At 72.9% G+C, this 57,671-nt stretch carries 46 protein-coding genes (1 of these 46 running past the window's edge); 19 read left to right on the forward strand and 27 right to left on the reverse strand.

Annotation, left to right across the window (positions count from 1 at the left end; all coding sequences use genetic code 11):
• Window positions 1-231: 231 nt before the first annotated feature.
• Complete coding sequence (locus AB0924_RS02535) at window positions 232-2,199, reverse strand: acetoacetate--CoA ligase (RefSeq protein WP_366910489.1); 1,968 nt, start codon at window positions 2,197-2,199, stop codon at window positions 232-234.
• A 214-nt stretch (window positions 2,200-2,413) separates the two neighbouring features.
• Here AB0924_RS02535 and AB0924_RS02540 point away from each other — a divergent pair, with 214 nt between their 5' ends.
• Window positions 2,414-4,774, forward strand: a complete 2,361-nt coding sequence (locus tag AB0924_RS02540; protein WP_358937377.1) for a glycoside hydrolase family 31 protein — start codon at window positions 2,414-2,416, stop codon at window positions 4,772-4,774.
• 9 nt (window positions 4,775-4,783) lie between these two features.
• Here AB0924_RS02540 and AB0924_RS02545 read toward each other — a convergent pair whose 3' ends face one another.
• Window positions 4,784-5,338, reverse strand: a complete 555-nt coding sequence (locus AB0924_RS02545; RefSeq protein WP_366910637.1) for an NUDIX domain-containing protein — start codon at window positions 5,336-5,338, stop codon at window positions 4,784-4,786.
• A 185-nt stretch (window positions 5,339-5,523) separates the two neighbouring features.
• Here AB0924_RS02545 and AB0924_RS02550 point away from each other — a divergent pair, with 185 nt between their 5' ends.
• The 3 genes from AB0924_RS02550 (at window position 5,524) to glpK (ending at window position 9,891) form a co-directional block, all read left to right on the forward strand.
• Window positions 5,524-7,173, forward strand: coding sequence for a GGDEF domain-containing protein (locus tag AB0924_RS02550; RefSeq protein WP_358937381.1), 1,650 nt, complete (start codon window positions 5,524-5,526; stop codon window positions 7,171-7,173).
• A 364-nt stretch (window positions 7,174-7,537) separates the two neighbouring features.
• Entirely contained in the window at window positions 7,538-8,287 is a 750-nt protein-coding gene (locus tag AB0924_RS02555) for an MIP/aquaporin family protein (protein ID WP_358937383.1), read from the forward strand.
• 83 nt (window positions 8,288-8,370) lie between these two features.
• Entirely contained in the window at window positions 8,371-9,891 is a 1,521-nt protein-coding gene (glpK, locus tag AB0924_RS02560) for a glycerol kinase GlpK (protein ID WP_358937385.1), read from the forward strand.
• Window positions 9,892-10,019: 128 nt separating this feature from the next.
• Here the strand turns inward: glpK and AB0924_RS02565 are convergent, their stop codons facing one another.
• From AB0924_RS02565 to AB0924_RS02585, 5 genes are read right to left on the reverse strand one after another with little or no spacing between them, the layout of a single operon-like run.
• Complete coding sequence (locus AB0924_RS02565) at window positions 10,020-10,625, reverse strand: ATP/GTP-binding protein (protein ID WP_358937387.1); 606 nt, start codon at window positions 10,623-10,625, stop codon at window positions 10,020-10,022.
• Window positions 10,606-14,244 (reverse strand): hydantoinase B/oxoprolinase family protein, encoded by a 3,639-nt coding sequence (locus AB0924_RS02570; protein ID WP_358937389.1) that lies wholly within the window; start codon window positions 14,242-14,244, stop codon window positions 10,606-10,608. The genes AB0924_RS02565 and AB0924_RS02570 overlap by 20 nt, the downstream gene beginning before the upstream one ends.
• A 24-nt stretch (window positions 14,245-14,268) precedes the next feature.
• Window positions 14,269-14,664, reverse strand: a complete 396-nt coding sequence (locus tag AB0924_RS02575) for a DUF742 domain-containing protein (protein WP_358937391.1) — start codon at window positions 14,662-14,664, stop codon at window positions 14,269-14,271.
• Window positions 14,665-14,673: 9 nt separating this feature from the next.
• Window positions 14,674-15,108 carry a roadblock/LC7 domain-containing protein gene (locus AB0924_RS02580; protein WP_358937393.1) on the reverse strand — a complete coding sequence of 145 codons (435 nt, stop codon included), beginning with the start codon at window positions 15,106-15,108 and terminating at the stop codon, window positions 14,674-14,676.
• Window positions 15,105-17,939, reverse strand: coding sequence for a nitrate- and nitrite sensing domain-containing protein (locus tag AB0924_RS02585; protein WP_366910490.1), 2,835 nt, complete (start codon window positions 17,937-17,939; stop codon window positions 15,105-15,107). The genes AB0924_RS02580 and AB0924_RS02585 overlap by 4 nt, the downstream gene beginning before the upstream one ends.
• A 418-nt stretch (window positions 17,940-18,357) precedes the next feature.
• On the opposite strand from AB0924_RS02585, the gene AB0924_RS02590 reads away from it, so the two are divergent.
• On the forward strand, window positions 18,358-18,888 hold the full coding sequence (locus AB0924_RS02590; protein ID WP_358937502.1) for a hypothetical protein: 531 nt from the start codon (window positions 18,358-18,360) through the stop codon (window positions 18,886-18,888).
• Between the two features lie 61 nt (window positions 18,889-18,949).
• Here the strand turns inward: AB0924_RS02590 and AB0924_RS02595 are convergent, their stop codons facing one another.
• The 4 genes from AB0924_RS02595 to AB0924_RS02610 all read right to left on the reverse strand — a co-directional run bounded on the left by AB0924_RS02595 (window position 18,950) and on the right by AB0924_RS02610 (window position 26,950).
• Complete coding sequence (locus AB0924_RS02595; RefSeq protein ID WP_366910491.1) at window positions 18,950-23,617, reverse strand: hypothetical protein; 4,668 nt, start codon at window positions 23,615-23,617, stop codon at window positions 18,950-18,952.
• Window positions 23,618-23,654: 37 nt separating this feature from the next.
• A complete protein-coding gene (locus AB0924_RS02600) occupies window positions 23,655-24,533 on the reverse strand; it encodes a hypothetical protein (protein WP_358937399.1) in 879 nt (292 codons plus the stop codon).
• A gap of 31 nt (window positions 24,534-24,564) precedes the next feature.
• Window positions 24,565-26,091 carry a hypothetical protein gene (locus tag AB0924_RS02605; protein ID WP_366910492.1) on the reverse strand — a complete coding sequence of 509 codons (1,527 nt, stop codon included), beginning with the start codon at window positions 26,089-26,091 and terminating at the stop codon, window positions 24,565-24,567.
• 157 nt (window positions 26,092-26,248) lie between these two features.
• Window positions 26,249-26,950, reverse strand: coding sequence for a GntR family transcriptional regulator (locus tag AB0924_RS02610; RefSeq protein ID WP_366910493.1), 702 nt, complete (start codon window positions 26,948-26,950; stop codon window positions 26,249-26,251).
• Between the two features lie 148 nt (window positions 26,951-27,098).
• Here AB0924_RS02610 and AB0924_RS02615 point away from each other — a divergent pair, with 148 nt between their 5' ends.
• From AB0924_RS02615 to AB0924_RS02635, 5 genes are all read left to right on the forward strand, one after another.
• Window positions 27,099-28,418 carry an MFS transporter gene (locus AB0924_RS02615; protein ID WP_366910494.1) on the forward strand — a complete coding sequence of 440 codons (1,320 nt, stop codon included), beginning with the start codon at window positions 27,099-27,101 and terminating at the stop codon, window positions 28,416-28,418.
• Window positions 28,415-29,254 (forward strand): putative hydro-lyase, encoded by an 840-nt coding sequence (locus AB0924_RS02620; RefSeq protein ID WP_366910495.1) that lies wholly within the window; start codon window positions 28,415-28,417, stop codon window positions 29,252-29,254. The genes AB0924_RS02615 and AB0924_RS02620 overlap by 4 nt, the downstream gene beginning before the upstream one ends.
• A 74-nt stretch (window positions 29,255-29,328) precedes the next feature.
• Window positions 29,329-30,087: a 5-oxoprolinase subunit PxpA gene (locus AB0924_RS02625; RefSeq protein WP_358937409.1), complete on the forward strand. Its 759-nt coding sequence runs from the start codon at window positions 29,329-29,331 to the stop codon at window positions 30,085-30,087.
• Window positions 30,088-30,092: 5 nt separating this feature from the next.
• Window positions 30,093-30,710, forward strand: a complete 618-nt coding sequence (locus tag AB0924_RS02630; RefSeq protein WP_366910638.1) for an allophanate hydrolase subunit 1 — start codon at window positions 30,093-30,095, stop codon at window positions 30,708-30,710.
• A 40-nt stretch (window positions 30,711-30,750) separates the two neighbouring features.
• Complete coding sequence (locus AB0924_RS02635; RefSeq protein WP_358937411.1) at window positions 30,751-31,620, forward strand: biotin-dependent carboxyltransferase family protein; 870 nt, start codon at window positions 30,751-30,753, stop codon at window positions 31,618-31,620.
• On the opposite strand, the gene AB0924_RS02640 is transcribed toward AB0924_RS02635, so the two are convergent.
• The 5 genes from AB0924_RS02640 to AB0924_RS02660 form a co-directional block, all read right to left on the reverse strand.
• Entirely contained in the window at window positions 31,521-32,489 is a 969-nt protein-coding gene (locus AB0924_RS02640) for an SGNH/GDSL hydrolase family protein (RefSeq protein WP_358937413.1), read from the reverse strand. The genes AB0924_RS02635 and AB0924_RS02640 overlap by 100 nt on opposite strands.
• A complete protein-coding gene (locus AB0924_RS02645) occupies window positions 32,486-33,667 on the reverse strand; it encodes a glycosyltransferase (RefSeq protein WP_366910496.1) in 1,182 nt (393 codons plus the stop codon). Before AB0924_RS02645 ends, AB0924_RS02640 begins: the two co-directional genes overlap by 4 nt.
• Complete coding sequence (locus AB0924_RS02650; protein ID WP_358937417.1) at window positions 33,664-34,794, reverse strand: glycosyltransferase family 1 protein; 1,131 nt, start codon at window positions 34,792-34,794, stop codon at window positions 33,664-33,666. Before AB0924_RS02650 ends, AB0924_RS02645 begins: the two co-directional genes overlap by 4 nt.
• Window positions 34,795-35,071: 277 nt before the next feature.
• Window positions 35,072-36,490, reverse strand: a complete 1,419-nt coding sequence (locus tag AB0924_RS02655; RefSeq protein WP_366910497.1) for a HEAT repeat domain-containing protein — start codon at window positions 36,488-36,490, stop codon at window positions 35,072-35,074.
• A gap of 301 nt (window positions 36,491-36,791) precedes the next feature.
• A complete protein-coding gene (locus AB0924_RS02660) occupies window positions 36,792-37,184 on the reverse strand; it encodes an ankyrin repeat domain-containing protein (protein WP_358937421.1) in 393 nt (130 codons plus the stop codon).
• A 264-nt stretch (window positions 37,185-37,448) separates the two neighbouring features.
• Here AB0924_RS02660 and AB0924_RS02665 point away from each other — a divergent pair, with 264 nt between their 5' ends.
• The gene (locus tag AB0924_RS02665) at window positions 37,449-37,643 is read left to right on the forward strand and encodes a hypothetical protein (RefSeq protein ID WP_199209749.1); all 195 of its coding nucleotides are present in this window, start codon (window positions 37,449-37,451) and stop codon (window positions 37,641-37,643) included.
• A 41-nt stretch (window positions 37,644-37,684) separates the two neighbouring features.
• A complete protein-coding gene (locus AB0924_RS02670; RefSeq protein ID WP_366910498.1) occupies window positions 37,685-39,268 on the forward strand; it encodes a hypothetical protein in 1,584 nt (527 codons plus the stop codon).
• 102 nt (window positions 39,269-39,370) lie between these two features.
• Here the strand turns inward: AB0924_RS02670 and AB0924_RS02675 are convergent, their stop codons facing one another.
• Window positions 39,371-40,876 carry a PLP-dependent aminotransferase family protein gene (locus AB0924_RS02675; RefSeq protein WP_358937426.1) on the reverse strand — a complete coding sequence of 502 codons (1,506 nt, stop codon included), beginning with the start codon at window positions 40,874-40,876 and terminating at the stop codon, window positions 39,371-39,373.
• Between the two features lie 102 nt (window positions 40,877-40,978).
• Here AB0924_RS02675 and AB0924_RS02680 point away from each other — a divergent pair, with 102 nt between their 5' ends.
• The 4 genes from AB0924_RS02680 to AB0924_RS02695 all read left to right on the forward strand — a co-directional run bounded on the left by AB0924_RS02680 (window position 40,979) and on the right by AB0924_RS02695 (window position 44,443).
• Entirely contained in the window at window positions 40,979-41,632 is a 654-nt protein-coding gene (locus tag AB0924_RS02680) for a hypothetical protein (RefSeq protein ID WP_366910499.1), read from the forward strand.
• Complete coding sequence (locus AB0924_RS02685; RefSeq protein ID WP_358937430.1) at window positions 41,629-42,405, forward strand: glycerophosphodiester phosphodiesterase; 777 nt, start codon at window positions 41,629-41,631, stop codon at window positions 42,403-42,405. Before AB0924_RS02680 ends, AB0924_RS02685 begins: the two co-directional genes overlap by 4 nt.
• A 61-nt stretch (window positions 42,406-42,466) precedes the next feature.
• Complete coding sequence (locus AB0924_RS02690; protein ID WP_358937432.1) at window positions 42,467-43,813, forward strand: MFS transporter; 1,347 nt, start codon at window positions 42,467-42,469, stop codon at window positions 43,811-43,813.
• Between the two features lie 255 nt (window positions 43,814-44,068).
• Complete coding sequence (locus AB0924_RS02695; protein ID WP_003977404.1) at window positions 44,069-44,443, forward strand: RNA polymerase-binding protein RbpA; 375 nt, start codon at window positions 44,069-44,071, stop codon at window positions 44,441-44,443.
• A 107-nt stretch (window positions 44,444-44,550) separates the two neighbouring features.
• Here the strand turns inward: AB0924_RS02695 and fxsA are convergent, their stop codons facing one another.
• The 4 genes from fxsA to AB0924_RS02715 all read right to left on the reverse strand — a co-directional run bounded on the left by fxsA (window position 44,551) and on the right by AB0924_RS02715 (window position 48,608).
• Window positions 44,551-45,102, reverse strand: coding sequence for an FxsA family membrane protein (gene fxsA / locus AB0924_RS02700; RefSeq protein ID WP_358937434.1), 552 nt, complete (start codon window positions 45,100-45,102; stop codon window positions 44,551-44,553).
• Window positions 45,103-45,157: 55 nt separating this feature from the next.
• Complete coding sequence (locus tag AB0924_RS02705) at window positions 45,158-45,976, reverse strand: polyprenol monophosphomannose synthase (protein ID WP_358937436.1); 819 nt, start codon at window positions 45,974-45,976, stop codon at window positions 45,158-45,160.
• Window positions 45,977-46,510: 534 nt separating this feature from the next.
• On the reverse strand, window positions 46,511-48,115 hold the full coding sequence (locus AB0924_RS02710) for an amidohydrolase (protein ID WP_358937438.1): 1,605 nt from the start codon (window positions 48,113-48,115) through the stop codon (window positions 46,511-46,513).
• 52 nt (window positions 48,116-48,167) lie between these two features.
• Window positions 48,168-48,608, reverse strand: coding sequence for an Lrp/AsnC family transcriptional regulator (locus tag AB0924_RS02715; RefSeq protein WP_358937440.1), 441 nt, complete (start codon window positions 48,606-48,608; stop codon window positions 48,168-48,170).
• A gap of 290 nt (window positions 48,609-48,898) precedes the next feature.
• Here AB0924_RS02715 and AB0924_RS02720 point away from each other — a divergent pair, with 290 nt between their 5' ends.
• Window positions 48,899-49,336, forward strand: coding sequence for a hypothetical protein (locus tag AB0924_RS02720; protein ID WP_358937442.1), 438 nt, complete (start codon window positions 48,899-48,901; stop codon window positions 49,334-49,336).
• Between the two features lie 237 nt (window positions 49,337-49,573).
• Window positions 49,574-49,816 (forward strand): hypothetical protein, encoded by a 243-nt coding sequence (locus AB0924_RS02725; protein ID WP_358937444.1) that lies wholly within the window; start codon window positions 49,574-49,576, stop codon window positions 49,814-49,816.
• Here AB0924_RS02725 and AB0924_RS02730 read toward each other — a convergent pair.
• Window positions 49,779-50,951 carry an acyl-CoA dehydrogenase gene (locus AB0924_RS02730; RefSeq protein ID WP_358937446.1) on the reverse strand — a complete coding sequence of 391 codons (1,173 nt, stop codon included), beginning with the start codon at window positions 50,949-50,951 and terminating at the stop codon, window positions 49,779-49,781. The genes AB0924_RS02725 and AB0924_RS02730 overlap by 38 nt on opposite strands.
• Before the next feature lie 337 nt (window positions 50,952-51,288).
• Here AB0924_RS02730 and AB0924_RS02735 point away from each other — a divergent pair, with 337 nt between their 5' ends.
• Complete coding sequence (locus tag AB0924_RS02735; protein ID WP_358937448.1) at window positions 51,289-52,536, forward strand: glycoside hydrolase family 18 protein; 1,248 nt, start codon at window positions 51,289-51,291, stop codon at window positions 52,534-52,536.
• Window positions 52,537-52,598: 62 nt separating this feature from the next.
• Here the strand turns inward: AB0924_RS02735 and AB0924_RS02740 are convergent, their stop codons facing one another.
• The 5 genes from AB0924_RS02740 to AB0924_RS02760 form a co-directional block, all read right to left on the reverse strand.
• Window positions 52,599-53,258: a helix-turn-helix domain-containing protein gene (locus AB0924_RS02740; protein WP_358937450.1), complete on the reverse strand. Its 660-nt coding sequence runs from the start codon at window positions 53,256-53,258 to the stop codon at window positions 52,599-52,601.
• Window positions 53,259-53,338: 80 nt separating this feature from the next.
• Window positions 53,339-53,479: an SCO1431 family membrane protein gene (locus tag AB0924_RS02745; RefSeq protein ID WP_358937452.1), complete on the reverse strand. Its 141-nt coding sequence runs from the start codon at window positions 53,477-53,479 to the stop codon at window positions 53,339-53,341.
• 108 nt (window positions 53,480-53,587) lie between these two features.
• Window positions 53,588-54,955 (reverse strand): peptidase C39 family protein, encoded by a 1,368-nt coding sequence (locus AB0924_RS02750; RefSeq protein ID WP_366910501.1) that lies wholly within the window; start codon window positions 54,953-54,955, stop codon window positions 53,588-53,590.
• 216 nt (window positions 54,956-55,171) lie between these two features.
• A complete protein-coding gene (locus AB0924_RS02755) occupies window positions 55,172-56,713 on the reverse strand; it encodes an amino acid permease (protein ID WP_358937456.1) in 1,542 nt (513 codons plus the stop codon).
• A 41-nt stretch (window positions 56,714-56,754) separates the two neighbouring features.
• A protein-coding gene (locus tag AB0924_RS02760; RefSeq protein ID WP_358937458.1) for a hypothetical protein crosses the window boundary here: on the reverse strand, window positions 56,755-57,671 show its 3' portion. Its footprint extends 40 nt past the window's final position; the window shows 917 of its 957 coding nt (coding positions 41-957); its start codon lies off the right edge, out of view — the gene reads right to left on this strand; its stop codon occupies window positions 56,755-56,757.

Raw genomic sequence — 57,671 nt, forward strand, 5'->3', positions numbered from 1 at the left:
CCGCCGTCGCCCAGCACTTCGGAGTCTGGCCGACCACCATCTCCAGACTCGAACGAGGACTCAGCAGGGACGACGACCTCGCCCACGCCTACCGCGACTGGCTCCAAGCCGCTTGACAGCAATAGGAGCATCAACGGGCTGCGGCGGAGGCGTTCGGCCAGGGGCGGTCGCGCGTCCGGCCCCGGACTCCGGCGCCGAGACGGGCGGGTCCGAGGCCTTTCACGGAGGCGGTCAGGCGCGCTTGCGGGCCAGTTCGTCGTAGAAGTCCAGCAGCGAGAGGTCGTCGATGGAGCCGGGGTTGACGGCCTTCTCCAGAGGGGTGCCCTGGAGGAGGCGCTTGACCGGGACCTCGATGCGCTTGCCGGTGAGGGTGTGCGGGATGCCGGGGACGGCGATGACCTCGTCGGGGACGTGGCGCGGCGAGAGCTGTTCGCGGATGGCCTGCTTGATGCGGTTCAGGAGCGCCTCGTCGAGGACGGCGCCCGGTACCAGGTGCACGAAGAGCGGCATCCAGTAGCCCCCGTCGGGCTGCTCGATGCCGATGACGAGGGACTCCTTGATTTCGGGCAGCCGTTCGACCACTTCGTAGATGTCGGCCGAGCCCATGCGTACGCCCTGCCGGTTGAGGGTGGAGTCGGAGCGGCCGTGGATGATCACTGATCCGCGCGAGGTGAGCGTGATCCAGTCGCCGTGCCGCCAGACGCCCGGGTAGGTGTCGAAGTAGCTGTCGTGGTAGCGGCTGCCGTCGGGGTCGTTCCAGAAGTGGATCGGCATGGACGGCATGGGGTTGGTGACGACCAGCTCGCCCACCTCGTCGACGAGGGGTTTGCCGCTCGGGTCCCAGGACCGCAGGTCGGTGCCCAGGCCGGGCGCCTGGAGTTCGCCGGTGTACACGGGCAGAGTCGGTACGGCTCCCGCGAAGCAGGAGCAGACGTCCGTGCCACCGCTGACTGAGGCGATCCACAGGTCGTCACGGACCTCGTCGTGCAGCCAGCGGAACCCGTCCGGCGGCAGCGGCGAGCCGGTGGTGGCGACGCACTGGACGCGGGAGAGGTCGAAGTCGTGGGACGGGTGCACGCCCGCTTTGCGGCAGGCCATGACGTAGGCGGCGGAGGTGCCGTAGAGGGTGGCTCCGGTGCGCTCGGCGACGCGCCACTGGGCGCCGGTGTCCGGGTAGCCGGGGCTGCCGTCGTACAGGACGATCGTCGTGCCGGTGAGCAGGCCGGAGACGAGGAAGTTCCACATCATCCAGCCGGTCGAGGTGTACCAGAAGAAGCGGTCCTCGGGGCCGAGGTCGCAGTGCAGGCCGAGCTGTTTGAGGTGCTCCACCAGGATGCCGCCCTGGGACTGCACGATGGCCTTGGGCAGGCCGGTGGTCCCGGAGGAGTACAGGACCCACAGCGGATGGCCGAACGGCACCTGTTCGAAGACCGGCTCGGTGTCGGCGGCCGTCAGTGCCGACCACTCCAGGGCGCCCTCGGGTGCTTCGGTGCCGAGGAGCGGGATGTGGACGACGGCGCGCAGGGTGGGCAGCTCCCGGCGCAGTTCGGCGACGGTCTCGCGGCGGTCGTGCTCCTTGCCGCCGTAGCGGTAGCCGTCGACGGTGAACAGGACGACGGGTTCGACCTGCTGGAAGCGGTCGAGGACGCTGCGGGCGCCGAAGTCGGGGGCGCAGGAGGTCCACACGGCGCCCACGGCGGCCGTGGCCAGGAGGGCGACCACGGCTTCGGGGATGTTCGGGAGGTATCCGCTGACCCGGTCACCGGGGCGGACGCCGAGGGCGCGGAGTTCGGCGGCGAGGGAGCCGACCTGGCGGCGCAACTCGGTCCAGGTCACCGGGAGCGGTTCATGGGTCTCGTCGACGTACAGGAGCGCCGGCTCGTCGGGGCGTGCGGCCGCGGCGCGCAGGGCGTGCTCGGCGTAGTTGAGGGTGGCTCCGGGGAACCACTCGGCGCCGGGCATCGAGCGGTCGCCGAGCACGCGCGTGCAGGGGTTCGAGAATCTGACGTCGAACCAGTCGGTGACGGCTTTCCAGAACGTCTCCAGCTGCTCCACGGACCACTGGTGCAGTGCGGGATAGCCGCCTTCGGCCGGGGCGCCGTGGTGTTCGGCGGCCCATGCCTGGAACTCGGTGATGCGTGCCTGGGCGATCCGCTCGGGATCGGGCTGCCAGAGCGGCTGGGGGTTCGCTGTCGACATGGGGCGGCTCCCGGGCTGTGCGCGTCGTGTGCGTCGGTCCGCGCACGGGCTGGGGTGTGCGCGTGACGCGGCTGACAGGGACGATGCCATGTGATCGACTTCTGCACCAGGGTGGGCCCCACACAGTCCGTGTCGTGAAGATGTGGCCCGGGCACGGGTGAACGGCAGTTGAACGACACGCGCGCGTAGGGCCGTCAGTGGCAGGGTGAGCAGCATGGACGGTCGTGACCTGGTGCGTTCGGTGAGTGTTGGCGGTTCGGGGCGGGCGGCTCAGGGGTTGCGTACGGTGCGGGCGGCGTGGCGCAGACGGCGGATCGACGCCGCCGGCCTGCCTGCGCGAGGGGCCGAGCGGGCGCGGGTCCCGGGGCGGGTGCGGGACGCGGAGCCGGGGCCGGGGGGCGGTCTGATCCGGTTCAGCCGGTCCGAGCTGCGGATCACCGTGGCGGTGAGCGGGGCCGTGTTCTGGGGCTGGGACGGGGCGGGGCCGGAGCCGTCGTACGCGCTCGCCGGGGCGTGTCCGGAGCCCGATCCGCGAGCCGTGCTGGAGCCGGACAAGGACGGCGGCTGGCGGGTGGTGGCCGAGCGGGTGACGGTCGTCGTCTCACGGCACGGGGCGCTGCAGGTGTGCACTCCGGGTGGTGTGGTGCTGCGGCGGGAGATGCCGCCGCGGTGGTGGGAGCCGGCCGGCGGGGGCGCGGCGCGTTGGATGCAGCGGTCCGAGGTGGCGGCGGACGCCCGGTTCTTCGGTCTGGGCGGGCGCGCGGGCGGCCCGCGGCTGCGCGACGGGACCTACCGGCTGTGGAACACCGATCCGGGCCGTGCGTTCGGCCCGGGGGACGATCCGCTGTACGTGACCATGCCGGTGCAGTTGGTGGTCGCGGACGCCGCGAGCCATCTGATGTTCCACGACACCACGTGGGACGGCACGGTGAGCCTGCGGGAGGGCGAGGAGGGTGCCGGGTCCGGACACGACCGACCGGGTCGCTGTGAGCTGCGCATGGACGGGGGGCCGCTGCGCTGCTGGGTGATGGTGGGCACGCCCGCGCGCGTGCTGCTCACCTGGGCGTCGCTGACCGGGGCGCCCGCGCTGCCGCCCGCTTGGGCGCTCGGCCACCAGCACGCGCGGTGGGGCTTCGGCGGTGAACAGGAGGTGCGCCGGATCGTCGCGGGATACCGGGAGCGCGATCTGCCGCTGGACGCCGTGCACCTGGACATCGACCACTACGACGGCCACCAGGTGTTCACCGTCGACCAGGAGCGGTTCCCGAAGCTGCCGGTGCTCGCGGAGGAGTTGCGCCGGGACGGTGTCAGGCTGGTGTCGATCGTCGACCCTGCGGTGAAGGCCGTGCCGGGCGATGCCGTGTACGACAGCGGTTCGGCCCTGGACGCGTTCGTGCGGGACGGTGCGGGGCGGACGGTCCGGGGCGAGGTGTGGGCCGGCGACTCGGTCTTCCCGGACTTCACGCACGCGGGGGTGCGCAAGTGGTGGGGCGGGCTGTACGAGGAGCGGCTGGGGCAGGGCTTCGCGGGTTTCTGGCACGACATGAACGAGCCGACGTCGTTCAGCGCCTTCGGTGAGACGACGCTGCCGCGTTCGGCGCGCCACGCCGTCGAGGGACGCGGTGGCGACCATCGCGAGGCGCACAACGTGTACGCCCTCTGCATGGCCAGAGCGGGCTACGAGGGGCTGCGCGAACTGTCGCCCAAGGAGCGGCCGTTCCTGTTCTCCCGGTCCGGCTGGGCCGGCATGCAGCGCTACGGCGGCACCTGGTCCGGGGACGTGGCGACGGGCTGGCCGGGGCTGCGGGCCTCGCTGTCGCTGGTGCTGGGGCTGGGTCTGTGCGGGGTGCCCTACTCGGGGCCGGACGTGGGCGGCTTCGACGGCAGTCCGTCGCCGGAGCTTTATCTGCGCTGGTTCCAGCTCGGCGCGTACCTGCCACTGTTCCGGACGCACGCCGGTCTGCGGGCGGGGCGCAGGGAGCCGTGGGAGTTCGGTGCCGATGTGCTGGCGCACGCGCGCGTGGCACTGCTCGAACGCCGGCGTCTGCTGCCGTACTTCGTGACGCTGGCGCACCTGGCGCGGCGCACCGGCGCACCCTATGTGCGGCCGCTGTGGTGGGGGGCGCCCGAGGACCGCGCGCTGCGCGGCTGTGAGGACGCGTTCCTGCTCGGGGACCAGTTGCTGGTGGCGCCGGTTCTCGATCCCGGTACCGGGCGGCGTGCGGTGCTGCTGCCGCGGGGCCGCTGGTACGACACGGTGACGGAGGAGGTGTACGAAGGGCCGGGGCGGGTCTTTCTGGACGCGCCGCTGTCGCGGATCCCGGTGCTCGCGCGCGCGGGAGCGGTCGTTCCCGTCCGGGGCGAGGACGGCGGACTGGAACTGGAGGTGTGGGCGCCCGCCCGGGGGCGGGCCGGGGGCGGGCTGGTCGTCCAGGACGCGGGGGACGGCTGGGACGACCCGGAGATCGAGCGGTATGCGGCCCGCCGGCAGGGCCGGCGGGTGGTGGTGACGTGGGAGCGGGAGGACGGCGCGGCGGAGCCGCCCCACCCGGTGCGGGTACGGGGACTCGGCTGAGCGGGCGGCTCAGATGTAGCGGCCCTCGAACCAGCCCCGTACGGCGAGGGTGTGCAGCGGGAAGGCGAGTTCCTCGGGTCGGCGCAGCAGGTGCCAGCCCTCTGTCTCGTCCGTGGCGCCGGACGGCGGGAGTCCTTCGGCAGGACGTTCGGGCAGGAGTCCGAACAGCAGCAGGTGCCCGTCGGGAGAACTCATGGCGTCCACGAGACGGACCTCACGGGCGGCGGCCTCGATGCCCGTCTCCTCCTTGAGCTCGCGCACGACGGCCTGTTTCCAGTCCTCCCGGTCGTCGATGTAGCCACCGGGCAGAGCCGTGCCTCCGCGCGCCGGGGCGACGGTCCGGGTGATGACGACCAGGGCCGTGCCGCTGGTGTCGTAGACGGGCTGAAGCGCGACGGCGACCGGGAGCGGGTTGCGGTAGGCGACGGCGCCGCAGGAGGGGCAGGTGCGCGGCCAGCCCGTCACGCCCTCTCCGTAGGGCGCTCCGCAGCTGGAACAGTGGGATCCAGGCGCGGAGTTGGCGGTTGAATGCTGATTTTCGGACCCGCGCGGACTGTATCCGATCAGAGGAAGGACTTCTTCCGGCACTGACGAACAGGGTGCCGACGTGCGGCGAGGGAGCCCGGCCGGGACGTCACGGGGTGTGCCCCCACCGGGCGCCCCTCCACGCTCCGTGATCACCCGGGAATGCTGCGTGAACGTCTCATGAACTGGGCCTGGGCGCATTCCGGCGGCGCCATCATGCTCCCGTGCACTCCTGGACGGATACTCTCCGCTTCGCCTTCCAGCCGGTGGTCAATCTGAGGACAGGCGCGGTCACCGCACTGGAGGTGCTCGCCCGCCCGGAGACCGGCGACGTCCTGGCCGAGGCCCGCCGGGACCCCGAACTCGACGGCAGGCTGGCCGTGCTGGCGTTCCGCGCGGCGTCCCGCAAGGAGACGCTGCTGCCGCTGCACCTCAATGTGTTCGCCGCGACCCTGGCCGACCTCGGCGGTCTCGCCCGCCTGCATGACGCCGTCCGCGCGGTGGGGCGGATGCCCTGGGAGGTGACCCTCGACATCGTGCCGCCCTGCACCCATGTGCCGCAGCGGGCGCTGCTGGAAGCGGTGGGCGCGCTGCGTGAGCAGGGGTTCCGGATCAGCGCGGACGGCATCGGGGACGGGGACGTGCCTCTGCGGCTGCTCACCGACCTCTCCCCCGACCTGGTCAAGCTGGATGCCTCGCTGCTGGCCCGGCCGGCCGCCGTGCGGGCGATGCGGACACTGTGCGAGCAACTGGGCGCCCTGGTGGCCGTCGAGGGCGTGGAGACCGAACTGCAGTGCGCGGCCGCGCTGTCGGCCGGTGCACAGCTCGCCCAGGGCGAGTTGTTCGCGCCGCCAGCCCGTATTCCGGCGGCGGGCGTGTACGTTCCACCCCACTCCCCCACGGCCCTCACCCAGCCCCGGCCGGGCCCGCCGGTACGGGAGTTCGTGCGCCCCGCCGCCGTTCTGCCGGTGACCGCCTCGGCAGGGCAGGTCCGGGCACTGCTGACCGGTTCACCGGAGGTTTCCGGGGTGCTGCTCGTGGACCAGGCCGGGGTGCCCGTCCGTTCGGTACACCGGTCGCGCTTCCTGCTGTCGATGTCCGGCCGGTACGGGCACGCCCTGTACGCGGACCGGCCGGCGCACAAGCTGAGCGACGCGCCGCGCGCGGTCGGTGTGGACGCCACCGCCTGGGAGGTGCTGGACGTCGTGGCGATCGGCGGCAGCGACCGCACCTCGGACGATGTGGCCGTCGTCGACCACCGGGGCCGGTGCGTGGGCGTGGTACGGCTCGCGGACCTCGTTCGGGCTCTGGCCGAGACGCGGGTGGAGGAGGCCGCGGGCCTGAACCCGCTGACCCGGCTGCCCGGTTCGGACGCGATCACGGGTGAGGTGGACCGGCGTATCGCCGAGGGGCGGGCGTTCGCGCTCAGCTGGCTGGACATCGACCACTTCAAGCAGGTCAACGACGGTGCCGGTTTCGCGGCGGGCGACGAGCTGATCCGCTCGGTGGGCCGGGCACTGCAGGAGGCCGCGGCGGGGCACGCGCGCGTGGGCCACATCGGCGGGGACGACTTCCTGGTGCTGTCCGAGGAGGAGGCGCTCGAGCCGCTGGCCACCGCCGTGCTCGACGCTCTCTGGTCGGCAGGCGGCCGCCTGGTCACGCTGTCCCTCTCGACCGTGGTGTGCCCGCCCGGGAGCGTGTTCGACCATCGGCAGGCCGCCGCGTATCTCGCCCCGCTGAAGAAGGCCGCGAAGGCCCTGGCCGGTACGAGTTGGGTGCTCTCGCGCGCGGGACTGCCCGGACAGGAGATCCGGCGCGGCCGTGGGGCGGCATCGGCCCGGGCGGGCTGCGCGTCGGCCGAGCCGCTCGGGTGAACCACCCGGCCGTACACGGCGGTTCGAGCCCCCACCTGCGGGAAGGGGGCGGTGGGAGTCCGCGCCCGGCCAACCGCTGTCATCGTTGCCGTCGGCGACCTTGACGGCCTCCCGGTGCCGGTGAACACTTCCCGGTGTCAGCCGACATCGCCGTACATTCATGGCGTATTCAGGCACTGCGCCACGGGTCTTTTGCCTGCCCATCGGCCTGCCTCTGAGGGCGATACGGCTGCGACGGCACGCTCGTCACGGACGCCGGGCGGGGCGCGGGGCCCTCCCTGCCTTCGGCTGAAGTCGCCAAAGGAACCGTTCCTGCACGGAGGGCCGGGGGTGTTCGCCCCAGGCCGGCGTCAAGGGAGCCGCCATGAGCAACGGAGACATATTCGTCGGCGAAGTCATCGGTACCGCGATCCTGATCCTGTTCGGTGCCGGTGTCTGCGCCGCCGTCACCCTCAGATACTCCAAGGCCCGCGCCGCCGGTTGGGTGGTAATCGCGTTCGGCTGGGGATTCGGCGTGCTCGCGGGCGCCTACACCGCCGCGCCCCTGTCCGGCGGGCACCTCAATCCCGCGGTCACCATCGGCATCGCCGTGGACACCGGCAAGTGGGACAAGGTCTGGGTCTATCTGCTGGGCCAGATCGTCGGCGCGATGCTCGGTGCCGTCCTCGCCTACCTGGTGTATCTCGCGCAGTTCCAGGCCAATGTCCGCAAGGAGGGCACGACGGAGGGAACCGCCGACGAACCGGTGCCGACACTGGGCATCTTCTCGACCATCCCGGAGATCAGGAATCCGGTCGCCAACCTCGTCACAGAGATCATCGCGACGATGTCGCTCGTGCTGCCCGTCCTCGCCTTCGGGCTCACCAAGGGACTCGGCGAGTCCGGCACGACGGTGCTGATCGTCTCGCTGCTCGTCGTCGGTATCGGGCTGTCCCTCGGCGGCCCCACCGGCTACGCCATCAACCCGGCCCGCGACCTCGGCCCGCGCATCGTGCACACGTTCCTGCCGATCCCGAACAAGGGCACGTCCGACTGGGGTTACTCCTGGATTCCGGTCGTCGGCCCGCTGATCGGCGGCGCGCTCGCGGGCCTCGTCTACAACATCGCCTTCTGACCGGGCGACCCGAGCGCGTACCGCGCGGACCCGGCCACGAAGGCCCGATCCAGCGACCCGACCCAGCGACCCAGGGACAGCCAATGACGGACACCGCCGAGAAGTACGTCGCCGCCATCGACCAGGGCACCACGTCCAGCCGCTGCATCATCTTCGACCACGGTGGCGCGATCGTCGCCGTGGACCAGCGCGAGCACCGCCAGATCTTCCCCAAGCCGGGCTGGGTGGAGCACGACGCCACCGAGATCTGGTCCAAGGTGCAGGCCGTGGTGGCCGGGGCGCTGGCCAAGGCCGGGCTGCGCGCCGACCGGCTCAGCGCGCTCGGCATCACCAACCAGCGGGAGACCACGGTCCTGTGGGACCGCGCCACGGGCAAGCCCGTGCACAACGCGATCGTCTGGCAGGACACCCGTACCGCCGCCCTCTGCCGTGAACTGGGCGGCACCGACGGGCAGGACCGCTTCCGGGAACCGACCGGGCTCCCGCTGGCCAGCTACTTCTCCGGCCCGAAGGCGGCCTGGCTGCTGGACAACGTGCCCGGTCTCAGGGAGCGCGCCGAGCGCGGTGAGATCGCCTTCGGCACCATCGACTCGTGGCTGATCTGGAACCTCACCGGCGGCCCGGACGGCGGCCGGCACGTCACCGACGTCACGAACGCCGGCCGCACCATGCTGATGAACCTCAACACGCTCCAGTGGGACCCGGCCATCCTCTCCGCGATGAACGTGCCCGAGGCGGTCCTGCCGGAGATCAGGTCGTCCGCCGAGGTGTACGGCACCGCCGTCGGACCGCTCGCCGGAGTCCCCGTGGCCTCGGCGCTCGGCGACCAGCAGGCGGCCGTGTTCGGGCAGGCCTGCTACGACGTCGGCACCGCGAAGAACACCTACGGCACCGGCAGCTTCCTGCTTCTCAACACCGGCGACCGGCCGGTGGCGTCCAAGAGCGGCCTGCTGACGACGATGGGCTACAAGATCGGCGGGGAGGCGCCGGTGTACTGCCTGGAGGGGTCCATAGCGATAACGGGCGCGCTGGTCCAGTGGTTCCGCGACCAGCTCGGCATCATCCGCGACGCCGACGAGATCGAGACGCTGGCGGCGAGCGTCGCGGACAACGGCGGCGCCTACATCGTGCCCGCCTTCTCCGGACTGTTCGCGCCCTACTGGCGCTCCGACGCGCGCGGCGTCGTCACCGGCCTGACCCGGTACGTCACCAAGGCGCACCTCGCGCGCGCGGTGCTGGAGGCGACAAGCTGGCAGACGCGGGAGGTCGTGGACGCCATGTACCAGGACTCCGGGGTACGGATCACGACCCTGAAGGTCGATGGCGGCATGACGAAGAACAACCTGCTCATGCAGCACCAGGCCGATGTGCTCGGGGTTCCGGTGATCCGGCCGCGGGTGTCCGAGACCACCTGCCTGGGAGCCGCTTACGCGGCCGGTCTGGCGACGGGCGTGTGGAACGACCTCGACGAGCTGAAGTCGCACTGGCAACGGGACGCCGAGTGGACTCCCGCGATGGAGGCGCCGGTTCGCGACCGTGAGTACCGCAACTGGCGCAGGGCGGTGGAGAAGAGCTTCGGCTGGCTGGAGGAGGACGACGTGTAGGGGCGAGGGCACCCGGCACGCGCGCGTGTGAGATGCGTGAATCGCTCACGCGCGCGGCGGGTGTCCGCGGGGACCGCGGCCCGTACCCCTGTCGGCGGGGGTACGGGCCGTGCCGCGGGCCGGGGGGATCAGGTGGTGAGGGCCCGGCGACGGTCGGCCGCGTACTCCATGGCGTGCTGGACGACGCCGATGAGCACCTCCTTCACGGACTCACGGTCACGTGCGTCGCACAGCACGACCGGCACTCCCTCGTCCAGGTCGAGGGCCTGCCGTACGGATTCCGCGGGGTAACGGTCCGCCCCTTCGAAGCAGTTGACGCCGACGACGAAGGGGATCGAGCGCCGTTCGAAGTAGTCGACGGCGGCGAAGCAGTCCTCCAGGCGGCGCGTGTCCGCGAGGACCACGGCACCGAGCGCGCCCTCGGACAGCTCGTCCCACATGAACCAGAAGCGTTCCTGCCCGGGTGTCCCGAACAGGTAGAGCACGAGGTCCTCACGCAGGGTGATACGGCCGAAGTCCATGGCCACGGTGGTCGTGTGCTTCCCCTCCACGCCGCTGGTGTCGTCGACCGGACGCCCGGCCTCGGTGAGCAGTTCCTCGGTACGCAGCGGCCTGATCTCGCTGACCGCGCCGACAAGGGTCGTCTTGCCCACGCCGAAGCCGCCGGCCACCAGGATCTTGAGTGTGACGGGCTCGACCGGGGGCTTGCCGCGTTCAGAACGCCCGAAGATCATCCGTCTCTTCTCCTGCTTGATCGTGTTCGGGTGACGGTCGGCCGTAGCCGCCGCCACCGGGGGTTTCGATGACGAGAACGTCGCCGGGACCCACGTCCGCCGAGCCGCTCCCGCCGAGATCGGTGACCGTGCCGTCGGCCCGTTCCACCCGGTTGGCGCCGAGCGCGCCGGGTTCTCCGCCGGCCATGCCGTACGGGGGCACGCGGCGGTGCTGCGAGAGCGTGGAGACGGTCATGGGTTCCAGGAAGCGGATCCGGCGTACGGCACCGTCGCCGCCGCGCCGGCGCCCCGGACCGCCGCTGCCCCGCCGGACGGTGAACTCCTCGAGCCGGACGGGGAGCCGCCACTCCAGCACTTCCGGGTCGGTGAGCCGCGAGTTGGTCATGTGGGTCTGCACGACGTCGGCGCCGGGGAAGCCGTCGCCGGCGCCGGATCCGGAGGCGACGGTCTCGTAGTACTGGTGGCGTTCGTTGCCGAAGGTGACGTTGTTCATGGTCCCGGAGCCCTCGGCCTGCACACCGAGCGCGGCGTAAAGGGCACCGGTGACGGCCTGGGACGTCTCCACGTTGCCCGCGACGACGGCGGCGGGCGGCTCGGGGGCGAGCATCGAGCCGGGCGGTACGACGATGTCCAGCGGGCGCAGACAGCCGTCGTTGAGCGGGATCTCGTCGGCGACCAGGGTGCGGAAGACGTACAGGACGGCCGCGTCGACCACCGAGGAGGGGGCGTTGAAGTTGGTGGCGAGCTGGGCGGAGGTGCCGGTGAAATCGATGGTCGCGCGCCGCTCGGCGCGGTCGACGCCCACACGGACGCGGATGACGGCGCCGGAGTCCGTCTCGTAGGCGTACTCCCCGTCCTCCAGGACGTCGATGACCCGGCGGACCGCCTCCTCCGCGTTGTCCTGGACGTGCCGCATGTAGGCCTGGACGACGTCGAGGCCGAACTCCTCGATCATGCGCCGGACCTCGTCGACGCCCTTGCGGTTGGCGGCGATCTGCGCGCGCAGGTCGGCGAGGTTGGTGCGGACGTTGCGGGAGGGATGGGGAGCCTCGGCGAGGAGACGGCGGGTCTCCTCCTCGCGCAAACGGCCGTCCTGGGCGAGCAGCCAGTTGTCGAAGAGGACGCCCTCCTCGTCGATGGTCCGGCTGTGCGCGGGCATGGAGCCCGGGGCGATGCCGCCGATCTCGGCGTGGTGGCCGCGGGAGGCGACGTAGAAGAGGATCTCCGGCTCACTCCGCGTGACCGTGGCGCCCTCGGTGTCGAAGACCGGGGTGATCACGGTGACGTCGGGCAGGTGGGTGCCGCCGTGGTAGGGGTCGTTGACGGCGTAGGTGTCGCCGGGGCGCATCGAGGTGCCGCGGCGGCGGATGACCTCCTTGACGCTGGTGCCCATGGAGCCCAGGTGGACGGGGATGTGGGGCGCGTTGGCCACCAGGTTCCCGAGGGGGTCGAACAGGGCGCAGGAGAAGTCCAGCCGCTCTTTGATGTTGACGGACTGGGCCGTGGACTCCAGCCGGGCGCCCATCTGTTCGGCGATCGACATGAAGAGGTTGTTGAAGACCTCGAGCAGAACGGGGTCGACTTTCGTGTCGAGTTCGGAACTCTCCGTAATCGCCGTGCGTTCCATGACCAGATGCCCGTCGATTCCGGCCGCGGCCCGCCAGCCGTCGTCGACGACGGTCGTCGCGCCGGACTCGGTGATGATCGCGGGTCCGGTGACGGTCTCGCCGGGAGGAAGGGCCTCCCGGCGGTGGAGGGGTACGTCGTGCCAGGCGCCGCCGGTGTGCAGCCGGACGGTCCGCGGCGCGGCGCGGTGGCCCTCGTAAGGGGCGAGGGCGGAGAGATCGGGGGGTGCGGTGATGCCGGTGGCTTCGACGGAGAGCGCTTCGACGACGATCGGGCGGTCCAGGGTGAAGGAGTACGTGGCGCGATGACGTTCTTCGAAGGCGTGCGTCATGGTGCCGGGCTCGGTCAGCTCGACGGTGAGGGCGGTGTCGGTGCCGTCGTAGCGGAGCTGGGCGCGGCGGGTGACCTCGATGCGGTCCTCCGGGACGTCCTCGGCGCGCAGTTCGGCGCGGGCGGCACCCTCCAGGGCGTCGGCCGTCTCGCGGACGCCTGGCATCGAGGCGGCTTCCAGAGGGGCCTCGACGGACTGTTCGCGCATGGCCGTGGTGTCGGCGAGACCGATGCCGAGCGCGGAGAGCACACCGGCCATGGGGGGTACGAGGACGGTGCGGATGCCCAGGGAGTCGGCCACCCGGCACGCGTGCTGGCCGCCCGCTCCCCCGAAGGTGGTCAGGGCGTAGCGGGTGACGTCGTGGCCCTTCTGCACGGAGATCCGTTTCACGGCGTTGGCGATGTTGGCGACGGCGATCCGCAGGTAGCCCTCGGCGACCTGCTCGGGCGTGCGGTCGTCGCCGGTCCGCTCGCGGATCTCGTGTGCGAGGGCGGTGAAGCGGTCGCGGACGACGACGGTGTCCAGGGGCCGGTCGCCGTCCGGGCCGAACACGGCGGGGAAGTGGGCGGGAGGGATGCGGCCGAGCATCACGTTGGCGTCGGTGACGGTGAGCGGGCCGCCGGCGCGGTAGCAGGCGGGTCCGGGGGCGGCGCCGGCCGAGTCGGGGCCGACGCGGTAGCGGGAGCCGTCGAAGTGGAGCACGGAGCCGCCGCCGGCGGCGACGGTGTGGATGTCGAGCATGGGGGCGCGCAGCCGGACGCCGGCGATCTGGCTGGTGAAGACGCGTTCGTACGCGCCGGCGAAGTGCGAGACGTCGGTGGAGGTGCCGCCCATGTCGAAGCCGATGACGCGGTCGAAGCCGGCCCGCTGCGACATGCGGGCCATGCCCACGATGCCGCCGGCCGGTCCGGAGAGGACGGCGTCCTTGCCGCGGAACTGTCCGGCCTCGGTGAGCCCGCCGTTGGACTGCATGAACATCAGCCGTACACCGTGCAGTTCGTCGGCGACGTGCCGTACGTAGCGGCGCAGCACCGGGGACAGGTAGGCGTCGACGACGGCGGTGTCACCGCGCGGGACGAGCTTCATCAGCGGGCTGGTCTCGCTGGACAGCGAGACCTGCGGGAATCCGGTGCGCGCGGCGAGGTCTCCGATGGCGCGTTCGTGGGCCGGGTGCAGATGGCTGTGCAGGCAGACGACGGCCACCGCGCGGATTCCGTCGTCGTAGGCCTGCCGGAGGGGTCCCGCGAGCGCGTCGAGGTCGGGGGCGCGCAGCACGGTTCCGTCGGCGGCGATGCGTTCGTCGGCCTCGACGACCCGCTCGTACAGCAGCCCGGGCAGCCGGATGTGGCGGGCGAAGATGGCGGGGCGGTTCTGGTAGGCGATGCGAAGGGCGTCGCGGAAACCGCGGGTGATCACCAGCAGGGTGCGCTCGCCCTTGCGTTCCAGCAGTGCGTTGGTGGCGACGGTGGTGCCCATGCGCACGGCGTCGACGGGCTCCGGGGAGTCGCGCAGCAGTTCACGGACGCCCGCGACCGCCGCGTCGGCGTACCGGTCGGGGTTGTCGGACAGCAGCTTGTGCGTAAGCAACCGGCCGTCCGGACGGCGCGCGACGATGTCGGTGAAGGTGCCGCCTCGGTCGACCCAGAACTGCCAGCCAGTCACGTCGTCGCTCCGCTTCCGCGCCGGTCACAGCGCCCGGAGGCCGTTGATCACGTCACGCAGAATACTCTCGTCAGGCAGCTCGGCCGGGGGCACCGGACGCGTCACATGGATGAGTTCCGCCTGCACGAGGTCCCCGATCAGGACGCGCACGACGCCGATGGGCAGGTTCAGTTCCGCGGCGATCTCGGCGACGGACTGCGGTGCCTCGGCGCAGAGCCCGACGATCTCCACGTGCTCGGGAGCGAGCGTCGGGTCCGTCTCCGGGTCCTGCGCGCCCGGCTCGGTGACGACCACCGCGATCAGATCGAGGCGGTGCTGGCCCGCACTCGTGGTGCGGCCGCGCGTCATGGCGTACGGGCGGACGACCGGTCCGGCCTCGTCGTCGAACCAGTGGCTGCTTCCCTGACCGTCTCCGCTCATGTCATCCCACTACCCGCCTGCGGGCAGATCGGTGCGCGGTGCGGTGATCAGATGCACGCCGACCCGCTTGACCAGCAGTGTCATCTCGTAGGCGACCTGCCCGACGTCGGAATCTGCGTCGGAGAGGACAGCGAGGCAGCTGCCGTCCCCGGCGGCGGTGACGAACAGGAAGGCGTCGTCGAGTTCGACCACGGTCTGGCGGACGCTGCCCGCCTCGAAGTGGCGGCCCACGCCCTTGGCGAGGCTGTGGAAGCCGGAGGCGACCGCGGCCAGGTGTTCGCTGTCCTCCCGGGTCAGGTCCTTGGACACCCCCGTGGGCAGGCCGTCGCCGGAGAGCACGACGGCCTTGCGGATGCTGGCGACCCGGTCGACGAGGTCGTCGAGGAGCCAGTTCAGCTCGCCCTTGTTCGGCTCCGTGTGGCCGGTGGCCTTCGGTGCGGTCATCGACCGTCCCCCTTAGTCGTTCCTTGTGCTGTGCCGTTGCGTGTGTCGTCGCCCGAGGCGTTCTCCTCACGGCCGCGCTGCCAGCCGCGCTGCAGCGAGGCCATCCGGTCGCGGACCTCGTCGGCGTCGCGGTCGGCCTGCTCCCCGGCGCGCTCGGGGCGCCGTACGGGTTCCTGCTTCAGCTGCGGGGCCAGACTGGCCTGCCGTACGCGCCGGGGCAGCGGCCCGGCGCCGGACGCGGGCTCGGGGGCCGGACCGTCCGCGGCCGGGGTGCCCTCGCCGGCGCCACGGCCGGAAGCGGTCTGCGGAGACCGGGCCCGCCGGGGCAGCGCCGGGATCTCGGGGGTCTGTTCCGCGCCGTCGCCCGGGGGAACCATGGGCTCGTCCGCGCGCCCGGGCGCAGCAGGCGTCCGCCGGGCCGCCGTGCCGCGCCGGCGGGCGGGCAGCGGGGCCGGTCCCACGGTGTCGGTGCGGCGCGGGCCGGGCGCGGGCTGGTCGTCCGGGGCGCCGCGTCGGGCGCGCTGTTCGACGACGGGCCGGCCGTGCGAGCTGACCAACTTGGGCGTCTGGCGCCGCGGCAGCGGTACGGGGCCGGGGGTGCGGCCGGGGTCCGGGCTGTCGGCGACCCGCGGGGGGACCGGCTGATGCGGCTCGTCGGACAGTGCGATCCGCCGCTCGTCGGCCTGGTCGCGGGTGCGGCGGGAGCGGAACAGGCCGCCGCGCTCGCTCTCCTCGTCCGTCAGCGCACCTGGGAAGTCACCGATGGCGTCCAGGTCCACCGGCGCCTCCAGCTCGACCGGCCCGTCCAGCACGGAGGTCGGCAGGCCGGGGAGCTGTGCGGGAGCCTTGGGCCAGGCGGGGCGGAGGCCCACGGCCTGTCCGGTCTCCTTCGCCGGCCGGTCGCGGTCGAGGCGGAAGCCGATGCCGTTGGTGTCCGGGACGTCGTCGGACAGCAGCAGGTCGGGGATGAAGACGACGGCGGTGGTGCCGCCGTAGGGGGACGGTTGCAGGGAGACCCGGACGTTCTGGCGCTGGGCCAGGCGGCTGACCACGAACAGGCCGAGCCGGTCGGTGTCCGAGAGCTCGAACTCGGGTGTCTCGGCGAGCCGGAGGTTGGCGTCCAGCAGGGCCTCGGCGGTCATGCCGAGACCCCGGTCGTGGATCTCCAGGGTGAAGCCGTTGGCGACCCGTTCGCCGAGGACCTGGACGGCGGTGTGCGGCGGCGAGAAGACCGTGGCGTTTTCGAGGAGTTCGGCCACCAGGTGCGTGACGTCGGCGACGGCCGGCCCGGTGACGGCGACCCGCGGCAGGCGCCGGACCTCGATGCGCTCGTAGTCCTCCACCTCGGCGACCGCGGCCCGGACGATGTCCATGAGCTGGACGGGGCGGCGCCACTGCCGCGAGGGTGCCGCGCCGGAGAGGATCACCAGGCCCTCGGCGTGCCGGCGCATACGGGTGGTGAGGTGGTCCAGCCGGAAGAGGTCGGCGAGTTCGTCGGTGTCCTCGGTCCTGCGCTCCATGGTGTCGAGCAGGGTGAGCTGCTTGTGCAGCAGGACCTGGCTGCGGCGGGCGAGGTTGACGAACACCTCGGAGACACCGGCTCGCAGTTCGGCCTGTTTCACCGCGGCCTCGACGGCGGCGCGCTGGAGGGTGTTGAGGGCCTGACCGACCTCACCGATCTCGTTCTTGTCGTACTCCAGCCGTGGCACCTCGGTCTCCACGTCGACCTGCTCACCGGCGGAGAGGCGGCGCATCACGCTGGGCAGCCGCACGCCGGACGCCTCGTGCGCCTCCAGGCGCAGCTTGCGCAGGTCCCGCACGAGGCTGCGGCCGACGCGCACGGACAGGACGACGGACAGGAGGAGGGCGACCAGGCCGAGGACGCCCGCGACGGCCGCCTGCACGATGACGCCGACAGCGACGGGCCGCATCCGGTCCTGATAACGGTCGCCGGCCTGGTCGTCGAGGGTGCCGAGTTCATCGAGGACGCTCGCCGCGGTGGAGTCCCAGCTCCGGGCGGTGACGCCGCGCGGGGTTCCGGGACCGGTGCCTGTGACGGACTGCTCGGCCGCCAGCAGCGGGGCGGTGGTGGCGTTCTCCCAGAAGCGCTCGTACCGGTCGCGTTCCGCGGCGGGGAGCAGCGGCAGGCTGATGTCGTAGAGCAGGTCGCGCTGGGCGACGAGGTCGGAGATGTCGCGGGTCTCGTCGCGGGAGACCTTGCCCACCACCAGCGCGGAGCCGAGCAGCGCGTCCTCGCGGGAGAGGAGTTCGCGGGCGCGGGTGAGGTTGACGAGGGCCCGGGCCTGCTCGTTCATCTCGACGCTGTCGATTCCGTCGAGGGAGGCCAGCAAGGTATAGCAGGGGTCGATGAGACGGTTGTAGCGGTCGAAGGCCTGGGCACGGCTGACCGTGCGCGCCTCGACGCCGCGGCGCAGGGAGTCGAGGCCGTCGAAGGCGTCCAGGACCGTGGTCAGACGCTCGCTGTCGTCCCCGTCCATGCCGTCGAGGACATCACGGTTCCGGGCGTGCTCGCGGATCTCGGTGAGGAAGCGGTCGGTCGCGGTGCGGGTGCGGTGGAGGGCCGAGAGGGCGTCGGCCGCACGCGGGTCGGCGAGGTAGACGAGGGTCTGGCGGCGTTCCTGCTGCAGGCCGCGAGCGGCGTCCTCGGCGGGATAGCCGATGTCCTGCACGATGTCGGACACGCTGAACAGCCGGGTGACCGCACGACCCGTGAGTACCGTGGCGAAGCCCCAGATGGCGGTCAGGGACACCAGCGGCACGAGAAGCAGCGCCACGATCTTCCGGCGGATCGACTTCCCGCGAAAGCGCATGGCCTCCCCCAGCTCGACCCCCGCCGGTCGGGGGTACACATGTGCGTCAACAAACGGCGCGAGCCTACTACCGCCGCACAGATAACTCGAAGACGCGTGTGGCGTGCGAAGTTCCGCGCCAGCGCCGAGAGATGGCGAGTTGTCAGGGCATTGCGGGACTTTGCGCCCGGGGTACGGGGGCGCGCGACTCAAGCGGCCGAAGCAGTACGGACACTTGGTTGGCTGGATTTTTTCGCCGATGGGAATCTTCGCGGCTCGTCACTCGTCTTTCCTCATGGGAAATGGGGGCGGAATCGGACGCAGGAGCCGCATCCCGCATCCCGGCGGCGTAAAAGTGCGCAAGCCGGGCAGCCACTGGGAGTCGGCGTCTTCGGACATCGGGGCAAGGGGCCTGCCGGCGGTGGGGAGTGACACGGTGATGGGCACGGCGGAGCGGGGCGGAGCGACCGTGGAGAGCGTGGCGGAGCGCTCGTCGGTGCGGCGGCACCTGGAAGCGCCGGATCGCGACATTCCGGAGCATGAGCGCGCCGGGGAGTCCACTGGCGAATTCCGGCAGCGGGAGCGGCAGTTGTGGGTCGAGGAGCCCGCGCGGCGGCGCCGGATGCCCGACCCGGTGCGTACGGCGGCGGTGCGGGCGGTCCTGATCGCCTCCGTGACGCTGATCCAGGCCATGGTGGCGTTCCTGTGCACGATGGCCGGGTCATGGCTGGCCTTCCCGATGGTGATCAGCAGTGTGGTCAGCACGATCGTCGCCACCTGGGGCGTGGCCGACGTCTGGGTGACCCGTCAGGTGTGGAACCAGCGGTACGGCGTCGTCTCCGAGCCGAGCAGCACTGCCCGGGCGCTGCGCCGTGAGCGCCGGGGCCGTCGGCGTCAGGAGCGGGCCACCCTTCGGGAGCAGGCGCGGATACGCCGGCGGGGCGGCACCGGGCAACTGTCCCACTCCTGACGGAGCAGGCCGGACGGGAGGGCCGGCGGGGCCGGCCCTCAGCCGGGCCCCGCACGCGCGATCAGGGGTTCGCTGAGGCCGGTCGTTTGAACATGCGGGTCGCCGTGATCTCGCTGTGCACCGCCTCTCCGGCCTGCGGCTGCTGCGGCAGACCGGGCCGGAGGTGCTCCTCGACGCTGATGTACTTCAGGCCCGCCCTGAGGTCGGCGTCGTTGCGGAGCCGGATGACGAGCGGGAACTCGGCCAGCGCGGTCGTGTCGAACAGGCCTGTGGTGTACAGCAGTTGCACACCCAGCGCGTCGGACACCGCCCGCTGGAGTTCCAGCAGGTAGGTGGCGTTCGCGCGGCCGATCGGATTGTCGAGGAACAGCGTTCCCGCGTGCCGGTGCTTGTCACGGCCCCGGTCGTTGGAGCGCAGAGCGGCCATCGTGCAGTACAGGGCGATGGCGGCCGTGAGCAGCTGTCCGCCGGAGAACACGTCGCCCATCTGGCCGACGGGAACGCGTTCGGCGCGCAGCACGGCGTCCGGCTTGAGGATTTCCACGGCCACGCCCTTCGGCTGCAGCGCGGCCGCGACTCCGCGCAGCAGCAGCGACATGCCGTCGCGCCGCAGGTCGGAGTTCTTCTTAACGGCAGCGCGCGTGGCCTCGTCGATGACCTCGCCGAGCCGTTCGGTGAGCGTCGCCTGGTCGGGCTCCTCGAAACGGATGCGCAGGAACTCCTGCCCGGACCACTCACCGAGCCCTTCCGGGAGACGGGAGAGCCGCTGGGCGGAACGCAGGGTGGCGAGGGCGGACTCGACCAGCCCCCGGAGCCGGTCGACGATCGAGTCCCGGTTGCGCTCCAACTGGGCCAGTTCGTCGGTGAGGACCCGCAGGCGGGGCGCGAAGGCGGCCGCCCACTTCTGGGCGTGCTCGGGCAGCGCGGAGGCGGGCAGCTCACGGATCTGCTGCCGGGCGGGGGTGCGTACCTGCTCGTACCGCGTGGAGTTGGCGTGCCGTACGAGCACGTCGCTCGCCTCGCGCACGGCCGCCTCGGCGGCGGACAGGTCGGCGGCGCAGCCGCGCAGGGAGCGGCGGGCCTCGGCGGCCGAGTGCCGGGCCTCCTCCAGAGTGCCGGCGTAGGGCTCCGGTTCCTCCTGCTCCTCGTCGGTGGTGTGCTCACGCAGCAGGTCGCGCAGCATGGCGGCGATCTCGTCGAAGCCGCCGGCGGCGTCCTCGGCGGCCCGGTGGGCCTCCAGCAGCTCGGCGTGCGCGTCCCGGGCCTCGGCCAGCGCCTCGGTGCGGGCGGCGACTTCGGCCGTGGCGGTGCGCAGCAGGGCCTGGGCGTGCTCGGCGTCGCGCGGGGTGAGTTCCCCGAACAGCTCGGTGTGCGCCTCGCCGTCCTCGGGGGCGTGTCGTTCGGCCTCGCCGCGCAGCCGGCCGAGCTGCTCGCTCGCGGTGGACATACGGGTCTCCAGGAGCTGCACCAGCTCCTCCGCGCGCGCGGCGGCCGCCTGCCGGGAGGGGCCGTCGGAGCCGTCCGGTGACTGGAGCAGCTGCTCGGCGCGGGTGCGGACCTTGTTGCTGAGGCGGTCGAGTTCGGCGCGGGCGGCGCTCTCGTCGCTCTCCGCGCGGGCCTGCTCGGCCCGCAGGTCGGCGCCGACGCCGACCTTCTCGTACACCTGGGAGGCGGCTCGGTAGGCCTCGCGCAGGGCGGGCAGGGAGGCCTTCGGCGCGTCGGCGTCCGCCGCCGGCAGGTCGTCGGGGGCGCCCGCGGTCTCGGAGCGCTCGGCGCGCAGCGCACGCGCGGTGCGGCGGGCGTCGTCGGCGGCCCGCTGGGCGGCGCGGCGGTCCTCGTCTGCGGCGCGGGCGCGTTCCAGGCAGGCCTGGGCGCGGGCCTCCGACTCGGCGGCCTCGTCGGCGAGTTCGCGGAGCCTGACCTGCCAGCCGGCGCGCTCGCGCAGCCGGAAGGCGAGTCCGGCGAGGGCGTCGGCGGCGCGCCTGGCCCGCTGCGCGGCCTCCTGCCGCTCGTCGCGGACCTGCGTGGCCTCGGCGGCGGTCTCGTCGGCCTCCGCGCGCACGGTGCGTGCCTCGGCGAGTTCGGCCTCGCTCTCCTCGGCGAACGCGCGCGCCTCCTGGGCCGTCTCGCCCAGCTCGGTGAGCCGTCCGGCCGGACAGCCGGTGCGCCAGGAGGCGAGGCGGGCCGCCAGCTCGCGGTCCCGGCCGAGCCGGGCGGCGAGCACGCGGATCTCCTCGTCGCGCTCGGCGGCCCGCGCGCGCAGGGCCTGCCGCTCCTCGTCCGCCGCGTGCTCGTCGTGCATGGCGGGGTTGGGCGGCACCAGGAAGACGTCGCCGGGGGCGGTGCCGGGCGCCGGGGTCGGAGCCAGCAGGGCCGCTGCCGTGCCGACCGCCACGGCGGAGCGGGGCAGCAGGGCGGCGTCGCCGAGCGCCTCGCGGGCACGCGCGTGCGTGTCCGGGTCGGTGATGATCACACCGTCGACCAGTTCCGGGCGGGCGGCGAGCACGCGCGCGTGGTCGGCGGGGTCGACGGCCTGCGCGAGGTAGCGCCATCCGGGCAGCGCGGGGATTCCGTGCTCGCCGAGGAACTCGACGGTGGCCAGCACGTCGGGTCCGGGCGGCAGCAACCCGCCGTCGCCCAGGGCACCGAGGATGCGGGCGTCGTCGGCGGCGGCCGTGCGCAGGTCGAACAGGTGCCGTTCGGCGGTCGCCACGGCGTTGTCGAGGAGTTCGCGCAACTCGTCGGCGAAACGGTCGAGTTCCTCGGGACCCAACGGCCCCTCGGCGCGCGAACGGGTGGCTGCCGCCGGGTCGTCCGCCCGCATCGGCGGGTCGGCGGCCCCGCTCCTGGGCGCCGGCACCCCGGGCCGGGCCGCCCCGGCCGCGGCCGGCAGGCTCAGCAGCTCGGCGAGCCGGTCCTCGGCGGCCAGGGTCTCGGCGAGGCGCCGCTCGGCGTCGTGTGCGCGCTCGGCCGCGGTCGCGGCGTCCGCCGCGCGGGCCGCCGTCAGCTCGGCGCGCGCCTCGGCGGAGGCCGCCTCGCGGGCGTGCTCGGTGGCCTTACGGGCGGCCTCACGGGCCGCGTCCCAGGCGGCGACGGCGGTCTTCTCGGCGTCGCTCGCGGCGAGCGCGGCGCGGGCCGGGTCGGCGTCCGGCGCGCTGTCGTCGAGCCAGCCCGCGCGCACCGCCTCGGCCGTCTCCTGCTCGACCTCGGTGAGGCGCTGGCGCAGGTGCCCGGCCTCGCTGCGGGCGCGCTGGCTTTCGGTGGCGGCGGCGGTGGAGTCGCGGTAGCCGCTCTCACCGGCCTCCTGGAGGGCCGCCGAGCGCTCATCCCCCTCGTTGGCGAGGGTTTCGGCGCTCTCGGCGGCCGCGTGCAGGGCCCTTACGAGATCCACAGCGGCCTTGGCGCGGGCGGCGAGCGCGGGGGCCGCGTCCCGCTCGGCCTCCTGGATGGCGGCGGACACGCGCGTGACCCGGTCGGCGGCGGCGCGGTGCCGCAGCACGGCCTCGGCGGCCTGCCAGGCGGAGTGCAGGGTGCGTGCGTCGGCCAGCTCGCGCTTCTGCGCTGCGGCGGCCTTCTCGGCGGCGGCGAGCGCCAGGGACGCGTGCTGGTAGGCGAGTTCGGCGGCGATGAGCGAGCTGCGCTCGCGCGCCCCCTCGGAGTGCGTGACGGCGTAGGCGGCGGCGGTGACGCGCTGCGCGAGGTCGGCGGCGCGCACCCGCTCCCGCACGGCCCGCGCGGACAGCCGCCGGGCCAGGGTGCGGGTGCGGCGTTCGGCGCCGGAGTGGACGTCACGCGCGCGGGAGCGCGTCTCGGCGGCCTCGACGATCCGCCCGAGCAGGTCGACGGAGCCCGCGGTGAAGTCCCGCTCCGCGATCAGCTCGGCCCGGCGGCCGAGTTTGTTGCCGAAGCCGCTGACCAGGTCGGCGAGGCCGTCGGTGTCGCGGGTGTCGGTGACCGCGCGCAGCAGCAGGTCGGTGAAGTCGGAGTCCTTCTTGACCGCGAAGAGTCCCGCCGCCTCGCCCTCGTCGGCGTTCATCTCCCGCTGGTAGCGGAAGAGTTCGGGGTCGAGGCCGAGGTCGCCGAGGTGCTCGATCCAGCGGTCGTGGATCTCCTCCCAGTGCACCTCGAGATGGGGGTAGGCCTTGCCGGCCTCGGTGAGGGCGTCGCGGAAGCCCTTCATGGTGCGGCGGCGGCCCTGGGCGCCCGAGCTGCCCTCGCTGTGCGGCCGTACGGCGGTGGACTCGGCGACGGGCAGGTTGTCCAGGCTGAGGCCGGGGCCGGGCCGGAAGGAGTACCAGGCCTCGGCGAACTTCCGGGGATCGCTGGAGACCTGGCGGCCGCGCCACTCGCTGACCTTGCCGACGACGACGCACTCGCCGGTCTGCACGTGCTGCCACTCCAGCGCCACGTGCCCGCAGTCGTCGGCGAGCAGGAACTTGCGCAGCACGCCGGAGCTGGCGCCGCCGAGGGTGTTGCGGTGTCCGGGCAGCATCACCGAGAAGATCAGCTTGAGCAGGACGGACTTGCCGCCGCCGTTCTCCAGGAACAGCACGCCCGCGGGCGCGGGCCGACGCGGCGGGCCGGACGGCTCCTCCGCGAAGAACTCCGCCTGCCTGGGCGCGGGGTCGGGCACGGGCCCGCCCACGCCCCGCAGGTCGAGCACGGTGTCGGCGTAGCGCGCACCGGCCGGCCCGATGGAGTAGAGGCGGACCCGGGACAGCTCGTACATGGCGGACTCTCGTAAGTCTGGTCAGGAATGCGGTGGATCAGGAGTGGAACGGCAGCCCGGCGTCGGCCACCAGCTCCAGGTCGTCGGTGTCCTCTGCGGCGAGCAGACTGGCCGAGCCGTCGGTGACCGGGACGACGCCCAGCTCCAGCAGCTCGGCCATCGCGGCGCCGCCGGCCAGGTCGCGGACCTGGAGCTGGTAGCGCGCGGTGGTGCGGTAGGTGCCGCCGTGGTCGTCCCCGGTGCGCTGCAGGAAGCCGGAGTCGGTGAGGAAGGCCGCGGCCTTGGCGACGATGCCCGTGGTCGAGGCGGCCGGCCGGCGCGCGTCCTTGGTGGCACCGGTCGCGCTGCGCCGGGCCCAGATCCGCCAGGCGGCCTCGAGGCCGGGCGCGTCGGTGGCCGGGTCGGTGTTCTCGCCGCGTTCCTCGGCCCGTTCCTCCAGCCGGCGGCATGCCTGCCGTACGAAGGCGTCGACGCCGTTGACGGTGATCCGGCCGATGTAGGAGTCGTCGGCCAGGTCCTCCGGGCGCGGGAACGCCAGCGCGGCGACGGCCAGGTGGGCCAGCCCGTGCAGGAAGCGGTCCCCGGAGTCGGCGGCGGTGCGACGCGCGTAGTCGCCCATGCGGACGGCGAACACCGAGTCCTCGGCGGCCGTCACGGCCATCCCCGCGCGCGGGGACACCTCGAGCACGATCAGGCCGAGGCCGGCGGCGACGGCGTCCGCGAGCCGCGCGAACGCCGGTTCCTCGCGGTAGCGGCGCAGCAGATCGGTGTACTCCTGGTCGCGTGCGGGCTGCAGTTTGGGCTGCAGCCCGAAGGCGACGAGCCGCGCCGCGTCGGCGGCGTCGGCGGGGGTGACGGCGGCGGACGCCGACGGGGCCGGGGCCTCCGTGTCACTCCACTCGACGTGCTCGGTCACGGTCTTGGCTCCTTGTCGCGGTCTCGCTCACTCATGCTGCTTCCGTCCGGTCGGCGGCCATTCCCGCCGCGTCCAGCAGCGCCGTTCCGACGATCAGGTCGGCCCCGCCGAACTCGGGGTCGTCCAGCTCGGTCCCGTCGTCGACGGCGAACAGCAGCTTCGGCTCGCCCTGCCGGTAGGCGGTGCCGACCGCGGGGCTGGCCGCGTGCACGGCCAGCAGCGCGACCAGGTAGGGCAGTTCGGGGTCCTGTCCGCGTGCCTCGGCGAGCAGTCCGGACAGCCTGCGCGGGGCGTCCGCCGGCAGGTCCAGCAGTTCCATGGCGGCGGCGAGCTGTTCCTCGCTGAACCGGCTGTCGTCCGGGGTCGCGATCAGGTCGGGCTCGGGCATCTCCGCGCCGAGGTGCTCCCGTTCCACCGGCGGCGTCAGCAGGATGTCCACGAGGTCGCCGACCCGCACCGACACCGGGGTGCGCAGCCCGGTGGCGCTGGCGAAGAAGGCGTCCGTGACGCGGACCGCCCGCTCCAGCTCCAGTGGCAGCGCGGGCGCGAGGAGGTGGCCGTACAGGTCGGTCCCGGAGGTGGACGCCGCCGGGGCGAACGCCTGTCTGTCCTGTTCGGCTCGGAACAGCGGGCCCGCCTCCAGCAGCCGGGACTGCAGCTGGGTGTGCCGGCGGATGCAGTCCTTGACGATGTCCACCAGCTCGGCCGCCCGGCGCTTGTTCCCGGGGTCCTCGGTCTCGTCGCGGGCCTTGCGGATGTTGGTGAGGATCGCGTTCTCGTGCCGGTAGCGGTCGGCCACGTGGTCGAGGGCCTCGGCGATCATGTCGGGCACGGCGTTGAGCCAGTCGACCGCGCGGACGTTGCGCCGGGTGGCCTCCAGGGCGCGGCGCAGGGTCTCCGAGTACTGCACGGTGCGGTAGCGGGCCTGCTCGGCGGCGAGCTGGGCGTCGGCGAGGCGGCCCCGGTTGATCAGTACCTCGAGCTTGACCTCGGCGGCGATCTGCGCGCTGGTGACGTCGGTGTCCAGGGCGCCGACGAGAACGTTGACCGCTTCGTCGGTCGTGCGCAGGTAGACCGTGCCGCCGGGGCCGGGGACCTCTTCGATCAGCTTGAAGTCGTAGTCACGGCGGACGTAGGTGCCGTCGGGCGCGAACGTGCCGTACACCGCGCGGAAGCCGCGGTCCACGCTGCCGACGTTGATCAGGTTCTCCAGGACCCAGCGGGCCACGCGCTCGTGCTCGGCGGTGGGCCGGTGCGGGGCCTGGGCGGCGATGCGCGGGACGAGCCGGGCCACGATCTGCTCGTGGTCGGCGCCCGTGTCGAAGTCCATGTTCAGTGTGACCAGGTCGATGGCGGCCAGGGCCACCTCGGCCATGCCGTACACGGAGTACTCACCGGCCAGGCTGGACTTGCGCGCGTCGAGGTCGTGCAGCGGTGCCGTGCAGGCGAGCGCGCGCAGCCGCCGCGCCAGCCCCTCGTCGGCGGCCGGGCCCGGTGCCGGGCGCGGCCCCGCGCTGAGCTGGGGCGGAACGCTGTCCGTCGATGCAGGCGAAGTCACGGTGCACAGACTAGGTCCTCGGTCTGACAACGACCCAAACGACGCAGAAGCGACGGCCGTCACAGACGCTCGACAGGCGCCGGGAGCCGGCCCCGCGGGCACGGTGAGTGATCTCGGCCGGCGCCCGGCGCGAGGAGGACTCGACGCGCACCGGGTGTCAGGAGGAGGTGTCCTCGCCGACCCGGCGCCGGTACACCTCCACGACCCGTTCCAGCGAGTCGGCGAGGTAGGTGCTCAGCAGCCGCTCGGCCTCGCGCCGGTCCCCGGACTGCAGGGCCTGCAGGATCTGTCGGTTGCGGGCGAGGTACGGCTCGTGCAGCCGGCGCGGGTGGTCGACGACGTGGAAGGCGAGCCGCAGCTCGGCGAAGACGCTGCGCATCAGCTCGTCGGTGCGTTCGCTGCCGGCCAGTGCCACCAGTTCGCGGTGGAAGTGGATGTTGGCCGTACCGAGCGCTTTCCAGTCGTTCTCGTGAGTGGCGAGCTGCCCCTCGGTGACGGCCGCGGCCAGTCCGTCGAGCGCGTACGGCGGCTCACCGAGGCCGCGGACGACGGCGCACTCGACCAGGGCGCGGATGCGGTAGATGTCCTCGACGTCCTCCACGGTCAGGACCCGGACGAAGACACCGCGGTTGAGTTCGTGGACGAGCAGACGCTCATGGGTGAGCAGCCGGAACGCCTCGCGCAGGGTGTTGCGGGAGACCCCGAGCGCGCCGCCGATGGCGTCCTCGGACAGGCGGGTGCCCGGCGGGAAATAGCCCTCGGCGACCCGGCTGCGGAGGATGTCGGAGACCCGTTCGGCGGTGCTGGTGCGCCCGAGGAGGGCGCGGTCGTCGGCCAGTCCCGTCAGCTGCTCTGCCATGCCCGGAATTCAATCGCAGTCGGGGGAACGGAACAACAGGGGTATTGAAGGATCGTTGAACGATCCTCTACGGTGCTCGGCACGGCACAACTTCCGCACGGCACTGCTCAGTTCACCGCACCCTCCGTCCCCTCTCTGCGAGGTGCCCATGAGCGCGACCCCTCCGCCCCGGTCCGCGACACCGGACCAGCGACCGGCAACAGGTGAACGCACCGCCGACGACGGCGCGTTCGGCTGGCTGCGGGCTCTCGGCCCGCGCGGCCGTCAGGCGTTCGCCGGAGCTTTCGGCGGATATGCCCTGGATTCCTACGACTACTTCACGCTGCCGCTGAGTATGGTGGCGCTCGCGGCGTACTTCGGCCTGGACAGCGGCCAGACCGGCCTGTTCACCACCGTCACGCTGGTGGTCTCCGCGATCGGCGGTGCCGTGGCGGGGGTGGTCGCGGACCGGGTGGGCCGGGTCCGGGCGCTGATGATCACGGTGATCACGTACGCCGTCTTCACCGTGGCCTGCGGCTTCGCGCCCAACTACGAGACGCTGCTGGTCTTCCGCGCCCTGCAGGGTCTCGGCTTCGGCGGTGAGTGGGCGGTCGGCGCCATCCTGGTCGCCGAGTACGCGAGCGCCAGGCACCGGGGCCGTACCCTCGGCGCCATCCAGAGCTCCTGGGCGGTCGGCTGGGCGCTGGCGGCGGTCGCCTACACGCTGGTCTTCTCCTTCGCCGGTGACGACCTGGCCTGGCGGATCATGTTCTGGACCGGCGCGCTGCCCGCGCTGCTCGTGGTGTGGCTGCGGCGCCGGGTGCACGACGCGCCCGAGGCGACGGCGGCCCGCGAGCAGAGCCCGCGGCGCGGCTCGTTCACGGCGATCTTCCGGCCGGCCACGGACGGCGATCCGGGTCTGCTGCGCACGACGGTCTTCGCGAGCCTGCTGTCCACGGGCGTGCAGGGCGGCTACTACACGCTGGCGACCTGGGTGCCGACGTACCTCAAGAGCGAGCGCGGCCTGTCCGTGGTGGGCACCGGCGGCTACCTGACCTTCCTGATCTCCGGAGCCTTCCTCGGCTACCTGGCCGGCGGCTACCTCACCGACCGGCTCGGCCGGCGACGCAACATCTGGCTGTTCGCGCTGCTCTCGGCGGTCTGCGTGCTGGCCTACGCGAACATCCGGCACGGCGCCGACACCCTGCTGCTGGTGCTCGGTTTCCCGCTCGGCTTCTGCATGTCCGCCATCTTCAGCGGCTTCGGCTCCTACCTGAGCGAGCTGTACCCGACGGCGGTGCGCGGCACCGGTCAGGGCTTCACGTACAACACCGGCCGCGCGGTGGGCGCGGTCTTCCCGACCCTGGTGGGCTTCCTGGCCGACAGCTGGGGCGTGGGCGGCGCGCTGGTCTTCGGCGCGGTCGGCTACGGCCTGGCGGCGCTCGCCCTGCTCGGGCTGCCTGAGACGCGCGGGAAGGAGCTGGCATGACGCGGGTGGACCGTACCTCCGACCGGCCCGTGACCCTCGTCGACGAGCACGCGCACGCGTGGAGCCCGCGGACCGCGCGGGCCCGTTTCCGGGAGGGTCTCTCCGGGCCCACGGCGGGTGTGGCGGCCGGGCACACCCAGGCCAACCTGATCGCGGTGCCGGCCGACTGGGCCTACGACATGCTGCTGTTCTGCCAGCGCAACCCCAAGCCCTGTCCCGTGCTGGACGTCACGGACGCGGGTTCCGCCACGACCGTGCTCGCCCCGGACGCGGATCTGCGCACCGACCTGCCGCGCTACCGGGTGTGGCGGGACGGCGAACTGGCCGAGGAGCCGACGGACGCGCGCGCGTACTGGCGGGACGACCTGGTGTCGTTCCTGCTGGGCTGCAGCTTCACCTTCGAGTGGGCGCTGGCCGGGGCGGGCGTCCCGATCCGGCACGTGGAACAGGGCCGCAACGTGCCGATGTACGTGACCGGCAGGCAGTGCCGCCCGGCGGGCCGGCTGCGTGGGCCGATGGTGGTGTCCATGCGCCCGGTGCCGCCGCGGCACCTGCGCACCGCGATCCGGGAGAGCGGCCTGCTGCCGGCCGTGCACGGCGGACCGGTGCACTGCGGCGATCCCGCGGCCCTCGGCATCGAGGACCTCGGCCGGCCCGACTTCGGTGACCCGGTGGATGCCGCGCCCGACGACATCCCGGTGTTCTGGGCGTGCGGGGTGACCCCGCAGGCGGCGGTGATGGCGTCCCAGCCGCCGTTCGCCATCACCCACGCACCGGGCCAGATGTTCCTGACCGACGTGCGGGACGAGCAGTACCGCGTGGCCGGCGTCGACTGACACGGGCGAGCGGCACACCCGGCACGAGAGCCCGGGCGGCACCCGACACGAGGACCGGAAAGACACGAGGGACCATGACCGCGATCGATCTGAACGCCGACCTGGGCGAGGGCTTCGGCCGCTGGCGGCTGACCGACGACGAGCGACTGCTGTCCGTCGTCACCAGCGCCAACGTGGCCTGCGGTTTCCACGCGGGCGACGCGGCCACCATGCGCCGGGTGTGCGAACTGGCCGCCGCGCGCGGGGTGACGATCGGCGCGCAGGTCTCCTACCGGGACCTCGCCGGGTTCGGGCGGCGCGCGATGGACGTGCCGCCCGCCGAGCTGACGGCCGAAGTGGCCTACCAGATCGGTGCCCTGGAGGTGTTCGCCCGGGCGGCGGGCGCGCGCGTGGCGTACGTCAAGCCGCACGGCGCGCTCTACAACCGGGTGGTGCACGACGAGGAGCAGGCCGCGGCGGTGGTCGACGGCGTGCTGCTGGTGGACGCCTCGCTGCCGGTCTTGGGCCTGCCCGGCTCTCGGTTGCTGGAGCTGGCCGGGACGGCGGGCCTGCCCGCCGTCCCGGAGGCGTTCGCCGACCGCGCCTACACCGACGCGGGCACGCTGGTACCGCGCGACCGGGACGGCGCTGTGGTGAGCGATCCGGAGACCGTCGTGGAACGCTCGGTGGGTCTCGCGCGCTCCGGCTCGGTGGTCGCGCACTCCGGCGCGCGGATCCAGGTGCGCGCCCGCTCGCTGTGCCTGCACGGTGACACGGCCGGCGCGGTGGATCTGGCTCGCCGGGTGCGCGAGCGGCTGGTGGCGGCGGGCGTCCGGGTGGAGGCCTTCGCATGAGCCGCGTGACGGCACTCCCCGTCGGTGACGACGCCCTGCTGGTGGAGGTCGCCTCCGGCGCGCAGGCGCAGGCCCTGCACGCGGAGTTGCTGCGGCGCCGCGCGGAGGGTTCGCTGACCGTCCGCGAGATCGTCCCGGCGGCCCGTACGGTCCTGCTCGACGGCCTCGCCGACCCGGCCCGTCTGGCATCCGAACTGGCCTCCTCCGAAGCGCCCGCCTCTCCCGCGCACACGGGCGAGCCGGTCGGACTCCCCGTGCGCTACGACGGCCCGGACCTCGCCGAGGTCGCCGCCCACTGGCGGGTGCCCGTGAGCAAGGTCGCCCGGATCCACGCGGACACCGAGTTCACGGTGGCCTTCTGCGGGTTCGCGCCCGGTTTCGGCTACCTCACCGGGCTGCCCGCCCGCTACGACGTCCCGCGCCGGGCCACTCCGCGCACGGCGGTACCGGCCGGTGCCGTGGCGCTGGCGGGGCCGTACACGGGTGTCTACCCGCGCTCCTCGCCGGGCGGCTGGCAGCTGATCGGCACCACGGAGGCGGTGCTGTGGGACCACGCGCGCGTACCGGCCGCGTTGCTCTCACCGGGCACACGGGTGCGCTTCATACCGGTGGGGGACGCGTGAGGGCGTACGCACGCGTGTGCCCGGTGACCGGGGAGGGCACGTGAGCGACCGTGCGCTCGTCGTGGTGCGGGCCGGGGCCCTGACCACCGTGCAGGACCTCGGGCGCCCCGGTCACGCCCACCTCGGCGTGCCCCGCTCCGGAGCGCTCGATCCGCGCGCGGCGGCTCTCGTCAACCGGCTGGCCGGCAATCCGGCGGACGCGGCGGTCCTGGAGACCACGGTCAACGGCTGTGCGCTGCGCCCGCGTTCGACGGTGACCGTCGCGGTCGGGGGCGCCCCGTGCCCGGTCACGGTGGGCGGCCGGCCGGCCGCCTGGGGCGCCCCGGTCGCCGTGCCCGCCGGTGAGCTGCTGGAGGTGGGCACGGCCGTGGCCGGCCTGCGCGCCTATGTGGCCGTGTCCGGCGGCATCGCCGTGGAGCCGGTCCTCGGCAGCCGCTCCCGCGACCTGCTGTCCGGCCTCGGTCCCGCGCCCCTCACGGACGGCGCGGTGCTGCCGCTGGGCGCCCCGGCCGGCCCTCCCGCGCGCGTGGACGCCGTCCCCCAGCCGGGGCCCCCGGCCGAACTGGTGCTCCGGGTGACGACGGGCCCGCGCGACGACTGGTTCACGGCGGGCGCGCTGCGAACGCTGACCACGCGCGCGTACCGGGTCTCCCCGGCGAGCAACCGCATCGGCCTGCGCACCGAGGGACCCGCCCTGGAGCGGGCCCGCGGCGGCGAACTCCCCAGCGAGGGCATGGTGCTCGGCGCGGTCCAGGTCCCGCCGGACGGCCGCCCGGTGGTGTTCCTGGCGGACCATCCGACCACCGGGGGCTACCCGGTGATCGCCGTGGTGCGCGCGGCCGACCTCCCGGCGGCCGCGCAGGCCGTCCCGGGCACCCCGGTGCGCTTCGTGGCGGTACGGCGCCGCTGATCCACGGCGCCGGTCCGGCCGTCCTCGCCGCGCCGGGCCGCGGGCAGGGCGGCCAGCGCCTGTGACACCGCGGCGGACGCGCGCAGGTCGAGGCGGTCGGCGGTGCCCCGCGCGCGGTGCCGCGCCTCGTCCGCCGCCAGCCGCAGCAGTTGGGGCAGCAGGTCGGTGCAGCGCCGGGCCACCCAGCCGGTCCCGGCGGTGGCGAGCCACCGCAGGCTCGCCGCACGGGTCGGAGCGGGGAACTCCGGTTCGGCGGACGGCGGTGCACCGGTGGCGAGGCCCGCCGCCGCCAGCACGGCGTGGAAACGGACGGCGAGTTGCCGATGGCCGCGCTCGCCCGGGTGCAGCCGGTCCGCGCTCCACAGGGCGCGGTCGGTGAGCCAGGCACCCTCCGAGGCGTGCAGGTGGACCGCCCCGTACCGGTCGGACAGCGCGTGCACGATGGTGTTGACCGCCCGCTGCCTGCGGGCCAGTGGGCGGGCCAGTGCGCCCGGTAGCCCCAGCATCGCACCGGGATCGGGCAGGCAGGCGGTGAGCAGCGTGGCACCTTGGCCGGTGAAGACCGCGTACACCTGGTCGAGCCGGACGGCCACGGCGTCGACGTCGAAGGTGTGGCGCAGCGTGTCGTTGACGCCGACGACCACGGAGACCAGGTCCGGGCGCAGCGCGAGCCCCGCCGGGGTCTGCGACTCGCGCACGTCCCGCGTCCGCGCTCCGCTGACGGCCAGGTTCGTGAACTCCGTCCGGCCGGGGTCCTGCGTGAGGGCGGGGGCCAGCAGGGCGGCCCAGCCCCGCCAGGCGTCCCCGAGCGGGTCGCCCACGCCCTCCGTCAGCGAGTCGCCCAGCGCCACGAAGCGGACGGGTCTCATGCCGCGCCCTCCCGGGTGGCGGGACGGTCCGGAGCGTCCGCATGTCCGAGCACCTCCGCGTCGTGCGCGGCGAGGAACGCCTCCACCGCCGCGCCCCAGCCGAAGCACTCGGCACGCGCGCGTGCCGCCTCCCTCCGCTCGGGCTCGGAGCGTGCCAGCAGCAGTTCCACGGCGTCCGCGAAGGCATCGCCCCGGTCGGCCGCCGCCACTCCCGCGGACCCGAGCACCTCGGGCAGCGCCGAGGACGCGCTCGCCACCACGGGCGTCCCGCACGCCATGGCCTCCAGCGCCGCCAGCCCGAAGGTCTCGGCGGGTCCGGGCGCGAGGCACACGTCGGCGGACGCCTGGAGCGTGCCGAGGTCCGCCCGGTCCGCGACGTGGCCCAGGAAGGTCACCGGCAGCCCGCGTTCGCGCGCGCGATGCTCCAGCCGCCCCCTCAGCGGTCCGTCCCCTGCCACCACCAGCACCGCCCGCCGGCCCCGCCGCAGCAGGGCCTCCAGGGCGTCCAGGGCGGTTCCGGGCCGCTTCTCCACGGACAGCCGTGAGCACATGACGAGCAGCGCCTCGTCACCGCGCGCGTGGAGAGCCCGCAGCCCGGGGTCCCGCAGGACGGGGTGCCGCTCCGTCAGGTCGACGCCGAGCGGGGCGCGTACGACGTTGCGCGCGCCGATGCGTACGAACTCGCGCTCGGCGAACTCCGTGGTGCACACCACGCGCGCGTAGACGTGCGCGGTGCGGGTGTTGAGGGCGTCGGCGGTCCGCCGGGCGAGGTGTTCCGGCAGGCCCCAGGTGCGCAGCACGCCGTCGGCGGTCTCGTGGGAGACCATGACCGCGGGTACGCGCGCGCGGCGCGCCCAGCGGCCGGTCCAGCGCAGGGTGGTGCGGTCGGACACCTCCAGGCGGTCCGGAGCCAGTCGCTCCAGGAGCGCGGCCAGGCGCCGTCTGTCGGCCAGGACGCGGTAGCCGCCCGTGCCGGGCAGCACGGGTCCGGGCAGGGTGATGACCCGGCCCTGCTCCGTGTCACGGTCGGAGTGCCGTTCGCCCGGCACCACCAGCACCGGTTCGTGGCCCGCTGCCCGGAAGCCCTTGCCCAGTTCCCGCAGCGCGGTGCGCAGGCCGCCGGAGGCCGGGGTGACGAAGTTGGCGAGCCGGACGATGCGCAGAGGTGTGCCGGTCATGCCGCCACCGCCGTCTTCCGGGCGGCGAGCACGTCCTGGTAGTGCCCGATCAGCCGGTCGCCGACGGCGGCCCAGGTGCGTCCCTCGACCGTCGCCCGACCGGCGGCCCCGTACGCGGCCCGCAGCCCCGCGTCGGCGGCCAGGGTGCGCACCGCCTCCTGTACGGCGGCCGCGTCGCGCGGTGGGACGAGCAGGCCGGTACGCCCGTGGGCGACCAGGTCGAGCGGCCCGCCGGCGGCGGGGGCCACCACGGGCACGCCGCTGGCCATGGCCTCCTGGACGGTCTGGCAGAACGTCTCGAAGGGGCCGGTGTGAGCGAACAGGTCCAGCGAGGCGAAGATCCGGGCGAGGTCGTCACCGGTGCGCCGGCCCATGAAGACCGCGCCCGGCAGGGCCTCGGTCAGGTGGGCGCGGCTGGGTCCGTCACCGACCACCACGACCCGCACGCCCTCCAGCCCGCAGACACCGGACAGGAGGTCGACCTGCTTCTCGGGGGCGAGCCTGCCGACGTAGCCGACGATCACCTCGCCGTTCGGAGCGAGTTCACGGCGCAGCGCCTCGTCGCGGTGGTCCGGCCGGAAACGGACGGTGTCCACACCGCGCGGCCACAGCCGGACCCGGGGCACGTCGTGTGCCTCGAGGTCGCGCAGGGCCGCGCTGGACGGGGCGAGGGTGCGGTCGGCGGCGGTGTGCACGGAGCGGATCCGGCGCCAGGCGGCCGCCTCACCGGCCCCCATGTAGGTACGGGCGTATCCGGCCAGGTCGGTCTGGTAGACGGCGACGGCGGGTATGCCGAGCCGGGCGGCGGCCGCCATGCCCCGGACGCCGAGGACGAAGGGGCCGGCCAGGTGGACCAGGTCGGCCCGGTGCCCGGTGAGCGCGGCGGCGAGCCGCCGGCTGGGCAGCGCCACCCGGACCTGCGGGTAGCCGGGCAGCGGGAGGGAGGGGACACGGACGACGGGGCACGGTTCCGCCAGGGAGTCGGCCCTGGTACCGGGTGCGGTGGCCGGAGCGACGACGAGCGGATGGTGACCGCGGTCCACGAGGTGGCGGGCGGTCTGGAACGCGCAGTGGGCGACGCCGTTCACGTCGGGGGGAAAGGATTCGGTCACGATGACGACACGCATACGGGTGTTGTCGCCGTGCTGGACGTGGCCGCGTCAACGTCGATCTTTCCGGCCGGGGAACGTCCCATGAGCGTTGGACCGCACACCCGCGCGAGTCGGACGGCCGCCATGCCCGCCTGCCCCGCGGGTCACCCGCTGTTCACACGCGGGCGGATTCCCCGCCCGCGTGTGAAGCCACGACGACGGCCTGCGGGGCCCGCCGTGCGCGTCCCCCGCAGGCCCGGCCAGTGCCTGCCGGGCCCCTGACGCCGGCGTGGCCCGGGCGGAAGGATCCGGGTCACATGGTCTGAGCGTCCGGTCCGAAGCGGCTGCGGACCGCCGTCTGCACCTCGTCCTCCTCGGCCGGGTCCGCGGCGAGGCGGCGGAGCCTCTCGACGACGCGGATGTCGCCGGTCTCGGCGTGCCGGGCGGCGATCTCCCTGGTGGTCTCCTCGCAGTCCCACAGGCACTCGACGGCGAAGCCGGTGGCGAAGGAGGGGTCGGTGGCGGCGAGGGCGCGGGCAGCGCGGCCCCGCAGATGGGAGGATGCCGTCTCGCGGTAGATGTGGCGCAGCACCGGGGCCGCGCAGGCGATGCCGAGGCGTCCGGTGCCGTCGACCAGGGTCCACAGCGTGGCCGCGTCGGGCCCCTCACCGCGTACGGCCTCGCGCAGGGCGCCGAGGACGAGGTCGCTGTCCTGGGCCCCGCCGCGGCAGGCGAGCGTGCGGCCGGCGGCGGCCCCGAGGACGTCGGGGCGCTGGGCCCAGCCGCGGGCGCGCTGGACGGCGGCGATACCGCGCATCCGTTCGAAGGCGTCGACGGCGGCCTCCACGACGACCGAGGTTCCGTCGGCGACCGCGGTCTCGATCAGGCCGAGGGCGTCGGGGTCGTCGCTGTCGGCCAGGTAGCGCAGGGCCGTGCAACGGGCTCCGTCCGTGCCGGCCCGGGCGGCCCGGAGGATCTCCGGCCGGTCGTCCGGACCTGCCACGGCGACCAGGCAGCGGGCGGCAGGCACATGGAGGGCGGCGCCGCGTTCGATGCCCTGCTGAGCCCACTCGAAGACGGCTCGCACGCTCCAGCCCGGACGTGGCCCGGTGGGACGCATCTGGCGCTGCCAGCGGTCGAAACAGCCGGTCTCATGGGCGGCACGCACGCGCGTGGCGATCGACGCGCGCGGATCCTCGGCCCACAGCCGCCAGGGCCTCGGTTCGAAGGCGTCGCGGACGGCTGCCGCCAGTTCGGCCTCGCCCTCCGGGTCGGTGGCGAAGCGGGCCAGGACCGGGGCGGCGAGGGCGCGCAGGCCCGCGTCGTCGTCCCGGAGGGCCAGCTCGTCCAGGGCCCAGGCCCAGTTGGAGCCGTGGGCGGCGTACCTGCGGAGCAGTTCGAGCGCGTCGCGCCTGCCGTAGGAGGCGAGGTGCCCGAGCACGGCCAGGGCGAGGCCGGTACGGGACTCCTCGGTGTCGAGGACGTCCTCGGCGCCGAAGAGGTGCGCTTCGACGGCGTCCAGTTCGCCGTTCAGGTCGAGATAGAGCCGGGCGTAGTAGAGGGAGCGGTTCTCCACCTGCCAGTCGTGGCGGGGGTCGCGCAGCACACAGTGGTTCAGGGCCGCGAGCGCCTCGGCGCGCGGGGCGGTGAGCGCGTGCAGCGTGCCGTCGCCGCGGCCCCGCTGGAGCAGGCCGAGCAGCGTACCGCTGGGCGCTATGACCGGATCGAACATGGGAAACAGCCTCACATCAAGCGTCGACGCAACCGGGGAACACGCATTACCTGGCCGCGTGACACAACGTCGGAGCGCCCGCCGTCTCTTGCTTGCTGTAGACCATCTCTCTCTGCCTCTCGTCGGTGGCCCATGCGGACCGCGTCACGGTCCGCGCGGTGCGGCAACCCCTGCCCAGCCATCGCGTCCGTGAACCACGTCGTCATGATGACCCGGCGCTGTGAGCTGCCGCGACCGTATTTCCGGCGGCCTTGTACCGCCTCCCCCGTTGTCTGTGTCGTGCCTGGTCAGAACGGCCGCTTCAGTGCGCGCCGAACAGCTCCAGGAGTTCCGCCTTGCCGAACATGCGCGCCGTGTCGACGGCCGAGGGGGTCCCCGCGGCCGGGTCGGCGCCGCCCTCCAGAAGGGCTCGGATCACTTCCGTCTCACCCTTGAACACGGCTCCCGCGAGCGGGGTCTGGCCCCGGTCGTTGATCCGGTCGGCCTCGGCCCCCCGGGCGAGCAGGGCCCGCACCGCGTCGGCGTGACCGTGGTAGGCGGCGAGCATCACCAGGGAGTCGCCGCGGTCGTTGGTGAGGTTGGCGGGCACGCCGGCGTCGACATACGCCACGAGCTCGTCCGCCCGCCCCTGCCGGGCCAGATCGAAGATCTTGGTCGCCAGCTCCACGACCTCGGGGTCGGGAACGTCACTCATCGGCGTGACCGCCTCTCGTTACAACCGTTCAGGTGAATCGCAAGGGTACTGGCTCGCGCCTCACATGACCGGAAGTGCCCGAGGTAAAGATCACCCCAGACCCCGGCGGACGCAAGCGCCCTGTTCAAGCGGCCCGTCGACGGCTCCACCAGTCGAGGGAAAAGCACCGGAATTCACCCAGTTGCACCTTTTGTAGTATAGATACATTCTGTGATCCTGGAAGTACTCACGGTGACTGTCCCCCTCGACACCAGGAGGTCTCAGATGATCCTCTCCATGTCCGGCGTCGTCCTGCTCGGCATCGTCGTCTTCCTCTTCTTCCGCAAGGACGGGCTCAAGGGCTCGCACGCCTGCGTCTCGGCCCTGTTCGGTTTCTATCTCTCCAGCACGGCCATCGCCCCCAGTATCAAGGCAGGCGGCGAGAGCTTGGCGAGCCTGCTCGGCGGCATCAAGTTCTGACGCCCGAACACCCCGCCCGTACGCACCAACAGGAGACAGCAGTGGCCCGGCGCCCTCTTCCCCGCATTCTGAGCAAAGACAGCGCGCAGATCGCCCGGACGCAGATCGCCCGGAGCCGGGAACTGGCCCGGACGGCGGCCGACAGCGCCACCGACGTCCTCCACCCGCTGATCACGATCTCGCGCGGGCTGCGCCGGCTGGCCTCGGCCGGGCGGCGCAGGTGGGCCGAGACCCCCAAGGACAAGCGCGGGCCGCTGTTGTTCCTGGCGGCCTCCGTGGTCCTGGTCGTGGCGCTGATGCCGTACGGGCCGCTGCTCGCCGTCATCACCGTGATGGCGGCGGCGGCCCGGCAGGGCCGCGACCGCACCCCGCCGGTGCCCGAAGGGCCCGACGAGACACAGGCCGAGCGCCTCCAGTCGCTCTACGAGGCCCTCGTGCCGTACTTCTTCACCGCCGAGGACCCGGCACCGCTGTACACGCACGGCGGAGAGTGGGCGAAGGCCTTCGAGGCACACGAGTTCGACGACGGAGCGCGCGTCGCCCACCTCGTCATCCGCTATCCCGCGTACTTCCCGGACGGCGAGGCCGCGGCCCGCGCGCGGATCGAGCACCTGCTCGCCGCGAAGGCCGGGCGGGGCCGCGAGTACCACTTCGGCTGGGACGAGGAGGGCAACCGGCTCACGGTGTCCGTCCTCGCGCCACTCCCCGCCGGCGTCGCCGCCCAGCGGTTCGTCACCTCACCCGGCGAGACGGTCCTCGGGTTCACGGACCCGAGCGAGGTCCAGCGCACGCTGCCGCTCTCCTACGAAGAGGAGCAGCGGGACGTGCCGCCGGTCGTCTGGCGCACCGGCATCCGCTCCACCGAGCCGCACCTGCTGGCCATGGGCCATCCCGGCACCGGTACCTCGACCCTGCTGCGTTCGATCGCCCTGCAGGCCCTCCAGTACGGCGACGTGCTCGTCGTCGACGGCGGCGGCACCGGTGAGTACGCGTGCCTGATCGGCCGGGACGGCGTACTGGCCGTGGAGTGCGCGCCGGCCGGGGCGCTGGCCAGCCTGGAGTGGGCCGCGCAGGAGACCGAGCGGCGGCTCACCGCCGTCAACCGCGCCCGGCAGGCGGGCGACCCGCCGCCCGAGGACACCAGGCGACCGCTGTGGATCCTGCTGGACCGGCCGACCGTCTTCACCCACCTCGCGGAGGCGGACCACCGCAGGGATCCGCAGACCTTCCTTCAGGTGCCGCTGCGGCACGGGCGGGCCGCGAACGTGACCGTGGTGGTCGCCGAGCAGTTCGACAGCGCGGAGTCACTGAGCGAGGCGGTACGGCAGCACACGCGCGCGCGTGTCGTGCTGGGGCCCGCGTCACCGCAGCAGGTGGAGTCGGTGCTGGGGATGCCGCCGCACACCAGTGCGCCGGCCCAGGTCCCGCCGGGGCGCGGGTACGCGCGGCTGGGGACGGGGCCGGTGCACCGGCTCCAGGTGCCGGCGACGCCGGATCCTTATGACGACGCGACGAGCGATGCGGACCGGCAGGCGGTGATGGCGTTGTTGCCGCCTCGCACCACACCCGCGGACGCGGAGTCGGTCGAGGCGGAGCCGGCGGTAGTGGCCGCCGAAAGCTCGTGAGGCCTCCGGGCCTTTGACGCAGGAACCGTTGACGCACGGGCCCTCGGGGCACGGATGCGGGCACGCGTGCCCGCGGTCGGGGACGGCACTGGCGGGTGTTCGCTACGCCACGAAGGTCCTGGGGGACTCCGCGTCGACCGTCGCGCCCGTCCTCACCAGACGGGATGCGGCCGCCAGGCGGGCCGCGGCTTCGTCCGCCACGGCTCCACCCACCGTGAACGGGAGGCGTACGTAGCCCTCGAAGGCGCCGTCGACGCCGAAGCGGGGGCCCGAGGGGACCCGGACGCCGACCCGCTCCCCCGCCTCGGCCAGCCTCGATCCGGAAAGGCCGCCCGCGCGGACCCACAGGGTCAGGCCTCCCTTCGGGACCTCGAACTCCCAGTCGGGAAGTTCCCGGCGCAGCGCGGCCACCAGGGCGTCGCGGTTCTCGCGGGCCTGCGCCCGGCGCAGCGCCACGGCCTGTTCCCAGCCGCCGGTGCTGAACAGCCAGTTCACCGCCAACTGTTCCAGCACGGGGGTGCCGAGATCGGCGTACGCGCGCGCGGCGACCAGGCTGCGGATGACGTCCGGGGCCGCGCGCACCCAGCCGATGCGCATGCCCGCCCAGAAGGCCTTGCTGGCCGAGCCGACCGTGATGACGGTGGAGCCGGCCGGATCGAAGCCGCAGACCGGGCGCGGCATCCCGGCGTCGTACTCCTCGTCGAGCCAGAGCTCGGTCATCGTCTCGTCGGCGACGAGGACGGTGCCCGCCGAGCGGGCCGCGTCCACCAGCCGGCGCCGCTGGTCCTCGTCGGCGAGCGCGCCGGTCGGGTTGTGGAAGTCGGCGACGACGTAGGCGAGCCGGGGCGCGGCCTCCCGCAGGACCTGCCGCCAGCGGTCCATGTCCCATCCGGCCAGCCCCTCGGCCATGGCGACTGGCACGAGCCGCGCGCCCGCCTCCCGCATGAGCTGGAGGATGTTGGCGTACGACGGCGACTCGACGGCGATGCGCTCGCCGCGGCCCGCGAAGAGATGGCAGATCGCGTCCATGGCGCCCATCGCGCCGGTCGTCACCATGATCTGCTCGGGCATGGTGGGGATCCCGCCCGCTGTGTAGCGCTCGGCGATCATCGAGCGCAGGGCGGGCAGCCCGGCCGGGTAGTCGCCGTGCGTGTGGGCGTAGGGCGGCAGTTCCTCCAGAGCGCCCTGGACGGCACGGGTGAGCCAGGGTTCCGGGGCCGGGAGTGAGGCACAGCCCAGGTCGATGACGGAGCCGAGCGCCTCGGGCGGCAGGGGCTCCAGGCCGCGTGCGGGCAGGGGGTTGCCGGCCGGCACGGCCGTCCAGCTGCCGGCTCCGCGCCGGGACTCGAGGAAGCCCTCGGCGCGCAGCGCCTCGTAGGCGGCGGCGACCGTGGTCCGGCTGACGGTGAGGGCGAGGGCCAGTTCACGCTCGGCGGGGAGGCGGGCGGCCACGGGGACCCGGCCCTCGAGGACCAGCAGCCGGATGCCGTCGGCCAGGGCCCGGTAGGCGGGCGGGCGGCGACTGCCGGGGCCCGCCGGGCGGTCCTGCTGCGACGTCAGCAGCCGGGCGAGCTGTGTGGCGCCCACCGCAGAGGTCCAATGCGCCATGCCGATCAGTCCACCTTCCCCGGATTGGCCATGGATGGGATGTCCTCCCGAGCTACAGAGTGACATGCGTCAGTCCACCGTCACCACCCAGGGGGGTATGTCGTGTCCACCTCCGGCCGTCTCGGACGACGGCTGATCCAGTTGTACGCGGGCCTCGCGCTGTACGGCGCGAGTTCGGCACTGCTCGTGGCCGCGGGACTGGGCCTCGAGCCCTGGAACGTGCTGCACCAGGGTCTCGCCGAGCTCACCGGGCTGACCATCGGCGTGGTGTCGATCGCCGTGGGTGCGGTGGTGCTGCTGCTGTGGATCCCGCTGCGCCAGCGGCCCGGCCTCGGCACGGTCTCCAACGTCTTCGTGGTCGGCCTCGCCATGGACGGCACCCTCGCTCTCCTGCCGGACGTGCACGCTCTCGCCGTGCGCGTCCCGCTGCTGGTGGCGGGCATCGTGCTCAACGGCGCGGCGACCGGCCTGTACATCGCGGCGAGCTTCGGCCCGGGCCCGCGCGACGGGCTGATGACGGGGCTGCACCGGCGCACCGGCCGCTCGATCCGGCTGATGCGGACGATGGTCGAGGTCACCGTGGTGGTCACCGGGTTCGCCCTGGGCGGCACCATCGGGATCGGGACCGTGCTCTACGCGGTGTCCATCGGCCCGCTGGCACAGCTCTTCCTGAAGGTGTTCGCCGCCCAGTCGGCACCGGGCGGCAGCACCGTCGTTGCCGCGGTGACACCCGATGGGGCGATACTGCGTCCGTGACCCTCACGACGCCGCCCCTGCGCCACCCGTACCTGGACCATCCGGGCCCGATCGCCTTCGCCCACCGGGGCGGGGCGGCCGACGGACTGGAGAACACCGTGGCCCAGTTCCGGCGCGCCGTCGAGCTGGGCTACCGGTACATCGAGACCGATGTGCACGCGACGGCGGACGGCAGGCTCGTCGCCTTCCACGACGCGACGCTGGACCGGGTCACCGACGGCGCGGGCCGCATCGCCGACCTGCCGTGGCAGGACGTACGGCACGCGCGCGTGGCGGGGCGCGAGCCGGTGCCTCTCTTCGAGGAGCTGCTGGAGACCTTCCCCGAGGCCCGCTGGAACGTGGACGTCAAGGCGGAACCGGCGCTGCGGCCCCTGCTGGAGCTGATCGAGCGCACGGACGCCTGGGACCGGGTGTGCGTGGGCTCGTTCTCCGAGGCCCGGGTGCTGCGGGCGCAGCGGCTGGCCGGGCCGCGCCTGGCCACCTCGTTCGGCACGCGGGGAGTGCTCAGCCTGCGGCTGCGCTCCTGGGGGCTGCCGGCCGCGGTGCGCCGGTCGGCGGTGGCCGCCCAGGTGCCCGAGGCCCAGTCGGGCGTCCCGGTGGTGGACCACCGCTTCGTGCGCGCCGCCCACGCGCGCGGGCTGCAGGTGCACGTGTGGACCGTCAACGAGCCGGAGCGGATGCACCGGCTCCTGGACCTCGGCGTCGATGGCATCATGACCGATCACATCGACACGTTGCGCAAGGTCATGGTGGACCGCGGCGTCTGGGTCTGAGCGGCCCGGCGCCCGCGTCCCGGCCTTCGCACGGCACTGCGGCGGGGAAGCGAGGGCACGGGTGGGCACCGACACCGTGCGGGCGGGGACGGCCGGCGAAGCCGCGGGCCGGCGGCGCGAGCAGCGCGGCTGGTACTTCTACGACTGGGCGTGCTCGGTCTATTCGACCAGCGTCCTGACCGTGTTCCTCGGCCCGTACCTGACCTCGGTCGCCAGGACCGCGGCCGACGCCGACGGCTATGTGCACCCCCTGGGCATCCCGGTCCGGGCGGGCTCCTTCTTCGCCTACTCGGTGTCCCTGTCGGTGATCCTCGCCGTCGTGGTGATGCCCCTGGTGGGCAGCGCGGCGGACCGCACGGGCCGCAAGAAGCCGCTGCTCGGGGCGGCGGCGTACACCGGGGCGGCGGCCACCACGGGCATGTTCTTCCTGGACGGCGACCGGTACCTGCTCGGCGGAGCGCTCCTGGTCGTGGCCAACGCGGCGCAGTCGGTCGCGATGATGCTCTACAACTCCTACCTGCCGCAGATCGCGCCGCCCGGGGAGCGCGACGCGGTCTCCTCCCGCGGCTGGGCGTTCGGCTACGCGGCCGGGTCCCTGGTGCTGGTCGCGAATCTCGTCCTGTACTCGGCGCACGCCTCCTTCGGCCTGACGGAGACGGCCGCCGTCCGCGTCTGCCTGGCCTCGGCCGGACTGTGGTGGGGCGTCTTCACCCTCGTACCGCTGCGGCGGCTGCGCGACCGGCACACGCGCGTGGAGGGCGCCGCCGCACCCGGTGCGCGGCAGCTCGCCGCGACGCTCAGGGACATGCGCCGGCATCCGCTGACGCTGGCCTTCCTGCTTGCCTACCTGGTCTACAACGACGGCATCCAGACGGTGATCTCCCAGGCCTCCGTCTACGGCTCGGAGGAACTCGGGCTCGGGCAGTCCACGCTGATCACGGCGGTGCTGCTGGTCCAGGTGCTGGCGGTGGCGGGGGCGCTCGCGATGGGGCGGCTGGCGCGGCGCCACGGGGCCAAGCGGACCATCCTCGGGTCACTGGCCGCCTGGACGGTCACACTGGCGGCCGGCTACTTCCTGCCTGCCGGGGCCCCGGTGTGGTTCTTCGTGCTGGCCGCCGGAATCGGGCTGGTGCTCGGCGGCAGCCAGGCGCTGTCCCGGTCGCTCTTCTCCCATCTGGTGCCGGCCGGCAAGGAGGCGGAGTACTTCTCCGCGTACGAGATGAGCGACCGCGGGATGAGCTGGCTCGGCCCGCTGCTGTTCGGTGTGACCTACCAGCTCACCGGGAGTTACCGCTCGGCGATCGTCTCGCTGGTGGCCTTCTTCGTCATCGGGTTCGCGCTGCTCGCCCGGGTGCCGGTGCGGCGTGCGATCGAGGATGCGGGCAACACGGTTCCGGACACGATTTAGCACTCGACACGAAAGGGCGGTAGTGTACGCGTTTGGCCTGCCAGGCGTACCGTTACTGCGCGTCAAAGATGCCGAAACGCTGGGTGACATCTGCTAGCAGATGTGACAAACCGGGCGCCTGTGGGTAGAACAAGGGGCGGCTACGACGGCGACACATGACCCGGAACGGGAATCTTTACCGCCGACCGGACGTTGACCGGATGACGACGACAGCGACACCTGTCCTGTGGGCGACAAGCCCGGGAGGCACGATTCATGAGTGAGCGAGCTCTTCGCGGTACGCGCCTCGTAGTGACCAGCTACGAGACGGACCGCGGTATCGACCTGGCTCCGCGCCAGGCCGTGGAGTACGCATGCGAGAAGGGGCACCGGTTCGAGATGCCCTTCTCGGTCGAGGCGGAGATCCCGCCGGAGTGGGAGTGCAAGGTCTGCGGGGCCCAGGCACTCCTGGTGGACGGCGACGGCCCTGAAGAGAAGAAGGCCAAGCCCGCGCGTACCCACTGGGACATGCTGATGGAGCGGCGCACCCGTGAGGAACTCGAAGAGGTCCTCGAGGAGCGCCTGGCAGTTCTGCGCTCGGGGGCGATGAACATCGCGGTTCACCCCAGGGACAGCCGCAAGAGCGCCTGACGCGAGAACGCACGAGAAACCGCGGGCGCCGTACGTGATCCACGTACGGCGCCCGCGGTTTCGTGCTGTCCCGAAACAGCCGCGCCGAGCGGCCTGCCCGAGAGGCCTCAGCGGGTCAGCGGGGGGCGCTGCTCGCTGGGCTCGGGGGTGTCCTGCCTGATGACCTCGCCCTGCACCACCTTGCCGTCGGGGCGGTGCATGCGGGCCTGCTGGAAGGCATCGCCCAGGCTGCCCGGGGCGGCGCGGCGGAGCCTGCGGCCGAGGGTGCGCTCGGTCCAGCGGCCCACGCCCTTCTGGACCGGCGGGAGCAACAGGAGCAGTCCGGCCACGTCGGACACCAGGCCCGGAATCATCAGCAGCAGACCGCCGAGCATCAGCAGCCCGTTGCCGCCGCCGCGGGCCGGCGAACCGCCTCGCTGCAGCGCCTCGTTGAGGTTCTGGAAGGCGCGGCGCCCCGCCCTCTTGATGATCACCGAGCCGACGACCACGCCCGCCACCAGGAGCAGGAACACGGTGGGGCCGCCGGCCACGCCCGCGACCCGGGTCAGCAGCCAGATCTCCAGCACCAGCCACACGGCAAGACCCAGCGGCAGATACCTGCGCAGCCGGGATCGGCGGGGCCGGGCGGCGGGAGGAGAGGTGGGAACGCCAGTCGTCATGCTCCCAGTGTGCCTGGCCGCGGCTCAGCGCGGGATAAGCGGGGCGGCGGGACGGTCAGCGGGCGCCGTGCGGCCGGGTCCGGTCCTGCCCGGCCTTGCCGGTGACCTTGCCGACACGGTCCCCGACACCCCAGGCGGTGACCCGCCACAGCGCCTCGACCACGATGTTGCGGCTCATCTTGGAGTCGCCGAGTTCGCGCTCCACGAAGGTGATGGGCACCTCGACGACGTGGTAGCCGGCCTTCACCGCGCGCCGGGCCAGGTCGACCTGGAAGCAGTAGCCCTGCGAGGCGACATCGTCCAGGCCCAGGCCCTCGAGGGTCTCGCGGCGGAAGGCGCGGTAGCCGCCGGTGATGTCGCGCAGCGGCAGGTCCAGGGCGAGGCGGGAGTAGAGGCTGCCGCCCCGGGAGATGAACTCGCGGGACTTGGGCCAGTTCACCACCCGGCCGCCGGGCACCCAGCGTGAGCCGAGCACCAGGTCGGCGCCCTTGAGCGCGGTGAGCAGCCGGGGCAGTTCCTCGGGCTGGTGGGAGCCGTCGGCGTCCATCTCGACCAGCACGCCGTAGCCGTGTTCCATGCCCCAGCGGAAGCCCGCCAGGTAGGCGGCGCCCAGGCCCTCCTTGCCCTTGCGGTGCAGCACCTGGACGTGGTCGTCGTCGACGGCCAGCTCGTCGGCCAGTTTGCCGGTGCCGTCGGGGCTGTTGTCGTCCGCCACCAGTACGTGCGCCTCGGGAACGGCCTTGCGCACCCGGCCGACGATGGACTTGATGTTCTCCGCCTCGTTGTAGGTCGGGATGATCACCAAGGCCGTGCCGAGCGGACCGAACTGCCTCCCCTGGGCCTTGGCCGCGAGGGTCCCGTCGCCGTCGTTCACTGCTGCCCCTTCATGTCGTACGCAGGCGTCCACCATAGTGGCCGCGGCCTGCGATGACGCGACGGCACGCTCGTACGGTGGTGTTGTTTCCTCAAGCGTGGGGTAAGAATGTGCTTTTCGGCATCCGCGTTCCACTGCGGATGGGGGCCCGGCGCCCTTCGGGCCGACCTGGGACCCGCTGGCTGCGGGTCGACCGAAAGCCGTTGTCTACTGAGCAACCGGGCCCCACCCGGGTCACACCTTGCCGACCGGCCGGAGCGTTCCCCCGTCGGCGCGGGCGCTGAGCCTGGCTGCCAGTGACGGTGCCCGGTGCGGCACACCGTCCCTGACCCAGCGGCGCTGCGACGAGTGCGCGAACACTCCACGGTCGGGCGTCCGGTGGTGGACTCCGCCGAACCTACCGGCCCCCGGCCGCCGACTGTCAACAGCCGCCTGACCTGCACGGACGTACCGCCCTGCGTGGTGAACCCGGAGGATGCGCAGGTAGGGCGAGGCTGCGGCGCCCCGTTAGCGCCGTCGCGCCACCCCCGGAGATCACTCGCCCGGCCGTACGAACACCGTCCGCCCGCCGACCACGGTGCGCAGGCAGCGGGGCAGCTCGCCACCGGGGCTCAGATCGGGCAGGCCGGGGGTGCCGGAGCGCGGGTCGGTGGACCAGCGGGCCACCCGGTCGTCGGGGGCCTGGACGACCAGCTCACCGGTGTGCCAGACGGCGTAGTCGGCGGGCGCGCCGGGCACCAGGACGCCGGCGTCGTCCCGGCCGATGGCCCGCCAGCCGCCACGCGTGTGGGCGGTGAACGCGGCGCGGACGGACACCCGGTGCTCGGGCGTGTGGTGGAACGCGGCGGCTCGGACCGTGCCCCAGGGGTCGAGCGGGGTGACGGGGCTGTCGGAGCCGAACGCCAGGGGGACGCCGGCCCGCAGCAGCGCGGCGAACGGATTGAGGGCGCGGGCCCGCTCGGCGCCCAGACGGCGGGCGTACATGCCGTCCTCGCCGCCCCAGAGCGCGTCGAAGGCCGGCTGCACGGAGGCGATCAGGCCCAGCTCGGCGAAGGCGGCCACCGCCTCGGGGGTGAGCATCTCGGCGTGCTCGACGCGGTGCCGGGCCGCGCGGACCCGGGCGAGGCCGGCCTTTTCGGCAGCCGCGCGCACGCCCTCCACGACCGCGGTGACGGCCGCGTCGCCGATGGCGTGGAAGCCCGCCTGGAGCCCCGCCTCGGTGCAGGCGACGACATGGGCGGCGACGGCGTCGGCGTCCAGGTAGGCGGTACCGGTGTGCCCGGCGTCGGCGTACGGCTGGTGCAGACAGGCGGTGTGCGAGCCGAGGGCGCCGTCCACGAAGAGGTCACCGGCGGCGCCGAGCGCGCCCAGCTCGCGGGCCCTGTCGATGTTCTGCTCGGCCCAGTAGCCGATCACGCGCGGCCCGGGCACCTCGGCCGCGAGCCGCAGCAGGGCGGTGAAGTCGTCCTCGGAGGAGATCTGCGGGCCACCGCACTCGTGCACCGAGCCGATACCCAAGGAGGCGGCATGGGCGAGGGCGGTGCGCTGCGCCTCGGCGCGCTGGGCCGGTGTGACGGCGGCGAGGGCGGTCTCGCGCACGGCGTGGTGGGCGTCGGCGGTGAGCGGCGCGTCCTCGCGGGTGACGGCGCCGGGAACCAGGTCCAGCAGGGCGGTGGTGACGACCGCCGAGTGCACGTCGATGCGGGAGAGGTAGAGCGGGCGGCCGCCGGTGGCGGTGTCGAGTTCCGCGCGTGTCGGCGGCCTGCCGCCGGGCCAGCGGGCGGCGTCCCAGCCGTGGCCGAGCAGGACCCGGTCGTCGGGCCGGGCGGCGGCGAAGTCGCGGACCAGGGCGAGGGCCGCCTCCAGGGAAGGCGCGCCGGACAGGTCGAGGCCGGTCAGCGCGAGGCCGGTGGCGGTGGTGTGCACATGGGCGTCGGTGAAGGCGGGGGTGACCAGGGCGCCGTCGAGGTCGACCACCTCGTCCACGCCGTCGGCGAAGGCATCGGCGGCACCCTCGGAGCCGACCCAGGCGACCTGGCCCCGCTCCACCACCATGGCGGTGGCGAAGGGGTCGGCGGGGCTGTGGACCTCTCCGCGGCGCAGGAGGACGGTCTTGGGGTCGGCGGACTGCTCACTCATGCCCCACAGTCTCTCGCGCGCGTGGGGCACGCGCGGCACCGGGGCGGCCGGTTCAGATCCTCGGGGGGCGCGCCTCGTACGGGGTGGACAGCACGACGGTGGTGCGCGTGGAGACCCCGGCCAGGCCGCGCAGCCGGGCGAGCAGCTCCTCCAGTTCGTGCGGGGTGGACACACGCACCTTGAGGATGTAGTTCTCGTCGCCGGCGACGCTGTGGCAGGCCTCGATCTCGGGGACGCCGGCGAGACGGTCCGCGATGTCGTCGGGCGCGCTGGGGTCGAACGGTTTCACCGAGATGAAAGCGGTCATCGGCAGCCCGACGGCCTCGGGGTCGACGACCGCGGCGTAGCCGCGGATGACGCCACGCTGTTCGAGCCGGCGCACCCGCTGGTGCACGGCCGACGTGGACAGGCCCGTGGCCTTGCCCAGGTCTGTGTAGCTCATCCGCCCGTCCTTGACGAGCAGCTGCACGATCTGACGGTCCAGCTCCTCCATGGCGCCAAAACCTACAGTGCGCGTGATCTCCTCGGATACCTGGGCAACGCTGGTCATGCCCGGTTTGCGAGGTGCGCGCAGGCCGGGGCCGAGTCGGCGGGGTGCGATCCGGGCGGACGACGGGGGACAAAAGGGCCGCACCGGACGTCTGCGCGGGGCATGTGACGAAGACCACAGCGAACGAGCATCCTCCGTGATGCTCTCGTGATTACCCCCCGGACGTGGCGGGAAGTGCTTGCTGTGGTCGAGGCCGCAGTGCCTTCACGGCCCAGCCTTAGGGGGAGAATCCCATGCAGAGTGTCAAGCGCCCTGGTCGATCCGCGTCCAAGCGGCAGCAGCCGGTCGTCGAGCCCGAGCCGGAGGGCGTCGAACCCGACGCCGACCAGGCCGACGAACTCGACGCCTACGACACCTTCGAGATGTACCGGGTGCTCTGCCCGGACTGCGCGCAGCCGATCGCGCTGCTGGCGGACGAGGAGTTCCTGCCGGAGCACGCGCTGTGCGCCTCGCCGTGGAACCCGTTCGGCCTGACGGTCTGCGCGGGCACGGGCCGCGCCGCGACCGAGGCCCGCCCCGCGGACGAGTCCTTCGCCCCGCAGGAGCAGGACACCGCCCTGCTGCTGACGCTCCCCCAGGGTCTGAACTGGCGGACGCAGCCCTTCTCGCACGTCGGAGGCCCGGGTTCGCGCCCGATGCGCGTGCAGTCGATGGGCCGCCAGGCGGCCTGAGCCGCCTCACCCTTCACCGACACGTCGTCCCGCACCGCGGCCGCGCGAGCCGCCGCGGCGCGGGACGGACACGTCCGGAGGCGGGACGGACATGTCCGGAATCAGCACCTGCGGAGCGATCGCCCGCGGGTCCGCCGGGACGGCGGTTCCAGCGGCGCGCGGGAGCGGACGCCGGTGAACTGAAGCTCGATTCCACCGGGTGGTGACCCGCCCGGCCCACGCCGCGTTCTTCCGGGCATGACCGCCTTGCACACGGCCACCGGGCGTCAGCGCCGGATCTTCGTACCCCGCCCCGCAGGACCGGTGGCGCCGTCCGCGCCGCAGGACCCGCCCATCTACCGCGCTCTCATGCGCACCTGGGCCGACGGAGGCCGCACCCTGCCGGGCCGCCACGATCCGGAGTGGATCAGGCTGGCGGCCCCGACGGTGCGCAGCGGCGAGTTCAGCGACCCTCCGGCCCTGCCACGTGACGGGCGATGACCATCCGCTGGATCTGGTTGGTGCCCTCGACGATCTGCAGGACCTTGGCCTCGCGCATGTAGCGCTCGGCCGGGAAGTCGGCGGTGTAGCCGTAGCCGCCGAGTATCTGCACGGCGTCCGTGGTGACCTTCATGGCCGTGTCGGTGCAGTGCAGCTTGGCCATGGCGGCCTGCTTGGCGAACGGCCTGCCCGCGTCGCGCAGCCGGGCCGCGGCGAGGTAGAGCGCCCGGCCGGCCTCGATCTGGGTGGCCATGTCGGCGATCATGAAGCGCAGGCCCTGGAAGTCGCCGATGCTCCGTCCGAACTGCCGGCGCTCGGCGGCGTAGGCGACCGCCTCGTCCAGCGCCGCCTGGGCCAGGCCGATGGCGCAGGCCGCGATGCCGAGCCGGCCCGAGTCGAGGGCGGACAGGGCGATGGCGAAGCCCTGCCCCGCCTCACCGAGGCGCCGGCTGTCGGGCACCCGGACGCCGTCGAGGTGGACCTGGGCGGTCGGGCTGCCCTTCATGCCCATCTTCTTCTCGGGCACCGCGCCGCTCAGCCCCTCGGCGTCGCCGGGCACCAGGAAGGCGGTGATCCCACGCGGTCCGGGCTCCCCGGTGCGGGCCATCACGGTGTAGAAGTCGGCGATGCCGCCGTGTGTGATCCAGGCCTTCGTGCCGGTGATCACCCAGTCGTCGCCCTCACGCACGGCTTTGGTGCGCAGGGATGCGGCGTCGGAGCCGGAGGACGGCTCGGAGAGGCAGTAGGCGCCCAGCAGGCCGCCGCCGAGCATGGCGGGCAGGTGCTCGACCTGCTGCTGCTTGGTGCCGTAGGCGGCGAGCCCGTAGGAGGCGAGGGTGTGCACGCTGACGCCCAGGCCGACGGTCAGGCGGGCCGCGGCCAGTTCCTCCAGGACTTGGAGGTAGACCTCGTAGGGCTGGTCACCGCCGCCGTACTCGGAGTCGTACGGCAGGCCCAGCAGGCCCGTTTCCGAGAGCAGGGTGAAGACCTCGCGCGGGAAGTGCCCGGCGTCCTCCTCCTCGGCCGCCTTCGGCGCGATCTCGCGCTGCGCCAGCTCACGGACGAGCGCGAGCAGATCCCTCGCCTCTTCCGTCGGCAGTAGACGCTCCACCGGCTGCGGGTCGCGGTCGGACATGGCGTCGGTCTCCTCCCTGTTCGGGCACACGGGGCGGATGTGCGCCTTGGGTGGGGCGGCTCCGCCTGGTCGTTCCGGTTCCGGCCGAGGCACCCGCTTCCGGGTCTCGGAAGCTGCTGACCAGCGGCTGTGTGCCGTGAGTATGCCCGATCAGCGACCTCCCGTCACCAGTTAACGACCGCTTACTCCAAGAATCCAGCCGAAGCGTTATCCACCCCCGAGATTGGTCCGAACCATTGACCTATTGGTCTAGTCCTCCTACTGTGCATGACCAACGCTTTACCGCGTTCATGCCAATCGGCGCGCGTTCCCCTCTCCCCCACGAGGAGCCACCCCGATGCACACTCCCCACCGCCCCCGCGCCCGGTTCCGGGCGCTCGCCGCCGCCGCGTGTTCCGCCGTTCTCGGCGCCGGGCTCCTGGCCGGCGCGGGCACCGCGACCGCCGCCGCCCCGGCCACTGCGGCGGCACCCCAGGTCAAGGCCGGGTCCAAGGTCGTCGGCTACTTCACCGAATGGGGCACCTACGACCGCAAGTACTACGTCAAGAACATCGAGACCTCGGGCTCCGCGGCCAGGCTCACCCACATCAACTACGCCTTCGGCAACGTCACCGGCGGCAAGTGCGCGATGGGCGACTCGTACGCGGCCACCGACCGCGCCTACACCGCCACCGAGTCCGTCGACGGCGTGGCCGACACCTGGGACCAGCCGCTGCGCGGCAACTTCAACCAGTTGCTCAAGCTGAAGAAGAAGCACCCGGGCCTGAAGGTGCTGTGGTCGTTCGGCGGCTGGACCTGGTCGAGCGGATTCGGTGAGGCCGCGAAGAACCCGGCCGCCTTCGCCCAGTCCTGCTACGACCTGGTGAGGAACTCCAAGTGGGCGGGCGTCTTCGACGGCATCGACATCGACTGGGAGTACCCGAACGCCTGCGGCAACACCTGCGACACCAGCGGCCGGGAGGCCTTCAAGAACGTCATGGCCGCCCTGCGGTCGAAGTTCGGCTCCGGCAGCCTGGTCACCGCGGCGATCACCGCGGACGCCACCAGCGGCGGCAAGATCGACGCGGCGAACTACGCGGGCGCGGCGCAGTACGTCGACTGGTACAACCCGATGACCTACGACTACTTCGGCGCCTGGGACGCGGCCGGCCCGACCGCCCCGCACTCCCCGCTGAACTCCTACCAGGGCATCCCGAAGGCCGGCTTCCACACCTCGGCGACCATCGCCAAGCTCAGGGGCCTCGGCGTTCCGGCCTCGAAGCTGCTGCTCGGCATCGGCTTCTACGGCCGCGGCTGGACCGGCGTCACCCAGGCGGCGCCGGGCGGTACCGCGACCGGCCCGGCGGCGGGCACGTACGAGCAGGGCATCGAGGACTACAAGGTGCTGAAGACCAAGTGCCCGGCCACCGGCACCGTGGGCGGCACGGCGTACGCCAAGTGCGGCAGCAACTGGTGGAGTTACGACACCCCGGCGACCATCGGCACGAAGATGGCGTACAAGAACCAGCAGGGACTCGGCGGCACGTTCTTCTGGGAGCTGAGCGGCGACACCGCGAACGGTGAGCTGATCAAGGCGATCAACTAGCTTCCGGGCAATCGGCGTTCGGGGCGTGGAGCGGAGGAGCGCGAGCCTCCGCTCCACGCCCGCTACGCGTCGCGGCGCGCGGGCGGCGGCGCCGGGTGGGTCGGGTCCAGTTCCTCGATGGCGCGCAGTGCCCCGCCGAGGGTCTTCACCAGCAGGTCGCGCATGGTGTCCCGGGGCAGTTCGGGGCGGTCGATCCAGTCGAGGGTGGCACCCTCCACGCTGCACACCCAGGAGAGCAGCCCCATGCGGGCCAGCGGCGCGATGTCCCGGCGGCCGTAGGCCCCTTCGGCGATCGTGGCGACGATGGCCTCGCGGACGCCGTCCCGGATGGCGTGCACCTCGGTGTCGAAGCCGACCCCGCCGCTGACGATGGTGCGGTAGGCGGCCTGGTGGTGCTCGGCGAAGCGCAGATAGGTGTCGATGGTGCGGTGGACGCGGTCCACGGCGGGCAGTTCGAGGCCGCTCGCGGCGAAGTCGACCAGGTCGGCGACGGAGGCGTGGATGATCGCCAGGTAGTAGCCGCGCTTGGACTGGAAGTAGTAGTAGATCAGCCCCTTGGCGACGTGCGCCTGCCGGGCGATGTCGTCCATGGACAGCGCGTCGTAGGACGTGTCGGCGAACAACTTTCGTCCGATGGCGATGAGTTCGGCGCGACGCGCCTCGGAACGCTCGGTGCCGCGCGCCCGGGGACGGACGGCGGCACGCTGTGGACGCATATTCACTTTCGACCCTGGTCTAGGAGGTCGGCGGGACAGTCCGCAGTATGTCAGAACATGCCGGCCCGGCGCGGGGCCGGGCCGGTTCAGAGCAGGCCGAGCCGGGTCACCAGCATCGCGACCACGACGACGAGCACCCAGCCCATGATGTGCTCGAGGATCTCCGGGCCGTCTTCCTCGGGGCCTCCGGTGCCGACGCGGGTGGCGGTGGCCGGGTGTGCGGTCATGGTGTTCTCACAGAGGTCGGACGTACGAAGTGGAATCCCCCCACCCGTTTGTCCACCTTGCCACCCGCGACGGCGTTCGCGGCGGAGACGTTGCTCACACGGCCCGGATCAGCACACCCCCACCGCGGCGAGCGCCTTGCGCTGACGCGCGGTCGGGTGGGCCGGGAAGTAGAGGTAGCAGACCCCGCCCGTGCCGCTTCTGACCTTGCCGTTCGCGTCGTACCGCTTGGTCCTGAGCCAGATGTTCTCGAACTCCCGGCGCAGGTACACCCGCCGCACCGCCTCGTCGCTCGGCGAGGCCGGGTCGTTGGCGATCACGTCGCCGTCGGCCGTGAAGCCGATCACGGTCATGAGGTGGCCCGACGTGCCGTATCCGGCGCCGGTCAGCTCGGTCTTGAGGAAGGACTGGGACGTTATGGCCGGGATGCCGGCCGCGACCAGGGTCTCCAGGTCGCTGAGCGAGGCGAGCCGGGTGACCACTCCCTGGATGCCGTCGAACGTGGCCGCGTAGGCGGCGTTGAACGGCCAGTTGCCACAACCCTCGTACTGGTTGTCGTACGTGTACCGGGCTGCGTGGTCCACCTGCGGGTCGGCGTAGGACGGGTCGACCCAGGACAGCTGCTCGGGGCTGAGACGGCCGCCCCAGTACTCGATGATCATCTGCGAGGAGGTGGGGCTGCACCAGGCCTCGCCGCCGTTGTCGTACTCCGGGTACTGACCCTTGTGGATCTCCTGCGAGTAGCGCGGGACCGCCAGTTCCCCGGAGAGGGCGGGGGCGGACGCGGGCACGGTGAAGCGGTCGGGGATGTCGGAGCCCATGGCGCCGAGCCGCCAGACGGTCGGGGTGAGGCGCGTGCCGGGCCTGCGGTACAGGGTGAGGCGCAGCCGGTAGGAGTCCAGGCGCAGCCCGGTGCTCGCGTCGTCGATGGAGAAGGTGTCGGTCCAGATCGTGCTCTTGCCGTCGGTCTGGTCGTCCACCGAGGTGCGCTTGATGTCCTGGTCGCCGGCGGCCCAGCGGCCCATGACGTACCAGGGGGTGTCCGTGCCGTCGGAGTAGGTGCCGCGCAGCTCGACCTGGAGCCAGGTGCCCTCGGGGGTGTGCGCGTTCCAGGAGGCGATGACCTCGGTCGCGGGCACGGCGAGCCGGTGGACCGGGGAGGTCCAGGTCGCGTACTCCCAGGTGGCCGTACGGCCGGTGTGCGGGTCGGTGTAGTCGGTGCTGCCCGCTGCGGCCCCGATCTCGGCGCCGGGGCGGCGGCCCGGTACGGCCCGGACGCCCTCCGCGCTGCCTCGGCGCCAGTCGCGGTACGAGGTCCAGGCGTGGTAGTCGACGGGGCGGCCCGGCGCGGCGGCGGTGCCGGTGCCGGCGGGCGCCGACGCGGTGGCCGCGGCCGCGGGCATGGTCCCCGAGGCGACCGCGGCGACCACCGCGGCGGCGAGAACGGTTCTGCGGGAGGGCTGCTGGGCTCTGCTCATGGGCGCGGGACCCCCAGGTGTCCGGGTCGGGGCTGGTGCGGTTGGTGCGCCAACTATGAACGGAGACGGCATGCCCCTGCCAGCACTTCCGCCGTATGGCGCGCCACCAATATTGGTCTAGAACAGTGATGGGACCTGCGGGGGTGTGCCGCGAAGTGTGCCGCGGCCCCGGCGCGGGCGGTCCGCCGTGCGCCGGGGCCGTGCCGTTCGGCGGGGTCAGATGAGGTCCATCGCGGCGACCTCGTCGGGGCGGCCGTAGCTGACCGGTCCCTGGAAGCGGCGGCGGGCGGTGGCGAACCACCAGGCCGTGGCCACGAGCAGAACGACGGCCAGGGCGATCGGGGCGTAGTTGAAGGAGTCGGCGGTGATGGGCGACGCCTGCGGCAGCATGAACAGCACGCTGCTGAGCAGGATCCACGTCACCGCGACCCAGCCGATCGGCTTGCCCCAGCGGCCCAGGTGCCAGGGCCCGGGCTGGAACTCGTCGCCGAGCCGCAGCCGCAGGAAGACCGGCACGGCGTAGGCGAGGAACAGCCCGACCACGTTGACGCTCACGATGGCGGTGAACGCCGTGTGCGACCACCAGCCCGGGATCACCAGGGCGAGCGAGCAGCCCACCGCGAGCCAGACCGCCTTGACCGGCGTCCGGGTGCGCGCGGAGACCGTGTGCCACCAGCGGGAGCCGGGCATGGCGCCGTCCCGGGAGAAGGCGAAGATCTGCCGGGTGTTGCTGGTGAGGTTGGCCAGACCGCAGAAGAGCATGGCCCCGATGACGATGAGCAGCATCACCTTGGCGGCGCCGAGGCCGAGGCCGTCGATGAGAATCTGGACGGGCGGCGCGGCCGAACCGGCCACCTTGCCGTAGTCGCTAATGCTGTAGACCAGCGCGAGCATCAGGATCAGACCGGTGATCGCCGAATAGCCGATGGCACGGGTGATGCCCTTGGGCGCGTTGACCGTCGCCTGGACCGTTTCCTCGGACATGTGGAAGCTGCCGTCGAAGCCGGTGAAGGTCCAGCTGGTGACCAGCAGACCGAGCATGCCGCCGTAAAGCCCGTTCGTGAAGCCGGTGTTGTTCTCGAAATGCGTCACGAAGGACGCGGACTGATGGTGGTCGGGCATCACGATGAGTGCGGTCACGATCACCACGAGTCCGATCAGCAGCCACCACACGGAAATACGGTTCAGTACGGCGACGAGCTGGACCGTGAAGGTGTTGGCGAGCCCCTGCAGCACGATGATCACAGCCGTGATCAGCACCGTCTGGTGCGCGGTCGGCTGGTACGAGGACCACTGCAGGGCGACGAAGGCCTGGATGAACGTGGCCGCCGCGTAGCCGGTGGCGGCGGTGCCGCCGATCTGGCCCACGAAGTTCAGCCAGCCGGTGAACCAGGACCAGGCACCCTTGTGACGCTTGGCGAGTTTGCCCGCCGAGAAATACAGCGCGCCACTCGTCGGATACGCCGACGCGACCTCCGCCATCGCCGCGCCGATGAACAGCACCATGACGGAGACACCGATCCAGCCGAACACGAGAATACGGGGGCCACCCGCGTTCATACCGAATCCGAAGGACGAGAAAATACCCGAGAGGATATTGATGATGGTGAAGGAGATCGCGAAATTGTCGAACGCCTTGAAGCGTCGGGTGAGTTTCCGCGGATAACCCATCGCGTGCAGGGTCGCGTCGTCGTCGAGCACGACCGCGTCCTCTCCCCCGCGGGCGTTGGCCCGTGGAGCCGATATCCGTTCCGACACAGATCGACCTTTCTTTTGGTGGGGGGCGGAGCAGGTACGAATCAGGCGGCTCCCGGGACGGGCAGACCGCAGCCGCGCCGGGCCCGGGAGAGCTGTTCGGCGGGCTCACCGAAGGCGCTCCAGGGCATGCGCGAGGCGTACGGGCCCATCGCTGTGAAGACCGCCCGGGCCTCGAACCCGCACTGGGCCATGACCAGCGCGTGCGCGAGGTAGGCCAGGTCGAGCACCGGGGTGAAGCGGTAGCCGGCCACCGCGGGCAGCCAGTTGTGGTAGACCGCGAGTGCGGTGGAGCGCCACTGGGGCTGCTCCCAGACCCGGTCGGCGAGCAGCTGGGTGGGGTTGTAGCTCTCGACCAGGGCGACCAGCGGCAGCAGCCGGAGCGCGGAGTCCGCGGGCGCGCGCTGGCTGAGGAAGGCGGCCACGTCCCAGGCCGCGTTGACCGAACCGCCGTAGCGGGTGAAGAAGCAGGACAGGAAGCGGTGGTGACCCTCGCGGTGCCACGGGTCGAGGGACAAGACGTGTGCGAACAGCCGCCACGGGCCGGGCGGAGCGGTGAGCAGCCCCTGCGGGGCGGGATCCCGCAGCCGGTGCAGCCGGGCCATGGTGAGCTTCGCGACCCAGGGGGTGGGGTCGCCGGGGGTCAGCGCGGCGGCCCGGTCGCAGGCGGTGAGCGCTATCCGCTCCAGTGCCTCGGCCCGTTCGTCGCGGGCGTCGGCGGCGCGCATCGCGCGCTGCACGGCCACCCGGGCCCACAGCAGCGCCGCCTCGGGCGTCGGCTCCTCGTCCAGCCAGCGTTCGACGAGATCGGTGCCGGCCGCCTCGGAGGCCAGCACGAGCGAGCGGTGGGCGCGTAGGGCGAAGTCGGAACGCGTCTCGACGAGGGCTTCGCCCGCGCTTCGATATCGGCCGGCGCGCACATCGACGCATACGCTCGCCAGGACACGGTCGTCGGCCGCCG

Origin of the sequence: Streptomyces sp. NPDC047869 (genome assembly GCF_040704065.1) — a bacterium.
Lineage (GTDB): Bacteria > Actinomycetota > Actinomycetes > Streptomycetales > Streptomycetaceae > Streptomyces.

Coding starts and splice junctions, on each gene's coding strand:
- AB0924_RS02535 (WP_366910489.1), bottom strand. CDS start 2,199: ATGTCGACAGCGAACCCCCAGCCGCTCTGGCAGCCCGATCCCGAGCGG.
- AB0924_RS02540 (WP_358937377.1), top strand. CDS start 2,414: ATGGACGGTCGTGACCTGGTGCGTTCGGTGAGTGTTGGCGGTTCGGGG.
- AB0924_RS02555 (WP_358937383.1), top strand. CDS start 7,538: ATGAGCAACGGAGACATATTCGTCGGCGAAGTCATCGGTACCGCGATC.
- glpK (WP_358937385.1), top strand. CDS start 8,371: ATGACGGACACCGCCGAGAAGTACGTCGCCGCCATCGACCAGGGCACC.
- AB0924_RS02565 (WP_358937387.1), bottom strand. CDS start 10,625: ATGATCTTCGGGCGTTCTGAACGCGGCAAGCCCCCGGTCGAGCCCGTC.
- AB0924_RS02575 (WP_358937391.1), bottom strand. CDS start 14,664: ATGAGCGGAGACGGTCAGGGAAGCAGCCACTGGTTCGACGACGAGGCC.
- AB0924_RS02580 (WP_358937393.1), bottom strand. CDS start 15,108: ATGACCGCACCGAAGGCCACCGGCCACACGGAGCCGAACAAGGGCGAG.
- AB0924_RS02585 (WP_366910490.1), bottom strand. CDS start 17,939: ATGCGCTTTCGCGGGAAGTCGATCCGCCGGAAGATCGTGGCGCTGCTT.
- AB0924_RS02590 (WP_358937502.1), top strand. CDS start 18,358: ATGGGCACGGCGGAGCGGGGCGGAGCGACCGTGGAGAGCGTGGCGGAG.
- AB0924_RS02595 (WP_366910491.1), bottom strand. CDS start 23,617: ATGTACGAGCTGTCCCGGGTCCGCCTCTACTCCATCGGGCCGGCCGGT.
- AB0924_RS02610 (WP_366910493.1), bottom strand. CDS start 26,950: ATGGCAGAGCAGCTGACGGGACTGGCCGACGACCGCGCCCTCCTCGGG.
- AB0924_RS02615 (WP_366910494.1), top strand. CDS start 27,099: ATGAGCGCGACCCCTCCGCCCCGGTCCGCGACACCGGACCAGCGACCG.
- AB0924_RS02620 (WP_366910495.1), top strand. CDS start 28,415: ATGACGCGGGTGGACCGTACCTCCGACCGGCCCGTGACCCTCGTCGAC.
- AB0924_RS02625 (WP_358937409.1), top strand. CDS start 29,329: ATGACCGCGATCGATCTGAACGCCGACCTGGGCGAGGGCTTCGGCCGC.
- AB0924_RS02640 (WP_358937413.1), bottom strand. CDS start 32,489: ATGAGACCCGTCCGCTTCGTGGCGCTGGGCGACTCGCTGACGGAGGGC.
- AB0924_RS02645 (WP_366910496.1), bottom strand. CDS start 33,667: ATGACCGGCACACCTCTGCGCATCGTCCGGCTCGCCAACTTCGTCACC.
- AB0924_RS02650 (WP_358937417.1), bottom strand. CDS start 34,794: ATGCGTGTCGTCATCGTGACCGAATCCTTTCCCCCCGACGTGAACGGC.
- AB0924_RS02655 (WP_366910497.1), bottom strand. CDS start 36,490: ATGTTCGATCCGGTCATAGCGCCCAGCGGTACGCTGCTCGGCCTGCTC.
- AB0924_RS02660 (WP_358937421.1), bottom strand. CDS start 37,184: ATGAGTGACGTTCCCGACCCCGAGGTCGTGGAGCTGGCGACCAAGATC.
- AB0924_RS02665 (WP_199209749.1), top strand. CDS start 37,449: ATGATCCTCTCCATGTCCGGCGTCGTCCTGCTCGGCATCGTCGTCTTC.
- AB0924_RS02675 (WP_358937426.1), bottom strand. CDS start 40,876: ATGGCGCATTGGACCTCTGCGGTGGGCGCCACACAGCTCGCCCGGCTG.
- AB0924_RS02695 (WP_003977404.1), top strand. CDS start 44,069: ATGAGTGAGCGAGCTCTTCGCGGTACGCGCCTCGTAGTGACCAGCTAC.
- fxsA (WP_358937434.1), bottom strand. CDS start 45,102: ATGACGACTGGCGTTCCCACCTCTCCTCCCGCCGCCCGGCCCCGCCGA.
- AB0924_RS02710 (WP_358937438.1), bottom strand. CDS start 48,115: ATGAGTGAGCAGTCCGCCGACCCCAAGACCGTCCTCCTGCGCCGCGGA.
- AB0924_RS02715 (WP_358937440.1), bottom strand. CDS start 48,608: ATGGAGGAGCTGGACCGTCAGATCGTGCAGCTGCTCGTCAAGGACGGG.
- AB0924_RS02720 (WP_358937442.1), top strand. CDS start 48,899: ATGCAGAGTGTCAAGCGCCCTGGTCGATCCGCGTCCAAGCGGCAGCAG.
- AB0924_RS02725 (WP_358937444.1), top strand. CDS start 49,574: ATGACCGCCTTGCACACGGCCACCGGGCGTCAGCGCCGGATCTTCGTA.
- AB0924_RS02730 (WP_358937446.1), bottom strand. CDS start 50,951: ATGTCCGACCGCGACCCGCAGCCGGTGGAGCGTCTACTGCCGACGGAA.
- AB0924_RS02735 (WP_358937448.1), top strand. CDS start 51,289: ATGCACACTCCCCACCGCCCCCGCGCCCGGTTCCGGGCGCTCGCCGCC.
- AB0924_RS02745 (WP_358937452.1), bottom strand. CDS start 53,479: ATGACCGCACACCCGGCCACCGCCACCCGCGTCGGCACCGGAGGCCCC.
- AB0924_RS02750 (WP_366910501.1), bottom strand. CDS start 54,955: ATGAGCAGAGCCCAGCAGCCCTCCCGCAGAACCGTTCTCGCCGCCGCG.